This window comes from Meiothermus sp., assembly GCF_026004075.1.
In the GTDB taxonomy this organism is placed as follows: domain Bacteria; phylum Deinococcota; class Deinococci; order Deinococcales; family Thermaceae; genus Meiothermus.
Genome location: NZ_BPIK01000001.1, coordinates 2,053,349 through 2,107,314 on the forward strand (window position 1 = coordinate 2,053,349; position 53,966 = coordinate 2,107,314).

Here is a 53,966-nt window from a genome sequence, read left to right on the forward strand (position 1 = left end):
AGAGGAGGTTCTCGAGGGCCTGGCAACCGCTAAAGCCGATACCGGCCTGGGCGCAGCCTGCCGATACCTGGTCTTTCGCAAAACCACGCACAAGCGCTCCATGACCTTTGTGGACTATGTGGGCGAGGTGGAGGCCACAAGCCCCGAGGAGGCCCTCCAGCAGGCCCAGGCCCGGTTCACCGACACCGAGGCCCTGGCCTGGTGGGTTGTGCCCGCCGATAAGGTGTATCAGAGCGACCCCAGCCAGGAGACGGTGGAAAGCTGGTTTGCCCCAGCCAGGGAAAAAACCTACAAGCAGCAGCAGTTCTATGCCACAGTGGGTTCCCACATCAGCAAGCACAAGGTGGGGCGGGGGGTGGAAGATGACGAATGCTGCTAAAGAGGTTCTGATCGCCAAACTGACCGCGCTGGCCGACGACGAGGTCATCCTGGCTCACCGCAACAGCGAGTGGACCGGCCACGGGCCCATTCTGGAAGAGGACATTGCCCTGGCCAACATCGTGCAGGACGAGCTGGGCCACGCCACCTTGTGGTACGGTCTGCGCCAGCAACTCGACAGCTCCGACCCCGACCAACTGGCCTTTTTCCGCGACGCCAACGAGTACCGTTGCTGCGAGCTGGTGGAGCTGCCCAAAGGCGACTGGGCCTTCACCATGCTGCGGCAGTACCTGTTCGACCTTTACGAGGCGTTCTGGCTCGAGGCCGCCCGGCACAGCACCTACCAGCCCCTGGCCGATGCCGTGCAGAAGATTATCCGCGAGGAGCGCTTCCACCTGCAGCACACCCAGGCCTGGATAGAGCGGCTGGGCCAGGGCACCGAGGAGTCCAACCGGCGCTTGCAGCAAGCCCTGGAGATGCAGTGGGGCTATGCCCAGCAGCTTTTTGTGCCCATCCCTGGCGAAGAACTGCTGGTAGCCGAGGGCATCGTGCCCGACCTGGCCCCTGTAAAAGAACGCTGGCTCGAGCACAGCACCCGCCACCTGCAAGCCGCTAGCCTCAAGCTGCCCATCAACCCCGGTTACCAGCCCACCTCCCGCACCTACCACACCGAGCACCTGTGGAGCATACTGGCCGAGATGCAGTCCACCGCCCGCTGGGACGCCGAAGCCAAGGTTTGGTAACATGACTGCCCTACCCAGTACCGAGCAAGTCTGGAAGGCCCTGGCCCAGATTCCCGACCCCGAGATTCCGGTGATCAACGTGGTCGAGATGGGCATTGTGCGGGATGTGGAGATCGAAGGCAATAAGGCCACCATCACCATGACCCCCACCTTCTCGGGCTGCCCGGCCCTGCACCTTATCCGAGAACAGCTCGAGCGCACCGCGCGCGCCCTGGGCTTCGACCCGGTCGAGGTTAAAACCGTGCTATCGCCGGCCTGGAGCACCGACTGGATTAGCCCGGAAGCCAAGGAGCGCCTGCGCCAGTATGGGATTGCACCTCCCAAACCCAAAGGCGCGCAGGACTTTTTGATAGAGCTCGAGGCCGCCCCCACCCCCTGCCCGCGCTGCGGCTCACTCAACACGTCCGTCAAGAACACCTTTGGCCCCACCCTGTGCAAGGCCATCTACGTCTGTAACAACTGCCAGGAGCCCTTCGAAAGCTTCAAGACCGTGTAGGCAGCAAAACCTTTGAGTAACGCCCAAAAACCCGTTTTGGGTCAAATGTAACTGAATTCCCCCCTGGGCATGGGTGTACAATTTCACTGCTTCAAAGAGCGAGCAGGAGGAATTTATGAAACGTGTAGCACTACTCGGCAGTGTTTTGGCTTTGGCTTTTGCTGGCTGCGGGCTCATTAGCAGCCCACCCATTAACAACCCCTTTGGACTGGATGGGCTGCAAACCACCATTAACCTCGGCCCCAGTGCAGCTGCCACCGGTACAGCCAACGTGACCGCTACCTTTGAAGACCTCACCAACCTCAACCTTCCCGCCAACCCAAGTGGTTTTTCTTATAATCTGGCAATCTCGAGCGTAAGTTTTGGCACGGGCTGCCCGGCCACTACCCCCTCACCCATCAACGTCACCATGAGCGCTACCCTTACCGTCTCTGATAACGGAGGAGCCGGAGGTGCCCAGCGCAGCAGCACAGCCTCTGCCAACAGCGTGCAGTTCACCCTTACCAGCAGCGGCAGTCAAGTTACCGTAGGCAACCTGACCAACGGAACCCTTAATCTCAACGTGGGTCAGATTCTACCCATCCTCCAAAACGGTGGACAGAACACCGCCGTACTCGAAGCCCAAATCACCACCGTCAGCACCCCCGACCTGGCCGGCTGCGCCATGACCATCACCTGGGGCGGCGGTCAGGGCGTCCTGCGCTTCTAACAGCCTGCTAGAGAAAACCCGCTCAGGGACGAGCGGGTTTTTTTATGGCGGCGGCAGCTCAAAGTAGCGCCGCAAAACGTCGCGCACCTCGGGGGGAAGGGGCTCGGACTCGAGGTACTTCTCGGCCTGGCGCTGCACGTTCTGCGGGGGCTGGCCCGAGGCCCAGGGGCTGGGCAGGGGTGCCGGTCTCCCCTGTCGGTTTTCCCCCCGGCTGAGCGGCGCTTCGCCTGCTGGGCGCTCGGTACGCGAGGGCAGATTCTGTGGTGGGCGGGCCTGCGGGGTCTGTCCCTGAGGGCTTCCGCCTTCGCCACCGCGAGCCTGACTCTGGCCCGGATTATCTCTCGAAGGCTGGCCCTGCCCTGGCTGTTGTCCTGGCTGTGCTTGCCCAGGTTGGGGGGGTTGTGCTTGTCCAGGTTGGGATGGCTGTGCTTGCCCTGGACGGGATGAGTTGCCCGGTTGAGCTGGCTGCGCTTGCCCAGGTTGAGGTGGCTGCGCTTGCCCAGGTTGAGGAGGCTGTGCTTGACCCGGCTGATTGGTTTGCGGCTGTCCTGTCGGATTGGGTGAATTCTGCCCAGACTGCGCGGGATCTTGCCCGTTTGGGCTGGATGAAGGCTGTTCGCGGCCTTGCAGGTTTTCAACCGTTTGACCGGGGCGCGTTGCATCCTGGCCGACCGCGTCCTGCGGTTGGTTCTGGCCTTGTGCATCCCTTCCCTGTGCTTCCTGTATAGGTGCGTCTGGTTGCGTGGGCTGCGTCTCTTCTGCTGGGGTGGGGGCTGCCCCCGGCTCCGAACCAGGTGGCTGGCTTTCGGATGGGTTCCCCTGCGGAGGTGGAGGCTCGGCTTGCCGTGGGCTGGGCTGGGCTGGATCGGTTGAACGGGTGGTTTGTGATATGGGAGGGGGGCTCGAGGCCACCGCAGGTGAAGAGGACGGCAGGCGCAGGGGTGGCAGCACCCAGACCAAGCCCAGCAATAGCACGTAAAGAGCAGCAAAAGCCCAAGGAAAAACCGGCAGCCGGGCTCCGCGCAGACTGGCCGCCGCCTCGAGCTGCAACTGATTGCGCCAGGGGTGGTGGGGAGGGGCCTCCAGCGCGCTACGGTAGGCCAGGCCGTACTGCCGATCCAGGTCGGCCAGGGCGCGCCGCTCCTCCCAGCGGGAGGGGTACAGCAAACCCAGCAACGATCCCAGCACCCAGGCCGGATGCACCAGCCAGGCCAGCGGAAACAGCAGCAAGGCCAGCCCTATAGCCAGCCAGAGCCGCACCCGCCAAGCCCGCCTTGCAGCCCATGCCCGGTGCATGGCTACAGGGTACTGGGGAAGGGTTGAGTTCAGATAGGATGCAGTACACCATGACACTGCCAGTACGAGCGCGCCCTAAAGACGTTCCAGAACCTCCTCGGCTTGCTGGAAGTAGCCATCCTTGGGAATCAGCACATAGCCCCTCGAGCTTCGCGCGGGGTAATAGGGCACCTCGAGGCTCAGCTCCCGCCGCACCCCTTCGTAGCGGCGGATCTGCGCGGGGTTGAAGGCCGGCCTGGGCCGGAACTGCACAGCCTGGGAGAGGCGTTCGATGAGGAGGGCCAGGTAGGCCGCGATTCCCCAGGCTCGGGCCGTTTTCATAAAGGGTAGTGTAGCCGGAAGCGAAGGGCAAAGCATGAGTGCCGACCAGTGACCATCGCCTTCGAACTTGTACAGATTTATTGTACAATAGGGTTATGGCTATTGAAACGAGTTACAGCCTGGCTAGAGAGCAGCTTGCTACCCTGCTCGATCGCGTGACCAACGATCTGGAGGTGGTCATCATCAACCGTCGCAACGGGAAGCGCGTGGCTATGATTGACGCCGATGAGTACGAGCGCCTCATGGAAACCGTGCATTTGCTGCGCTCTCCCAAGAACGCCGAGCGGCTGTTAAAGGCGCTCGAGCAGGCTCAAAAAGGCGAGGGTCTGAAGGGCAGCACCGCAGATCTGCGGCTCGAGGTACTGGGTGGCCAAGGCAAATAGGCCGCGCGAGGCCCTTTTCACGCCGGTCTTTCTCGAGGATCTTCGCTTCTGGGTGGATACCGACCGAAAGGTTGCGCTCAAAATTTTCGACCTGATCGAATCGGTCTTGCGCGAACCCTTTGCTGGGATCGGAAAGCCCGAACCCCTCAAATACCTTGGCCCTGGCATGTGGTCGCGCCGGATCACCCAGGAGCACCGCCTGGTTTACCGCGTCTCGGACGAGCGGATTGATTTCCTGCAAGCGCGATACCATTACTAATGCCGTTTCCGCCTTCAATAGTGAACGATGCTGTCGAAATGCGTATAATCGCTTCTCGGAGTACAGGTGTTCTACAGGCCTGGTTAGATACCGTCTAATTGCGGCTCACCTTGCGGTTCAAAAAGTCCATCAACACATACCGCCCGATGTTGCCGGGGGTGGTAAGGTAGGCCTTGCCCTTGGTGATCTGAGTGATTTTTTTGACGAAGGCCAGCAGCTCGGGCTCGCGGGCCAGCATGAAGGTATGAATGGGAATGCCTTCCTTGCGGGCCAGGGTGGCCTCTTTGAGGGTCTCGGCCAGGATTACAGGGTCGAGGCCCCAGGCGTTTTTGTAGATCTGACCCGAGGGCAGGGTGAGGGCGGAGGGCTTGCCATCGGTAATCATGATGATCTGCTTCATCTCCCCGCTCATCTTCTTGAGCATCTTGCGGGCCAGCTTGAGACCCTCGGCGGTGTTGGTGTGGTAAGGCCCAACCTGCACGGTGGGGAGGCGGCCCAGCGGTACTTCCTCGGCGCTGTCGTGGAAGACCCCGAAGCGCACCTGGTCGCCGGGGTACTGGGTGCGGATCAGGTGCGCCAGCCCCAAAGCCACCCGCTTGGCCGGGGTGAAACGGTCTTCGCCATAGAGGATCATGGAGTGGGAGCAGTCCAGCAGCACCACGGTGTTCATGGCGGCGGTGTACTCGGACAGCTCGATGGTCAGGTCGCGTTCTTCGATGTTCTCCAGCCCCTTCATCACCACCTGCTTGAGCGTCTCGCCGATGTTGATGTTGGGCTGGTCGCCGAACTCGTAGGGCTTGGTCTCACCGCTCGACTCCACCCCCGAGGCAAAGTGCCGGGTGACGTGGGCGCCGGGGGCGTTTTTTCCCAGGGAACCCAACAGGGTGCGCAGGCTCTTGAGGCCCAGAAAGTCCACCGACTTATTTGTGAGTTCCAACCGGGTGTCCTGGGCTTCGCCCTGCATACCCTGCCCCTGCGGGTTGGTGGGGTACTGGCCGGGCAGCCGGATGTAGCCCTCGTCTTGCAGGCGTTGCATCAGGCGCTGCAATTCCTGGCCCAGTCGGGTTTCCTGAAAATTCCGGGCGTTCTGGGCCTCACGCAGCCACTCCTCGGGGATGCGGTCTTGCTCCAGCAGGGCTTGCAGCAGGGCATCCATCAGGTCTTCGGCGGTGGGGCCGCGGTTGGGGTCGGGCTGGTAGCGGTTGTAGGGGTCCGAAAAGCCCGAGTCCATCAGGAAGTCCTGGATCATGTCCATCAGGTCGGCGCCGGTGAGGTCGTCGAAGCCTGGCTCGTATTTGGAGTATCGGACGCGCATGGGTTTACTCCCGATCAGTTGCCGCTCCCCCAGCGCTCGCGCTCTCGCTCGATGGGGGCGCTGTAGCTCTCCTCGCCGCGGGCGATCTTGCGGCGGCCTGCCAGGCCCTCGAGGATGAACTCCCCGGCAGCCACCAGGGCCTCGGGGGTGGTCTGGGGCTCGAGCTTCTGGGCAGCCGCGATCAGCCCCGGCACCTTTTCCATCTCCTTCAGCACCGCTTTGGCGCTGCCCTCGGGCAGGGTGAGGAGGTTGCCATCGGCGAAGTACTGCACGATCTCGTCTACCTGCAGACCCCGGGCCCGTTCGCCATAAGCCAGGCCAAAGGCTTTTTGCAAGAGGTCCTTGGCGACCCGCTCAGCACCCTGGAGTTCGCCCTCGTACTCGAGTTCGATTTTGCCGGTAATGGCCGGCAGCGCCGCGTAGAGGTCGAGGGGCCGGGCCACCGGCCGCTCCCCCGCCAGAAGCGCCCGCCGCTCGGCGTTGGAGGCCACCAGTTCCAGCAGGCTAATGGAGAGGCGCTGCGAGACCCCCGAGGTCTTGTCTACCCGTTTGTCCTCGCGGGCCACAAAGGCCACCGCTTCCGAAGCCTCGGCCACGTAGGCAGGGATGTACATCCCTTCCTCTCGAGCAATCCAGGCCTCCTGCCGGGTGATGGAAAGGCCCTCCTCGAGGGTGCGGGGGTAGTGGGTGCGGATCTCCGAGCCGATGCGGTCTTTGAGGGGCGTGACGATCTTGCCGCGGGCGGTGTAGTCCTGCGGGTTGGCGGTGAAGGCGATCCAGACGTCGAGCTGGAGGCGCACCGGATAGCCCCGGATCTGCACATCACCCTCTTGCAAGATGTTGAAAAGCGCCACCTGCACCTTGGGGGCCAGGTCGGCCACCTCGTTGATGCCGAAGATGCCCCGGTTGGCACGGGGCAAGAGGCCGTAGTGGACGGCCTCGAGGTCGGCCAGCCCGGTGCCGCGCTTGGCGGCCTTGATGGGGTCAATGTCGCCCAGAATATCGGCCACGGTGGTGTCGGGGGTGGCTAGCTTTTCCACGTAGCGCTCCGAGCGGGGAATCCAAACGATGGGGGCGTCGTCACCGGCCTCCTCCAGCAGGCGCTTAGCCTCAGCCGAGAGGGGGAAGAGGGGGTTGTCGCGGATCTCGGTGGGCAGGGCTGGTACCTCGTCGTCCAGCAGCTCGGTTAGCTGGCGCAAAATGCGGCTTTTGGCCTGCCCACGCAAGCCCAGCAGAATGAAGTTGTGCCGGGCCAGGATGGCATTGACCAGGTTGGGAATTACCGAGTCGTCGTAGCTCTGGATACCGGGAAAAAGACGCTCACCGGAACGCAATTTGGCAATCAGGTTCTCCCGCGCCTCGTCCTTTACGCTGCGGCGGAGTTTTTCCAGGGGGTAGGTGCGCTTGAGTTCACCGAGGGTTCGGGCCTTGGTCATGGCTCGAGTGTAGTCGGATTTGCCCTCAGATTATGTAAAGTAGGTGGGTATTCCCTAGTATACCCCGCATTTTTCTTGTCTGAGTCTGTGGCCCTCGAGGTTTCAGCCTTCTATTCTGGCAATCACCCCTGCAATCAGCCGCCCCGGCCCATGCACCCCCTTGACCATAATCTGGCCGATGTCGGCAGACTTGCTGGGGCCCGAATGCAGTCCGATAGCCGAGGGGAGCGAGGGCTGTAGGGCTTGGAGGGCCTCCAAGAGGGTCGGGTACATTTTTTCTTGCGGCACGAACACCAGGTGCACAGGGGGCAAAAGCTGGGTGCGGCGGCCCTCCTGGCTGCTGAGGATGACCGTGCCGGTCTCGGCTACCGCGCCCAAAGCCCAGGAGATGCCGAGGGGGGCTTCTTCGGGGGGCAGGAGGGGCAATTGGGGGCGCAACGCCTCTGGAACCATCTGTCCCACCACCACCCCAGCAAAGGTCTGGGCAAAGTGGCCAAGCCATTCCTGAGCGGCCTGCAGGCTCTCCAGCCGCACCACCTCTCCCCCGTTCTCTGTAAGGCGCTGGGTGAAGAGGGCCAGGGCCTCCTCGGGTAGGCAGGCTGGCAGGGCCAGCGGCTCCGGCAGGGCAATCTGGGGGCGGTGCTCGAGGCCCCGGCGGATGCGGGCCAGGATGCGTTCACGCATGGCAGGAGTATACCAAGCAAGCGTTGCCCGATGGCCCGCGGGGCCTTTACCATAGGGTCAAATGATCCTGATTCTCAACGGCCCCAACCTGAACCTGCTGGGCAGGCGTGAACCCGAAATCTACGGCCATACCACCCTCGAGGAGCTCGAGGAGCTGTGCGAGGCCTGGGGGGCCGAGCTGGGCCTGGGGGTGGCCTGCCGCCAGTCCAACTTCGAGGGGCAGCTGGTGGAGTGGATTCAGCAGGCCGCCGACGAAGGCTTCCGGGCCATCGTGCTGAACCCGGGGGCCCTCACTCACTACTCAGTTGCACTGCTGGACGCGGTGCGCGCCCAGACCTTGCCGGTGGTGGAGGTGCACCTCTCCAACATCCACGCCCGCGAGGAGTATCGCCGCCACTCGGTTACGGCCATGGGCGCTAAGGGCATCGTATCGGGCTTTGGACCCATGTCCTACAGGATGGCGCTGGTCTACCTGGCCGACCTGCTCGAGGCCCAGCCATGAGGGTGCAGTGGCAGGAGGTGGCGATGGTCGCAGCCATCGCCGGCATCTTCACCCTGGTGGCCCAGATTCCGCAAGTGGGCTTCTGGGGTGCGCTGTGGCTGGGTCTTCCGGTGGCCCTGCTGGCGGGAGGGGCCTATGGGCTGCTGATGCCCTGGGTTCTCCGCTGGGCGGCCCGGGGGCTAGCCAAAGAAAACCCTCCCCCGCTCGAGGGGGAGGGGCAGAACCTCGAGGCTACCGACGAAAGAGACGCCAGGCGGTAGGAAGCAGGGCTGCAGCGATGGCGGCTTTAATCAGGTCACCCAGCAGAAAGGGAATCATACCGGCCTGCAGCACCCCCCAGACCCCGCTGTAGCGCCCCGCGCCCGAGAGCGCGAAGCCCAGCCAGGTCACACCGATGGCGTAGATGAGCAGGCTGGCCAGCAGCATGGCCCCAAAGGTCTTGAGCGCGCTGCGGTCGGTGCCGTAGCGCTCGACCAGGTAGCCCACCAGGTAGGCCGCCAGGGGGAAGGCCAGCAGGTAGCCGGCGGTAAAGGCGATGCGTGGGTGGAACCAGGTGGCCCCCCCCGCAAACACCGGCAGCACCAGGCCCTCGAGCAGGTATGCCACCACCGCCAGAAAACCCAGCCGGCTGCCCAGCGCGGCCCCTACCAGGAGCACCCCCAGGGTTTGCAGGGTGATGGGCACCGGCTGCAAGGGGATCACCGCCTGCGACAACAGCGCCAGCAAAAAGCTGCCTAAAAGCACCAGCAGCAGGTCGCGCTGCCAGCTCCGGGCCGGAAAAAGCGACTTCGAGAGGGGTAGATAGGGTAGGCTTTGGGTTGGGTTCATCTGCTTCCTCCTAAAAAACCGATCAGTTCCACATCACCCGCCCCGATGTGGTGGGTTGTGTCTGCGCTTTGCACCACCAGCGCGCCATCCGGGCCAATGTCGGTGGCCTGGCCCTCGAGCACACCCCGCGGCGTGGTCACCCGCACCCGCTGGCCCAGGGTGTAGCTATGGGTGCGGTAGTCCTGCAACAGCGCCTCTGGGTGGCGGAGCTGGACGTAGCGGGCCTCGAGGCGCTCCAGCAGGCGCGCCAAAACCTGAACCCGGCTCACCTCGAGGAACTCCTCCAGAGCCGCCGCGCCATCCGGGAGCACACCCCGGTGCACGTTGAGGCCGATGCCCAGAAGCACCCAGGCCACCTCTTCGCCGCTCACCTGGGCCTCCAGCAGCACCCCCGCCAGCTTGCGCCCATCGGGGCTCAAGAGGTCGTTGGGCCACTTGAGCCCCCCCAGCCCACAGGCCTCGCGCAGGGCCAGGCCCGCGGCCAAGGGCAGCAAAGGGAGCGCGGATAGTGGCAGCACAGGGCGCAACAAAACCGAAAAGGTAAGGCTCCTGCCCGGCTCGCTGGCCCAGGCCCGCCCACGGCGGCCCCGGCCTTTGAGCTGCCGCTCGGCCAGCACCACCGCCCCTTCTTCGGCCCCATCCAGGGCCCAGTTTTTGAGCACCTCCTGGGTGCTCTCCACCGTGCCCAGGTAGGCGTAAAAAGCGCCGAAGCTCCCCTTTCGTAGGGCCTCGAGGGCGGCTGGGGTGGGGCTTCCGGGGGCCAGGCGGTAGCCCCGGCCTTTCTGGGTCTCCACCGGATAACCGGCCTTACGGAGCTCCGCTACCTGCTTCCAGACTGCCGTGCGGCTTACCCCCAGCGCCGCAGCCAGGGCCTCGCCGCTCTGGAAGCGGTCGTGGAGGTAGTCGAGCAAAGCGGACACGTCAACCAAAATACCCTGCTCTGGTTGACAAAGACAAGCCCATACGAAAGCGGTCGGACTCGGTGCAAAGAGACCTCGAGCGGCGTGTGTCGGCTGGGTTTGTGTGGCTTAAGGCTGGCTTCAGCTTGGGTGGCTATGTTGGAGACATCTGGAGTTTTGCTATGGCCCGTCCCCTCAGTTTTTCCAACGCCGCTCACCTGCTACGCCGCGCCGCTGCACGGGGGCGCAGGGAAGAAGCCCAGCAACTGGCCGAAATGGGCCTCGAGCCTGCCGTAGACTTCCTGCTGCGCGACCCGGCCCCGGCCCCCAGCTACCGCACCGCGGCCACCCGCAACGAGCGCGGCCAGCAGCACCGCGAGATCAGCCAGCTCTGGCTCAACCACTGGCTCACCACCCCCACCCCGGCCGCCGAGCGCCTGGTGCTGTTCTGGCACGGCCACCTGACCTCCGAGTTTCGCGAGACCATGGGGGCCCAGGGCATCGATTTCTGGCAGCAGTTCGCCACCTTCCGGCAACTGGGGTATGGCCCCTACGGCGACCTGCTGAAGGCCATCGCCCGCAACCCGGTGATGCTGCTCTACCTCAACAACGCCCAGAGCCGCAAGGAACACCCCAACCAGAACTGGGCTCGAGAGCTTCTGGAGCTTTACACCCTGGGGCCCGGCCACTACACCGAGCAGGACATCCTCGAGGCCGCCCGCGCCTTCACCGGCTGGACGGTGCGCCTCCCCGGCAACCAGCGGCCCCGCGAGGCCAGCGCCAACCTGGCTTTCGAGTTCGTCTTCAACCGCAACTGGCACGACCCCGGCGAAAAAACCTTCCTGGGCCGGCGCGTCCGCAGCGGCGAGGAGGTGCTGGAAATTCTGATCGAGCACCCCCAGACCTACCTTTTTGTGGCCCGCAAGCTGCTGCGCTTTTACCTGTGCCCCGAGCCGCCCGAGGCCCTGGTGCAGGAGGGGGCCCGGGTCTTCCGCGCCGAGGGTACTCGAGGGTTCCTGCGCTGGCTTTTCACCCACGAGGCGTTTTATAGCCCGGCTTACCGCAACGCCCTCATCAAAAGCCCCCTGGAATACCTGGTGGGGCTGTGGTACGCCGCCGGGGTGAGCCAGGTGAGCTTCGAGGAACGCCCAGGACGGGCCCTTTACCAGTCCCTGGCGGCCATGGGTCAGATTCCCTTCGACCCGCCCAATGTGGCCGGATGGGACGGGGGCCTGGCCTGGCTGGCCGAGTCGCCCTTCCTGACCCGGCTCAACCTGCTGGCCGGCTTCGCTGGCCGCGAACGCCGCCTCGACCTCGAGGTCTTCATGGACAACGCCGATGGGGCTTTGTCCCTGGTCAAACCAGAAGCACAACTCCTGTAACCCTGCTTTTGCGAGGCCGATATGAACCGACGCGAGTTTATCCAGAAGTCCTTGCTCACGCTGGCCCTGGGCCAGGGGGCCCCTTCGCTGCTCTCGAGAACCGCCCTGGCTGCCCAGTCCAAAGAAAAAATCCTGGTGGTGGTGAACCTGTTTGGCGGCAACGATCAGCTCAACACCCTGGTGCCCTACCGCAACGAGCTGTATTACCGCCTGCGCCCCAACATCGCCATCCGGCGAGAGGAGGTGCTCGACCTGGGCACCAACGGCGAACGCCTGGGCCTGCACCCGGCCCTGAGACCCCTGATGCAGATGTGGAACAACGGCGAGCTGGCGGTTATTCCCCAGGTGGGCTACCCCAACCCCAACCGGAGCCACTTTATCTCCACCTCCATCTGGCATACTGCCGACCCCAGCCGCCGGCTGGAAACCGGCTGGCTGGGCCGCTGGGGCGACCTGCAGGACGACCCCTTCTGCGATACCTTTCTGGGGGGGGCCACCCCCCAGGCCCAGATGGGCGAGCGCCGCAGCGCGCCGGCCATCAGCAGCATCGATACCTTCAGCATCCGGCTGCCCCGGCCCTTCGAGGAGGCTTTCGACCGGGAAGCCCAGCGGGTGCGCAGCGGCACCGCCGAAGAGGTGCGCCGGGCCATGCTCTCGCTGCGCGGCGCCCTGGACAAGGTGGGGCAGCTACGCCTGGTTCGGAACCAGGCCCAGTACCCCGACAACGCCTTTGGCCGCAGCATAGCCGACATCGCCCGCATGATTGCCGGTGGGCTGGGCAGCAGCGTCTACTACACCACCCTGGGGGGCTGGGATACCCACGCCGGGCAGCCCCCGCGCCAGGCCGAGCTGCTGGGGTATCTGGCCCAGACCCTGGCAGCCTTGCGGGCCGACCTGAGGGCCATTGGCCGGGATAAGGACGTCATGGTGATGGTGTTTAGCGAGTTTGGGCGCCAGGTGGCGGAAAACGCCTCGTTTGGCACCGACCACGGGGAGGGTGGGCTGATGCTGGTGCTGGGCGGTGGCATTCGGGGCGGGCTGTACGGCAGCGAGCCCAACCTGGAAGACCTCGAGCTCAACGCGCTCAAGTACCAGACCGATTTCCGCAACGTCTACGCCGCCGCCCTGCAGTGGATTGCCGCCAACCCCCAGCAGGTGTTGGGGGGCGATTTCCAGCCCCTGCGCCTGATTTAGAGCACCTGCACTTTTCGGTTTGATGGGGTGGCCCTTCCCTGCAACGAAAGGGCCTCCCTGTTCAGTTAATCAGATTTTAGATTTATAATCTAAAAAGCATGAAACGCAACAAGGAGTTCGCCAACCGCCTCCACGCGCTCACCCCCAAGTTTGCCTACGTGCCGCAGGAGGACCGCTTCCTGATGAACCCCGGCCCCCTCAAGTACCGCTTCAATGTGATTGGGGTGGGGGTGAACGGGCAGGAGCACATCCGGGTGACGCTGCTCGAGGGCCGCTGCACCATTCACGGCGTCTACGACCCCAACCCCAGTAGCGTGGAGGCCGCCCAGCGCATCAAGGCCCAGTTCACCGAGGAACCCCTGGTGGTCTACGAAAGCCTCGAGGCCGCCTGCCACGACCCCGCGGTGGACGGGCTGATCATCTGCACCCCCAACCACACCCACCTGGAGGTGCTAAAGGTGGCCGCCCAGTCGGGCAAGCACATCCTCCTGGAAAAGCCCATGGCCACCAACCTGCAGGACGCCTACGAGATCTGGCAGATTGCGCAGAATTACCCCAGGGTGTTGCAAATCGGCCTGCAGTACCGCTTCAAGCCCATCTACGTGGAGGCCATCCACGAGGCCAAGGAACGCAAAAGCCTGGGCGAGATCAAGACCATCACCATCCTCGAGCACCGCGAGCCTTTCCTGGACAAAGTGAAGCAGTGGAACAAGTTTTCCAAGTACTCCGGCGGCACCCTGGTGGAGAAGTGCTGCCACTACTTCGATTTGTTCAATCTGTTCGCCGAGTCGCGCCCGGTGAGCGTGTACGCCTCGGGCAGCCAGGCGGTCAACTTCCGCGACTTCGAGTACGGCGGGGAGAAGTCGGACATCCTGGACAACGCCTTTGTGATCGTGGAGTACGCCAACGGTATCCGGGCCAACTTCAACCTGTGCATGTTCGCGCCCATGGTCTACGAGGAAATTGTCATCTGTGGCGACGAAGGCCGGCTCAAGGCCAGCGAGGGCGTGAACGGGCAGGCCTACTCCAAGTGGGAAAACTACCTCGAGGTCATCTGCCTCCCCGACCGCACCTCCCGCACCATGACCCCCAGCTACCCCGCCCTGATCGAGGAGAGCGGCCACAGCGGGGCCACCTACTACGAGCACCTGCGCTGGATCGAGGCCATGGACGGAAAACCCAATACTGCCGCCACCGCCGAAGAGGGCTTCTGGAGCGTGGTGGTGGGGGTGGCCGCCGAGGAGTCGGTGAAACGGGGGGAGAAGGTGTGGGTGAAGGAGTTGCTCGAGGCCAATGGGTTGGGGCAGTTGGTGTAGGTTGCGTCGCCCAACCCCTGACCACGCTATCGTTGGCCTCGCGAGCATCGAGGCAGGCCGGGGCCGCCTGTTCAACCACTGATTCGATCATCTGCGCTACGATTCATCTCTCGGCGGGGTAGATTGCAACCCCGCCTTCTAAAATCGGATTTTCCCTATCCAGGCCCCATTTTGTCGGGTTATTCACAATATACTGGCGAATGCGTTCTAGAGATGTGTCGTTGCGGATGATGTGTTCGTAATAATTGCGTTGCCAAAGGCGACCGCCAAATGGCGGCCACCCCGATTGTTTCACGCCGCGAATATACGCGACCGTCGTTTTTGATTTGAACACCCCCACAATATCCCCAACGGTAGGGGCAACCCTTGTGGTTGCCCCATTGGTGGTTGCCCCATTGGTGGTTGCACCATTGGTGGTTGCGTGGTCACGTTGGGCAGGCACAAGGCCTGCCCCTACGGGGTGGTTATGGGCAATGACAATAATTCCGTGCAGATGATTCGGCATCGTCACAAACGCATCCAATTCGACATTGGGGAAATACGTAGAAATGTCTTGCCAACACCGTTCGACCATGTGCCCCGCCTCGCTTAATTGCATCACTCCATCCACCACATCGCCAAACAAACATTCGCGTTCTTGCGTCACAATAGTGATGAAATATGCCCCCGCCTGGGTGTAATCGTATCCCTTCAGGCGGATGGATCGGCGGTGGTGTTTTTGGGGGTCGTATTTCACAACCCGCGCTCCTTCAAGAGCCAGTACGCATCCTTCACCCAAATCTCACCTGAGATGAGCTTGGGCATCAGCATGTCGCACAGGGCAGTGAGGGTGCGGGATTCCATAGCGATTGTTTGAACGTGGTCTTCAAGAGACTTGAGCATTTTTTCAAATACAACCACAACCTTCTGCGGGTTGTTGCAATGCTCCCAGAGCGCCCCCCCGGCACAAGTCCGCTATTTGCCCTGCAAGCATGTTTGCTCTTTATGCTACGCAATCATAAAACCATACGCCAAGTCATTTGCACAGAAATAGCACCGGTCTATTCCCGCCAGTCATGCCCCGGTCATCCTGGGCTGTGTAAGCTAGCTGTGAACCACAGGAGGTGGGCGCATGAAACGGCTGGCTGGGTTTTTAGGTGCGGTGCTGCTGCTGGGGTGCGGCCTGGGGGTAGCCCTGGCCGATAGTTTCGACATTTTCGAGTACACCCCACCCCAGGGGTGGAAGAAGAGCAACCTGCAAGGCGGGGTGATGCTGGCACTGCAGACCAAGGACTCGTTTGGGGCCATTGTGCTGTATGCCAGCACGCCCGCCGGCAACAACCCCGAGCAGAACTTTAGGGGCGAGTGGAAGCGGCTGGTGGAAGAGGGCCTCGAGCTCTCCGGCGAACCCACCACCGAGATGGGGCCGCCCAACGGGGATTATCAGAACCTGGCCGGGGGGATTGCCGTTTCCAAGGATGGGCTGGACTATGTGGTGCTGCTCTCCACCTTCACCGGCAACGGGCGCGTGGCCAGCATCCTCTACATCACCACCACCGAACAGCACCTCGAGCTCTTCGACCGCTTCAACAGCAGCCTCAAGCTTGCCAGGCCCAGAGCCACCCAGGCCCCACCCGCCAGCGCAGCCCGCCCCCCAGCCAACACCCGCACCATTTCCACCCCCACCACCCGCTTCAACGATGGCTGGGTGGCTACCATCGAGCAGGGCTTCGTGCGGGTGGCCAAGGGCGAGGTGGTGGTGCTGCTGCACTACGGCATACCACTCTCGGAATTGCCGGAAGGCCCCAACGAGGTCGTCCGCTACTGGAACCGCCTGGTGGCCCCCCGCTACCGGGTGGACGGCCTCAAGGTCTTCGAAAACGGCCCCTGCTATATTTGCCTCTATTTTGGCGAGGGCAGCGCCACCGAGATCGCCACCGGCGCGCGCAAGCACGTGGCTTTGTACGTGCAGTTCAATAAGGGCCTTGGCTATGCCATCCAGGTGGTGGCCCCCAGCTTTGCCACCTTCCAGAAGGAATTCCCCAACATCGAGGCCGTCGGCAAGATGTACGGCTACAACAAGTTTGCGGTCAAAGCCGCCGACCTGACCGGCAAGTGGACCTCCAGCACGGGCGCCGCGGCCCAGTACTACAACTCCGTCACCGGCGCCTATGCCGGTATGAACGCGGTGAGCATGGCCGATAGCTTCACCTTCAACCGGGATGGAACCTATAGCTCCGCCCACAGCGGGGCCAGCGGCTTTGTGGGTTCGCAGCAGTTCTACTCGCAAAAATACCAGGGCCGCGCGACCCTGAACGGCTGGCAGATGAGCCTCACCAACCGCTTCAACAACAAAACCGAGGTGTTCGAGGCCTACTTCGAGATGACCGCAACCGGGCCGGTGCTAAATCTGATTCAGGTGGATGCAAGGGGCATCCACTATCGGCTGGTGCGGGAATAATTTTTAGCCTGCGATGCCCTCGAGCCGCCAGTCCACCTCGGGGTGAATGGGCTTGATGGTGTGCAGGAGTTCGTTCAGGCGGTGGAGGGTCTCGAGGCCCTCCTCGCGCAGGGCCTCGCGCAGCCGGGAGCGGTCGGGGTAGAAGCGCAGGGGGTGCTGCCAGACCGCGCGGCCCGCCAGGTAGCCCCGTGCACCGGCCCGCAGCGCTGCTTCCAGCACCTGCACGAACTGGTCGGCGTTCAGGCCGCCCGAGAGCAGCAGCCAGGGGGCCGGGAGTTCGCTGTAGGCCTTCATGTCGGCCTCGAGGTCGTCCAGCGAGTAGCCCTTGCCGCCAAACTCCCGCACCAGCCCCGCCGCGCCGGGGAAGGCCAGCTTGTAAAGGTCAATGTGAAAACCGGGGTCGGCGAAGGCCGCGGCGATTTCCAGCGACATCTCGCGCAGCTTGGCGTTGTAGGTAGGGGCATCCTCGCCGGGGAGGGGGTAGGGCAGCACCTCGAAGATGAAAAGGCGGTCGGCCTTTCGGCAGGCTTCGCCCACGCTTCGCACAAAGTTCAGTTGGTGCTCGGTAATTTCGGGCGGGGCATCGGGGCGGTGCCAGGCCAGAAGCTTCAGGCCATCGGCCCCCATGCGCACCGCCTGCTCCACGCTCCAGCCGGGAATAATCGCACTTTTGCGCCAGCCGCCCTCTACGGTAAGGAAGCGGTGGTGCTCGAGGGTCAGCATCAGGCCGGTCTCGCGCGGCAGAACGGGCATGGCGGCAGGAAAAGCGTAGTGCGGGTCTACCAGGATTCCGGTCACGCCCCGGGCCAGGGTCTCGGCCAGCAGGCCCTTGAGTTCGGTCACTTCGGGCCCCACGCTCTCCGGGTCGCGGCCCAGGGCCTGGGCGACGATCTGCATCAGGGGCGGGCGCTGGTCAATGGCCAGGGTGCCAAAGCGCATGGCCCCATCGCCAATGCGGGCATAGGCGCGGGCTTTTGCTGGGGTGGTTTTCATGCGTCTCCTCGTGTATCTAGCTTGCTTAGGGTTTTGGGGTTCAGGGCAAGGAAGCCAGAAAGGCCCGCACCTCGTCCCGGCGCGGGGGGCTGGCCTGGGCGCAGTGCAGGGCGGCGGTCGCCGTGGCAAACCGCAGCGCCGCCACTTCGTCCTGCCCTTCGGCAAGGGCCAGGGTAAAGGCTCCGTGGAAGACGTCCCCCGCCCCGGTGGTGTCGCGCACGTGCACCGGGTAGGCCGGCAGGTGTCCGCCCGCATAGGCCACCCCCTGGGCCCCCAGGGTCACCGCGGCGAACACCCCAAGGGCTTGCAGTTGGGCCAGCAGCGCGTCCACGCCGCCTTTCTGCGCGGCCAGCTCCTCCGAAGCCACCACGTGCGTGGCCACCTGGGTGAGCATCCAGTCCTCGTCACGGTCGCGGTCCAGATCCAGCACCACCGGGAGGCCCCGCTCACGGGCGGCCTGGCCCAGGCCATACCCCGCCGAGGCCCAGCGCCCGTCCAGCAGCAGCGCGCCGGTTCCTTTGAGCAGGCGCTCTTCGCCCAGCACCAGCCCGTCGGGCAGCTCGGGCCGGTAGGGGAAGATGTAGCGCTCACCCTCCGGCGTGACCAGCACCGCCGAGACCGGGGTGGCCGCGCCAAGCTGGAAGTGGGCCTTAACCCCTTCGGCCTCGAGCATCTCCTGCAGGCGTTCTCCCGTGGCATCGTGGCCCCGGCGGCTCACCAGATGGGCCTCGGCCCCCAGCCGGGCCGCCGCCACCGCGGCCACCGCCGCCGGCCCCCCGATGGTCTCGCGGTAGCCCAGCACCCCGGTGCGGCTGGCACGGGGTGGGAAGGTCTCGATGTAGTAGCGCTGGTCCAGGTTGGCCCAGCCCACGGTCAGGATCTTCACCATACCAGTCGGTTTTCCTCGGGCCGGGCAGGCAGCGCCTCCAGGCCCAGCCAGGCGCACATCTCCAGCAGGGCCTCTTCATGCGCGCCCATCCCTACGGCCAGGTGGTGGGGGATGCGGTGGTTGAACCAGCTTGCCAAAAACTGCCGGGGGGTGAGGGGTTCGGCGGCCCAGGTGGGGCGGGTGAGGTAGCCAGAGTCCCCATCGTAGCCTTTCTCACCGCTCAACACGCCCCCGTGCACCACGGCTTTGCGACCCGGCAGCAGGCGCAGGCCGCTAATGGGCCCCGCCCGCAGCGCCATGTCACGCACGGCGGGCAGGTGGCGGTTGAAGTGCGGCACCAGCCGGGTGGGGCCCGCGGCCCAGGCCTGGGGTGCTTCGCCCCCGTGCCAGAGCATGATCCCTTTGGCCGAAAAGTGCGAGATGTCCAGCAGGATGGCCGGCCGGCCCGAGATGGCCTTCAGGGCTAGCTGGCTGGCCAGGCCCATCACGTCGCCCTCGGGGGCCAGGGTGTAGCCCACATCGGCCAGGCGGGCCATGGCTGCATAGGCCATGACCCCGGTCTGGTCGGGGATTTCCGGCCACTCCCGCAGGGCCACCCCGTCGTAGGGCCGGGCCAGTTGCTCTAGGGCCAGCTCGAGGCGGAAGCTCTCGCGCAACTGCTCCAGCGGGTACTCGGAAAGCTCGTGGAACTCTGCGACCCGCGCCTCTAGCTCGGCCTCCGAGACCGCCGCCAGGGCCTCCCACAGCTCGGCCAGCTCGGCTTTCTCCACGGTGAGGCCGGTCTCGGGCAGGGCCCCAAAGGCAAAAAAGCCGGGCGCGTGGCCGCCCAGCCAGAGCACCCGGCCTTCGCGCAGCACCTTCACACCCCGCAGGGCCTGCAGGGTGAGCTTAAGGCGGGCCTGAAACCAGGCGTCCTCCACCGAGCCGTAGAACCACTTGGTGGGCTTTTGGGCCAGCGAAACCCCCAGGTTGAGGCCGCAAACCGCGTTCTGCGGCAGCGGGCCGCTGTCCCACACCTCGGGCAGGGCCCACAGCCCCACCGGGATGGGCAGTTCCAGCAGCGGCAAAAAGGCATCGCCGGTGGCAAAGGTCACGTGCTGCACCAGCAGCAGATCCAGCCGGGCGTCCTGGGCCGCGCGGGCCGCCGCCTCGGCTTGGGCGGCGTCGGCCACTGGCTCGGCCACATAGGCCAGATCGAAGCCCAGCCGGGGGCCCAGGGCCTCCAGGGCCTGGCGGGTGGTGGGCTCGAGGCCCAGCTTGGAACCCCTAAACAGGGGCCGCACAATGGGAACTAAACCAACTCGTAGATTTGACATACCGTTTAGCATTCGCTTGCAGGACACAGCTGTCTAGCCCTTCACCCCCCCCTGGGTCAGGCCGCCCACCACCCGCTCCTGGAACAGCGCAATCACCAGGGCCACCGGCACCAGCGCCACCACCAGCGCCGCCGAGATAAGGGGCCAGGGAAACACATACTCCCCCTGATACAACTGGATGCCCACCGGCAGGGTGCGCATGGCCTTGGCTGGCAGAAGCGTGGAGGCCAGCAAAAACTCGTCCCAACTGTTTACGAAGGCCAGAATGGCCGCGGTAAACACCCCCGGCGCCGATAGCGGCACCACCACGTGCCACAAGGCTCCCAGGCGGGTGCTGCCGTCCACCATGGCAGCGGACTCGAGGTCTTTGGGAATGCCGGCAAAAAAACTGACCAAAGTCAGGGTAGCCACCGGCAGGGAGAGCGCCGCATGGGGCAGAATCAGGGCCAGGTAATTGTTGCGCAAGCCCAGCTCCACAAAGGTCTGGTACAGCGGCACCATCAGCGAGGCCACCGGAAACATCGAGACCCCTACCAGCAGCGACAAAATCAGGTTGCGGCGGGGCACGTGAAGCCGGGCCAGCGCATACGCTGCCAGGCTCGCCACCCCCACGCACAACAGGGTCGAGGCCACCGCCACAATCACACTATTCAGAAAGTAGCGGCCCAGTGGTTGTTCGCGGAAGGCCTGCACGTAGTTTTGCAGGGTGGGATTCTCCGGCCAGTAGGTGATGGGAATGCGGGTCAGCTCGGCTTCGCCCTTAATGGAGGTAAAGAAAATCCACAACGAGGGAAAGAAGCCGTTGATCATCACGATGGCCGCAGCAATCCACAACCAGATGCGCGGGTTCTTAAAGGGATTCATGCGACCCTCCTAGTCATCGGCCCCCCGGATGTAGCGCAGGTAAACCAGGGTGATGGCCATGCTGAGCAAGAACAGCAGCACCGCCAGGGCCGAGCCATAGCCAAAGTTAAGGTTCTCGATGCTGGTTACCCGCACGTACATGGCCAGGGTCTCGGTGGCATTACCAGGGCCGCCTTTGGTCATGGCGTAGGGAATGTCAAAGGTTTGAAAGGCCGTGATGGTACGGAAAATCAGGGCCACCAGAATTGAGGGCACCAGGAGCGGTAGGGTCACCCGCCAGAACACCTGCCAGCGGGTAGCCCCATCCACCGCGGCGGCCTCGTAGAGTTCCTTGGGGATGGTTTGCAGACCAGCTAGCAGAATCAAGGCCACAAACGAGCTGGTCTTCCAGATAATCGTCCAGCAGATGGCCCAGAAAGCCAGGTCGGGCTTAAACAGCCAGAACTGCCGCTCACCCCCCAGCCGCACGATCAGGTCGTTGACCACCCCGTACTGACTGTCAAAAAACCACTGGAAGATCAGACCCACAAACACCAAGGGCAGCGCCCAGGGCAAGAGCAGTCCCAGCCGCACCGGCCACTTGTAGCGGAAGGGCAGGTTGGCCAGCATGGCCAGGCCCAGGCCCACCACCAGCGCACCAGGCACGGTAACCAGCACAATCAGGGTCGTATTTTTGAGGGCATTCCAGAAGCGCGGGTCACTCAGGGCCAGGGCGTAGTTGGCCAACCCGTTGAAGCTGGCCTCCGGACTCAGGGTTAGCTGGTACTGGTAAAAGCTGGTGTAGATCAACCGGGCCACCGGATACAGGGCAATAAAGCCCAGTAGCAGCGCGGCAGGAACCAGCAGCCAGAGCGCCAGAGCTCGCTCGGACATATCTCCGAAACTGCGTCGGTAGGGTCGTGGCTGCATGGTTACGCTCCTCCCTCCAAACTCACAAAGCAGGTCTTGCACATACAGCGTCTTGAAAAATGTTCTTTGTTTGCTGGCTCTAAACCGCACTTCATTTACTGAATCGCGGCTCCCTCCATTTTTTGTCCCTCGAGCTGGCAGTAAAAATCTTTTCAGCAAAGCCTTCTAACCATTGAAGATGGCTGGGCTCTTTCCCAGAACCGCTCGCGCCGCTCCAAAGTAAAAGTGGGGGTGGCAGCCGGGGCCACCACCCCCAGGAGGTTTATCTTGGGTAGAGCGCCCGCAGGCCGTCTATCACTTCTTTGGCGGCCACTTCGGGGGTCTTGGTACGGGCCAGCACGGCGTTGAGGGCCTTACGCATCACATCCGCCACCTCGGGGTAGCGCGGGTTCACCGGGCGGGCCCGGGCGCTCTGCACCACCGGCAGGGCATCGGCAAACCAGGGGTTGGCTTTTAGCACGTCGGGGTCGCGGTACAGCGAGGGGAAGACCGGTAGGTTGGAGGCCTCGATGGCCAGAATCTTGGAGACCTCGGGGCTCGAGAGGTAGCGCACCAGGCGGTAGGCCTGGGCCTTGTTGCGGCTGAAGTCGGAGATGGTCCACTGCCAGCCGCCCAAGCAGCTCGCTGGACGTCCACCCTCGAACTTGGGCAGCGGCACTACACCAATCTTGCCCTTGACCTGGCTATCGGCATCGTTTTGGAAGCGAGCCCAGGCATAGGCGAACAGGGTGCCGAAAATCCAGCGCCCGGCCTGCATCTCCTGACGGATGGTGTCCTGGGCTTTCTCAGCCATGTTGGGCGGCGAGACCCGGTGCTTGTCCATCATGTCCAGCCAGAACTGCAACGAGTTGCGGGCCTGGGCCTCGGTCAGGATTAGCCGGCCCGCGCTATCGTTGACATCCCCGCCTGCCGCCCAGATGGGTAGCAGGAAGCTGCACACGGTGCCCTCGGAGATGTTGCCCATGAAGCCCACCCCGTTCAGGTTGGGGTTGTTTTCCCCACGCAGGATGGTCTGCGCCTGCTGGATTACCTCGTCCCAGGTGGTGGGCGGCTTCAGGTTGTACTTTTCCAGCAGGTCTTTACGGTAGTAGAGGAACTGGGCATCAGCAAAGCTGGGCAGGGCAATGAGCTGCCCGTTAATCACGTTGGCCTGGGCATAGGCCGGCAGGTACTGGCGCAACAGGGCCTGGCGAGAGGCCGCGGGCAGGTACTTATCCAGGGTATCGGCCCATTTGGCCGCCGCATACTGGGCCGGCCGGATGACGTCGATCAGAATCACGTCAATCGAGGGGTCGCGCGAGGCCAGCACGGTGGTGAGGTACTGCTGCTGCTGATCGGAAGTGGCCCCGCCCACCTCGATCTCCACCCGCACCCCTGGGTTGCGCTGCTGGTAGGTGTCCAGAATTTTGCGCATGATATCGGGGCGCTGCTGCCCCCCCACGAACACCCGCAAGCGGGTTTGCTGCGCCAGCGCAGTAGACATCACCAGCACAGCGACGAGTAGCCAAAACAACTTCTTCATCTTGTCCCTCCTCCTTGTAGATGCAAGCCTAGTTTACCGAGTTCGGCCTGAAGCGTCGCGTTAACCTCCACGCCTTCGGTGAGTGCTTTTTCTCGTAAAGCGGCCCGGCGTGCACCGGGAATCCGGCCTCCGGCCGCTTTAAGAGCCTCGATGAGCTGGGCCACCCGGCCCCCGTAGCCTGTGCCAAAGGCAGCGGGGTCGAAGGCCAGCAGCAGCAGCCCCGGCTTGGCGGCCTGCTCCGGGGGCATCCAGGGCAGGGGTAGCTCGGGCGAGAGGACGTCGCCCGCCAGGGCCCCGGCCAACACCTCCACCAGCACCGCCAGCGCAAACCCCTTACCCTCGCCAATCGGCAGCAGTGAGCCTTCCAGCGCGGCTTGGGCGTCGGTGGTGGGCTGGCCCTCCTTGTCGAGCGCCCAGCCCGGTGGGATGGGCTCGCCCTTTTTAGCCGCGGCGATGATCTTGCCCCGCGCCACCACCGAGATGGAGGTATCAATGATGACCGGCTGGGGCTCGGCTGGCGCACCCAGGGCGATGGGGTTGGTGCCCAGCACCGGCCCCGGGGCAATGGCCGGGGGGGTGTTGGCAAAGGCCAGGGCCACCAGGCCCTCTTGGGCCAGCCGGCCCACGTAAGCCGAGAGCACCCCGGAATGCCCCGCGCCCCGCACGGCCAGCGCGGCGCTCCCCTGCTCCCTGGCCATCGGGGCCAGTGCCTGCACTGCAAAAAGGCCGGCCACCGGCCCCGGTGCGCCATCGGCATGGAGAACCGCAACGCCGGGTTTGGTTCGTTCCAAACGCATCTGCGGCCGGGGGTTGAGCCCGCCGGCTTGTAGCTGGGCGGTGTACTGGGCAATCCGGGTCAGGCCGTGCCCCAGGTTGCCCTCGAGCTCGGCCTCGAGGATCACCTCGGTGAAGGCCTCAGCCTGATCCGGGGCCAGCCCCAGGCCCTGGAAGTGGCTCGAGACCGCCTGCTTGAGTACGGGATAGGGAACCCTCATGCCACCCCCAGGAGGTTCAAAACCCCCTCGGCCACCCGCAGGCCCACCGCTTCCTGGGCCTCGGCGGTCAGGCCGGCCACATGGGGGGTTATCCACAGGTTCTCCACACCCCGCAGCAGGTGTTCAGGGGGCAGGGGCTCAGGGTCTACCACGTCCAGCACCGCCCCGGCCAGGTGGCCCGAGCGCAGGGCCGCCACCAGGTCGGCCTGGTGCACCAGCTCGCCGCGGGCGGTGTTGATGAGAAAGCTGCCCCGGGGCATGGCGGCCAGGGTCTCGGCCCGGATCAGTTCTTTGGTCTCGGGGGTCAGCGGGGCGTGCAGCGAGAGGAACTGGGCCCGCCGCAGCACCTCCGGGGTCGAGACCAGCTCGATCTCCAGGTCTTCCACCGCGCTCTCCCAGGGCAGGCGCACGGGGTCGGAGGCCACCACCCGCATGCCAAAGGCCCGGGCCCGCCGGGCTACCCTGAGCCCCACCTCGCCCAGGCCCACCAGGCCCAGGGTCTTGCCCGAGAGCTCGAACCCCCCAAAGGTCGCGCGGTTCCAGCCGCCCTCCGCCACATGGGCCGCCGCACCTGCGATGTTGCGGGCCAGGTGCAGCATGGCGGCCATTACATACTCGGCGACGCCATTGGCGTTGATGCCCCTGGCAAAGTAGAGCTGAACCCCGGCGGCCTTCAGGTCGGGCTGCACGATGTTGTCCAGGCCCACCCCCAGCCGCCCTACCACCCGCAGCTGGGGCGCGGCGGCCAGCAACTCGGCGTTGACCTGGGTCTGGTTGCGCACAATCAGCGCGGTGGCCCCGGCCAGCCGGGCCTTGAGGGCTTCGCGGTCTTTCCATAGGTTGGGGTCGTAGTGCACCTCGAGGCCGCTTCGCTGCAGGCGCTGCAGGCCGCTGGGTGTGATGAACTCACAAACCACAATCATGGTTCAGGCGCTGGGGTACAGCTTGGTAATCACGAACTCGTTGTGCCGCAGGAGCTCGGCAGCGGTCAGGCGGCCGTTGACGGTGCGGGCGAAGACCTCGAGGATGCGGTCGGCGGCCTGGTCGAGGCCGATATCGCCCACCAGCAGATCCGGCAGTTTGACGTCGATGTGCTCGCTCATGGTGCTGCAGGTGATGGGGTTGGGCGAGACCTTGATGACCGGAATCAGGGGGTGCCCCACGATGTTGCCCTGCCCGGTGGTGAAGAAGTGCAGCACGCTGCCCCCCGCCGCGCACAGCGTCACCTGCTCGGCCCCGGCGGAAGAGCTGTTCATGAAGACCAGGCCCTGGCCCGGCTTGACCGGCTCGGCGTAGTCGAGCACCGCCTGGATGGGGCGGGTGCCGGTTTTCTGGATATTGCCCAGGGCTTTTTCCTCGATGGTGGAGAGGCCGCCGCGGATATTGCCCTCGGTGGGCTGGGAGCCCAGTAGGTCGACGCCCTGGGCCTCAATCATGCGGATGTAGTCGTTGTAGATCTGCATGAATTTGCGCTTGAGGGCGGGCGTGGCGCAGCGGTTGGCGATCAGGTGTTCGCCGCCGGTGAGCTCGGAGGTCTCGCCAAAGATGACCGAGGCCCCCATATCCACCAGTCGGTCTACAGCCCGGCCCTGGGCTTTGTTGCCAGCCAGCCCTAAGGTGGGGTCGGACTCGCCGCACTTGATGGAGAGCACCAGCTCCGAGACCTGGATGGGCTCGCGCTTGAGCTCGGAGGCATCCTGTGCCATCTGGTAGGCCACCCGGCTGGCCGCGTTGATTACGTTGAGGTCGCCGTGGCGCTCGATGGAGAAGGTCTCCACCGGTTTGCCGGTCTTGGCGATGGCCGAGGCCACCCGGTCGGTCCATTTGGGCTCGATGCCGATCACCACCACCCCGTGCACGTTGGGGTTGGCCCCGTGGCCCGAAAGGGTGCGGAAGGTGAGCTCGAGGTCGGCGCCAAACTGCAAGCGCCCATAAGGGTGGGGCAGGGCGGTGGTTCCGTGGATGAGCCGGGCCACCCCCTCGGCAGCGGCGTTGGAAAGGTCGTCCACCGGCAGGATGAGCACGTGGTTGCGCACCCCCACCGCCCCGTTCGGGCGGCGGTAGCCGGTCAGTTGCTGGCCTTTGGAAGCTGCTTTCCTAGGCATCACCGGCCCCCTTTGGCTTTGGGCTTTTGGCCCTTGCTCTTGCTTCCGTAATCCCAGCGCAGGGTGCGGATGTTGTGCACGTGTACATAACCACCTTTTTTGACGGGCTGGGTCATGCGGCCCACCTTTTCGCCGTACTCGATAACCACATGGCCCTCGGGCATGTCCTTGAGGGCGATTTTGTGCCCGAGGGGGACATCCTCCAGCAGTTTGACCTTGTGGGCTTTTCCGCCCTCGAGGCTGTGAATGACCAGCTCCTCGCCGGCTTTTAAGTCGGCCACTGCGACCGCTACATCATCGGTGCTTTTATGCGCTAAGGCCCTGTGTGCCACCTAAACCCTCCTTTGATTTCTGCAAGATTTTATATCTAAAATCTTTTATGGTCAATGTGCTAAACTGATACCGGTTCCGCTTGAACCCTTCACCTTTGGGTGTAATCAAAGGTGAGGGGTTCAAGCCGACCGAAGGGAGTAGGAGTGCATTCCGGCAGTATCGTTTAGACTTTCAAAAGTGAACGATACAGCCGGAATGCGTATGAGAGGCTAAGAATGACCCTGAACCGCACCACCCTGAACCGCGAAGCCTACAAGGCGCTCAGGCAGGCCATTCTGGGGCGCAAAATTCCCCCCGGCCAGAAGCTGGTGGTGCGGGTGCTGGCCGAGGAGCTGGGCCTCTCCCCCACCCCGGTCAAGGAGGCCTTAGCCGCGCTGGAGCGGGAAGGGCTGGTGGTGGCGGTGCCGCACCGGGGCTACTTTGTGCTGGAACCGAGCCTCGAGGACGTGCGCGAAATCTACAGCCTGCGCGAGGTGCTGGAGGGGCTGGCGGCCCGGCTGGCCGTAGAAAACGACGGAAGGGCGCTGTTGCGGAAGCTCGAGCGACTCTTCGAAAAGCAGCGCGAAGCGGCAGAGCAAGGGGATATAGAGGCCTATGGCGACCTCGACCTGGCCTTCCACCGCACCTTCTGGGAAGCCGCTGGCAGCAAACGCCTGCTGGCCACCGCCGAGACCATAGACGGCCAGATTCGCATGCTCATCAACAGCTCGGCGGCCATTCCCGGGCGCCTGCCACAGTCGCGGGCCGAACACCAGGCCATTTTGCAAGCGGTGCGAGACAAAGACCCCCAGGCCGCCGAGGCCGCCATGCGCACCCACGTGCGCAACGCCGGGCAGGCCCTGGAGCAATTCCTGCTGCGCCAGGCAAAGCGCTAAGATCGCGCCGCCAGGGCCTGCCGCACACTCCCCCCTACGCGCTCGAGCAAGGCCTGGGCTGCCGGGGCATCCAGGCTTTTTTTGATCATCACAATGGCGGTCTTGACGCGGTAATCGCAGGCTTCCAGCGCCGCTTTGGCCTGGGCCTCGGAGGCCCCTGTGGCCGCCACGGTCAGGCGCACCGCCCGCGCCAGCAGCTTGGCGTTGGTGGCCTGCACATCCACCATCAGGTTGCCATACACCTTGCCCAGTCGCACCATCAGGGCGCTGGAAAAGGCGTTGAGGGCGATTTTTTGCGCGGTACCGGCCTTGAGGCGGGTTGAACCCGAGATCACCTCAGGGCCGGTCTCGAGCACAATTCCTATCTGGCTCTGTTGCACCAGCGGCGTCTCGGGGTTGTTGGCCAGGCCGATGGTCAGGGCCCCCACCTCCCGAGCAGCCGCCACCGCCCCCAGCGGGTAGGGGGTGGTGCCGGAAGCCGCAATCGCGATCACCACATCGTGGCGTGTGGGTTGCAGGGCCAGCAGGTCGCGCTTTCCAGCCTCGAAATCGTCCTCCGCGCCCTCCACCGCTCGCCACAGGGCTTCCCGACCTCCTGCGATGCAGGCCACCGCCCGCTCCCTTGGCCAGGAAAAGGTGGGGGGCAGTTCGGAGGCATCGAGCTGCCCCAGGCGTCCGCTGGTGCCGGCGCCCACGTAAATCAGGCGGCCGCCCACTCTCATGCGTTCGGCCGCTTGTTCAACTGCGTCCACCAACTGGGGTATGGCCCGCCGCACGGCCTCCACCGCCCGGAGCTGATCCTCCACCAGGGCCTGCAGGATCGCTGGGGTAGGACGGGTCTCGAGGTCGCGAAAGGCCTCGCTGATCTGCTCGGTGGTCAGATGCGGTTTACTCATGACTGCTCCTGCGATTCTAATGGGAAACCCCCGTCCTGAGCAGTTCCAGGGCCATGCGGGCCGCAGCCTCGGCGCTCGAGGCGTGTTGAACGGTCAGCTCCAGTAATTCGCGGGCTCCTTGCTCGATGAGCGGGCTCACCTGCAAGGCCCCCCCGCACAGCACCACCGGCAGGGGCCCCAGCCGCTGGCGCAGGGTCAGGGCCAGGTCGGCCAGCGCACGCCCGGCCTGAAGCAAGATCTGGGTTGCGGCCTGGTCGCCCTCGAGGGCCGCCCGGCCCACCGCCGGGGCCAGCGCGGCCACGGCCTGCCGCCCACCCCCGTACACATACGCGCGAATGTGCGGCCAGTCGCGGCCCCCCAGCGCTCTATACAGGTGCCGGGCCAGCGGGTACGAAGCAGTATCCAATCCCATATCGTGCCAGCGCAACACCTGGCGCAGCGCGGTTTTCCCTATGCAGAACCCGGCCCCCTCGTCCCCAATCAGAAAACCGTGCCCGCCCGCACGGTAGACCGTGCCCTCCTGGGCAATGCTGTAGGCCACCGAGCCGGTTCCGGCATAGACCACAATCCCCTCCCCAGGGGCGAAGTGGGCCCGGTAAGCCAGGTCCATATCGTTAAGGACACGCACCCGGTTTTGCGGAAGCCCCAGGGCTTGCTGGATATATGCACCGAGCTGCTGGGCCTCGAGGCTGCCCGCATCCAGGCCGGTGATGCCCGCCACCACCGCCACCGGCGCGTAGGGCCGGCTCTGCCAAAGTAGCGCATCCAGCGCGGCCAGCGTCTGGGCCTTTACTTTTTCGTCCAGCAGATGGCCCACGATGGGGGCTGTCCGGCCCTGGGCCACCAGTCGGCCTGCCTCATCCAGCACCGCCCATTTACCGCTGCTGGCCCCGCCGTCGATACCCAGGACGTAGCGCATGGGCCTTCTCCTAAAGCTCGAGGCCGCCCCTAAACACCCGCCCAACAGGACGCCCGTTTTCCCACAGGGTCAGGTCGGCGGGGGCCTGTGGGCGAATCTGGCCGTACTGGGGCCAGCCCGCCGCCAGCGCCGCCCCCCTGGTGTGGGCCCACAAAACCTCGGCCGGGGTCAGGCTCTGGGCCGGGTTCAGGGGGTGCTGGGTGGCGGCCTGGAGGTTCAGTTCGTAAAGCGGTTTCATCACCGGGGCATCCGAGCCAAAGGCCATGGGCAGGCCGGTGTTCCAGAGGTCGCGCAGGCGGAAGGCCTCGTGCTCCTGGCCCTTCAGGTGAAACCGCACCAGCTCGGCGTCGCCCAACAGGTGCATGGGCTGCATAGAGAGGGCCAGCTTGAGGCCGGACAGCCGGGCCAGCTCGGCATCGCGCACGTGCTGGGCGTGCTCGAGCCGAAAGATGCGCCTGGAGACAGGTTGCAGTTGGTGGAACACCTCCAAGACCCCCTGCACCGCCCGGGTTCCAATGGCGTGCACCACCAGGCCCAGGCCGACCTTCAGGGCTGCGCGCCCTTCGCTCAGGATGAGCTCGAGGGCATCGAGCGCCAGCCCGTGCGAGCCGTCGGGGTAGGGCTCCACCATCCAGGCCGTGCGGCTGCCCAGGGCCCCATCGGCAAAAAACTTGACCGCGGCGATCTCCAGGCTGTCGCCCCGCCAGCCGGGCCGGGCTTCCCGCCAGTGGTCACGATCCAGGGCCCACCACAACCGCACCGGCAGCCGGCCCGATTCGGCCAGTTGTTCGGCCAGGCTAAAGTGGCACCAGCCCATATGGTGCACGGCGGTGTAGCCCCGGCGGGCCAGGTCATGGAGGCCGCGCTCGAGTTCGGCCGGGCCGGGTTTTGGCATCACCTGCTGCACAAGCTCCTGGGCGGCTTCCAGCAGGTAGCCGGTAGGCTGGCCCTGGGCATCACGCACCACAACCCCACCGGGCGGATCGGGGGTCTGGGCGGTAATACCGGCCTGCTCGAGGGCTGTGGTGTTGGCCCAGCCCGAGTGCCGGTCGCGGCTTTGCAGGAAGACGGGGTGGTGGGGGGCTGCCGCATCCAGCAGTTCACGGGTGGGATAGGCCCGAAAAAGATAGCCACCCCCGCGAATCCAGTTACCGGGGGGCAGGGTGCGGGCCTTCTCGGCCACCTGCTGCGCCACCGCCTGGGGGTCGGTCAGCCCCTCCAGATCCAGGCTGTCGAGTTGCAGGCCCCACATCTGCGGGTGGGCGTGGGCTTCGTGCAGACCCGGGGTGATCTGCTCGAAAAATTGCTTTTTAGCACCGGGATACCGCGCGCTCAGGTCTTGCAGACTGCCCACATCGGCGATGCGCTCACCCTCCAGGTACACCGCTTCGGCCCGGCCGGCCTCGGTCATGGTTTCAACGCGCCCGTATAGCAGCATAGAAGGCATCCTATCCCGCTTTGGAAGGCGGCTCAAGCAGGGGCCCGGCCCGGCTACCTGGGAGGTTATTAAGACTTGTCCATACCGATTGGGTTACTCCCTTCACATCCGGCCAACATAGGGCGGCTATACTCAAACCCAATGAGACGGGGCTTGCTGATTGGCTTGGGCATTTTTACCGGGTTGGTACTGGGCTGGGCTGGATTCGAGCGCTACCACCACAACCGGGTGTTTGCGGGCGTCGAGGCCGCCGGGGTCAGGGTTGGGGGCCTGACCCTGGAGGAGGCCACCGCCAGAATTGCCGCAGAAACACAAAACATCGCCCCACCCCGGCTCACCCTCAAGGCGGGGGACAAGGCCCTCGAGGTCTCGGCCAGCGAGCTGGGCTGGAAACCCGACGCCAGGGCCACCGCCGAGCGCGCCTTTGCGATAGGCCGCAACCGTTTGGCCGAGCGTATCGCCGCCCTGCGCGGACAGATCCAAATTCCTTTGGTTCCCAGCGTAGACCCGGTCGCGCTAGAGAAGCGGTTGCAAGCAATCGCCCAGTCTCTCGAGTACGCCCCCATCAACGCCAGGGTGGTGTTCAAGGACGGGCAGTACACCGTCACACCCGAAAAGGCCGGTTTGAAGCTGGATATCCAGACCGCCATCGAGACCTATATCAAATATCCCGAGCAGACCGTGCTCGAGTTTTTCCCTAAAGCCATCACCCCCCGCGTTACCGCCGCCATGCTCGAGCCCGTGGCCCGCAAGGCCAACGAACTCCTGCGGCCCATTACCCTGGTGTATACCGAAGCTCCCCCCGCTGGCAAAAGAAAGGTGTACACGCGCACCTTAACTGTGGCTGAGGTGGCCTCGTTGTTGCAGGTTGGAGAAGAAATCGGGGTCGATTCCAAAGCCCTGAGCAAAATTCTGGCCCAAATTGCCGCCCGCCACGACCGCCTACCCCTGGATGCCCGCTATACCCTGGGCCCCGAAGGTCAGCTCGCGGTACGGCCCGAGGTCAATGGCTGGAAGATGAACCAGCTCGAGAGCCGCAAACGCCTCGAGTTAGCGCTTCTGCGACCCGACCTGAGCGAGTTCTACCTGACCGTAGTACCCAAAGCCGCCCAGGTGCGGGCCGCCGATTTGCCGAAAGCCGAGAATCTTCAGCTCCTGGCTGAAGCCACCACGCACTACGGCGGCTCGAGCCCCGAGCGTATTGCCAACGTACACGCCGCCGCCCGCAACCTCGACGGCTATGTGGTGCCCGCGGGAGGCATCTTCAATTTCAACGACGCTATCGGCAGCATCAGCCCCGAAAACGGCTTCAAGGAGGCTTTGGTCATCTCCGAAGGCCGCACCGTCAAGGGGGTGGGAGGTGGGGTCTGCCAGGTCTCCACCACAGCCTTCCGGGCTTTGTACCAGGCCGGGCTGCCCATCCTCGAGCGCAATCAGCACGCCTACCGGGTGCGCTGGTACGACCCCATCGTGGGCTACGACGCCGCAGTGTACCAGCCCTACCTGAACCTTCGGGCCAGCAACGACACCCCCGGCCCGTTGGTTGTGCGTACCACGTTTACCCGATCCAGCCTCACAGTGCAGCTATACGGCCTTCCCGACGGCCGCAAGGTGGTGGTCTCCAAGCCCGTCATCCTGGCCCGCACCCCCCACCCACCTCCGCAGTACATCGTAGATCCCAGCCTGCGCCCCGGGCAGATTAAGCAGGTGGACTGGGCCGTGGATGGCTTCCGCACCCGCATCACCCGCACCATCACCCGCTCCGATGGGCGGGTGGAGGTGGACGTACTCAACTCCAACTTCCGCCCCTGGCGGGCAGTGTACCAGGTGGGGCCTCAAACACCGATACCAGGGAATGAGATAGCCTCGAACGAACCCTAGACCAGGCTCATCTCAACCCGGTTGCGGCCCAGGCGCTTGGCCTCGTACAGGGCCCTATCGGCCCGCTCTACCAGAGCGTGAATGCTGTCGCCTATATGCCCTTCGGCCACCCCAAAGCTCGCCGAAACCGGGCCCACCAGTTTAAACGGCCAGAAGGAGATGTCTTCCCGTAAGCGCTCCACCGCTGCCAGCACATCCTGCTGGTTCTCACCGCGCATCAAGATCATGAACTCCTCGCCCCCCCAGCGTCCGAGCACATCCTCCTTGCGCATGGAAACCCGCAGGCGACGGGGCACCTCCCTGAGCACCTCGTCGCCGGCTGCATGACCAAAGCGGTCGTTGACCTGCTTGAAGCGGTCGATATCCAGTAGCACCAAATACAAACCATGCATATGCTGCGAGGCTTCCTCTAATAGCTCGCTCAGGGCCAGGCGGTTGGGCAGCCCGGTCAGGGGGTCGGTGCGGGCCAGGGCGTGCATCTCTTCCACCTGCCGGTTGGCCAGGACAAGCTGGTCCTTGACGATAGCCAGGGCATACAGCAGACCTGCCATCGCAAAAAGCCGCATTTCCGAGCGCACAAAGGCCAGAAACTCGGTTCTGTACAGGCCCTGGGCCAACTCACCTCCCAGGCGCAGCAGGCCCAGGATCAGGGTCACCACGGCCAGGGCCAGGCTATACACCAACCCCGTCCGGGCATCAAAGACGATGTAGAGCAAAACCATGACAAACGCCATGACCCAGTAGGTGCTCTCGATCTCGACCCAGTTCTGCTCGAGGTCGCCCCAGAACAGGGAATAGGCCAGCTTGATGGTAAAAAAAAGCGTTACCGTGGCAATAGTCTCGCGCTCTATACGACCCAGATGGGCCCCTCGATACAACCGCCAGGCCCAGCTCACGCTCATCAGGATAAAAGCCGGGTACAACCAGCGGATAAAACCTTCCTCGGGCCGCATCAGCCAAATCAAAAAAAGCACCGGTATGGCCAGGACAACTGTCCAAAAGTAAGCCGCCCGTCTTCCGGCTTTAGCGACGGTTAAAGGTTGCCCCTGCACCCCTCCAGTTTAGAGGAAGCTCGAGGTTCCTCATACATAATTGGCACGTAAAGCCCGCTAAGACGTAACGGCGTCGTCCGAAACCTTGGCCTTCTCTCCTAGGCGGCGCTCGTTGCCTTCTTGCAGACGCTTGATATTCTCGCGGTGGGTCCAGAAAACCAGCGCCGCCAGCACCGCTACCGTCAGAATCTCCCACATGGGCCGGCCCAGGGCCACCGCCAAAACGGTTGATGTAAGCGCGCCAATCATGCTACCCGCCGATACGAAGCGGGTAAGTCCCATGGTTGCCACGCCTACTGGAAAAGTGAGGAGGGCCAGTACGGGATCCAGGAACAAAAGCGTGCCAAAGCTAGTCGCCACTCCTTTACCCCCGGTAAAACGCAGGAAAACCGAGTAGTTGTGGCCTAGCACCGCCGCCAGGGCCACCCCGCCCAGCAAATAGCCTTCAATGCCCACCAGCCGGGCCAGCCACACCGCGATTCCACCTTTGAGCACATCGAAGGCTGCCACCACCAGCGCCGGGCCTGCCCCGAGGGTACGCAGGATGTTGGTGGCGCCGGTATTTCCGGAGCCCACTTTCTGAATGTCTATCCCGTAGAGGCGGGCCACCCATGCGCCTGCAGGGATCGCACCAAACAAGTAAGCCAGCAACAGGATGAGCCAGTTTGTCCAGTCCACTGGGGCATTTTATACCCAACTGGCCCTGACTTAAAGGTACTTCAAATGCCCAGACCCCCAAAGACCAGGGGGCGCCTAGTCGCTAAAGCGTTCTTCTTTCCAGGGGTCGCCCCGGCGGTGGTAGCCGTTGACCTCCCAGAACCCCAGTTCCTCCCTGTCCAAAAACTCCAAACCCCGCACCCACTTGGCGCTCTTCCAGGCGTACAGGTGCGGCACCACCAGGCGCAAAGGGCCGCCGTGATCCCGCGGGAGGGGCTGGCCGAACAGGGTATGGGCCAGGATATTCTCTGCGCGCAAAAAGTCATCGAGGCTCAGGTTGGTGGTGTAGCCCCCGTAGCAGTGCACCAGCACCGCCCTGGCCTGCGGCTTGAGCTGAACCTGCTGCATTAAGTCGGGCACCCGGACGCCGCTCCACTGCACGTCCAGCTTGCTCCAGCGGGTCACGCAGTGGAAGTCGGCGGTCAGGTTGGACTGGGGCAGGGCCATCAGCTCGACCCAGCTCAGGGTTCTGGGCGCCTCAACCTGGCCTTTGATTTCAAACTTTAGCTCTTCTGAGCGCACGGTAGGGGTGGGGCCGTAGGTGAGAACCGGGAATTTTTCGGTGAGCACCTGGCCAGGGGGCACCCGATGTTGATCCACTGCCTTAGGCTTGAAAAAGTTACCGAACATGGCTTTAGCCTAGCCTGGCTCGAGCCCCAGCCCCGTAAGCAAACGTACAATGCCTAGCGGGAGCGGTAGCGAATCACCTCGACCTTTTCCATGGTGATTAGGCCTTCCTGCACCATCTGGTCGAGGGTAGGCAAAAAGCCCTGGATTTTCTCTTCGCTGTCTACAATTTCGATGCAGATGGGCAGGTCTTCGGATAGCTGGAGGATTTTGGCGGTGTGGATGCGGGAGTGGGCTCCAAAGCCCATGAAGCCCCGGAACACGGTGGCACCGGCCAGGCCGGCTTTTTTGGCCTCGAGCACAATCGCTTCGTAGAGGGGCCGCCCCTGCCACTTGTCCGACTCGCCCAGAAAAATGCGTACCAGTTTGGCTTCGCCCTGTAGCTTCATACCCACCTCCCGGCCCAGCGGTAGGCCAGCCAGACCAAGACAAACCCCAGCACCACACTGCCGGCCACATATAAAAAGGCTTTGAGCCACTCCCCCTGCTGCACCAGGGTCAGGGTCTCCCAGCTAAAGGTGGAGAAGGTGGTGTAGCCGCCCAGCACCCCCACCGCCAGAAAAAGCCGCCACTCCGGGCTCAGGGCCCCCTCGAGGCTCAGGCGCAGCACCAGCCCAATCAGAAAGCTGCCGGTGATGTTGATCAAAAAAGTGCTCCAGGGAAACCCCGGCCCCAAGAGGCCCTGCACCCAGGCCCCCAGCCCATAGCGCAGCATGGCCCCGATAGCCCCGCCCAGCATGACCAGCAGGTAGCGTTCCACCCTGCCCAGTATCTTCCCTAAAGCCTGTCTTAATCCAGTCCTCTGAGATGTTCTCAGGAAGTAAAGGGTAGACTCTGGGGATGAGATTTCTGGGACTTTCATTGGTCTTGCTACTGCTCGTGGGCTGTGCGCCCCAGATTGGAATAAGCGACAACCAGCGCCGGGAATGGGGCTTGCAGCCTATCATCGGCGAGTTTACCCCCGACCGGGGCGAGGGCGGCAAGTACAAACTGCGCGAGCGGGTGTTTTTTAGCTTTACCCTGAGCCAGCCGGGCTACGTGACCCTGGTGACCATGGACAGCGACGGAACGACGGTGGTGCTCGAGCGCAACGTGCAGTTGCCCGCAGGCCGCCACACCTTCCCCCTGGCCACCGACCGCAACGCCCAGGGCCAGGCCACCTACCTGGTGGTGCCGCCCCTGGGGCCTTCGCGCTTCCGGCTCTTGTATACCAATACGCCCGGCACCAACCGGGAGCTTTTTAGGGGCAAACTCAGCAACGAGGCCTTCAACCAGCACACCCAGGCCTACCTGAGCGGTGCTACAGTGCGCGACGTGGCCGAGACCTGGATGGAGGCGGTACCCCAATGAAAGCGCTCTTTTTGCTACCCCTGGCCGTGCCCCTGCTGGTGGCTTGCGGCCCTGCTGCACCCAAAAACAGCCTGGACTTGAATCCCAATGCGGTGGTGCTTTCGGATGATGAGGTGGATTCGGCGACCGCTACGGATATGAGTGTGCAAACAACCGATAAAGATCTGACCGCTGGTCAAATTGTTATCAGTGACGAGGGCGAGGGCTTGGTGCGCAAAATCACCGAGGTAACGCAGACAGCCACAGGTCAGGTCAATGGTCAGGCGGTGCGAAAGTTCTACCTCAAAACCGAGGAAGCGAGCCTCGAGGATGCCATTGCTTCGGGCGATGTGACCCTCGAGACCGACCTCACCATCGGCGAGGCCAACATGGTGCAGGCCCTGGATGGCGTGAGCGTGCAGGACTTCACCGGACGCATCAAGCTGACCAATGTCAAGTTCGATATTCCGGGCGTGCCCGGCGGGAGCATCACCCTCAACGGGTTTATCGAGCAGACCCTCAAACCCAGCTTCAACCTCAAGGTTAGCAGCGGCAGCATCGAGGTGTTCAAGGCCGGCCTGAGCGGCACGCTCAAGTCCTCCATTACCGCCACCATCCAGGCCAACGCCAGCTACAGCCCCTTTAGAGCCTGCTAACTAGCTGTTCGTAAAAGCTCCACAGTTTTCGCTGTCATCAGAATCGAAAAAGCCAACCAGTGCCAACCTCGCAAGGTCTCAGCCAGCCGCTCATAGTCCTCGCGCCAGCCTGCGAAACCGGGATGTCCAGGCAAACGAACGTTCCACCACCCAACGCTTCGGCAGCAGCACGAATCCTCGTTTGGCCCCTTCCACCTTGACCACACACAGGGCGATGCCTTCCGCCTCTGCCGCTTGTGCCGCTTCCTCCCAGTGTAACCCTGATCCACAAAGGCCACTTCCACCTGCTCCCCCGTCACTTCCTGCACCTGTTGACTGAGGGCTCCCACCTGGGCCCGTTCCTGTTCACTGGCCGCCGTTACTACCAGGGCCAGCAGATGCCCCAGGGTATCTACCGCCAGGTGAACTTTGCTTCCCTTGCGTCGTTTGTACCCATCGTATCCGGCCCGCTCCCCACTTTGCGGGGTGGACTGTAGGGTGCGAGCATCGTAATGGCAGCGCTGGGATGGGCGGCTTTGCCCTGGAGCATTCGCAGGGTCATGCGCAGGTCGTGTACCAGGTCTTCGAAGACCCCCCGGTTCATCCAGCGGTAGGCTTGCGCCTGAACGATATGGGGGGGTGGGAAGTCGTGGGGCAGGTAGTCCCACTGAGCACCGGTTCGAACCATCCAGCGCAGGGCGTTGAACACTTCGCGCAGGTCGTACTTGCGCTGGGGTGCTTCCAGCGGGGCGAGGGTCAAATAGGGCAGCACCAGAGCCCATTCCTCATCACGGACGTCCGATGGGTAAGCACGGCGGTTCATGCTCTAAACATAACTGCAGTGCCTGATTTGGGTAAGGTGGTTTGTAGATTCTAGCCTGAACAAGGAGCTGGCCTCCTGGAACATCAAACGGGCCTTTCTGGTGGGCAGCGTGCCGGTGGTGGTGGTCTTGCAGCCCAAGCTAATCGCCGGGGTGAGCAGCAACGCCGGGGGCAAGGTGACGGTGACAGTGGGCATTGCCCCAACCTTCACCACCAACCTGCAGCTCGACTACAACCGCAACCGCACCACCAACGGCGGATGGAACAACACCTTTACCGCCAGCTTTGCCCTCAACCCCACCTTCAACTACTCGGTTCCGGTGCAGGGCACGGGCAATGCCTTCGCGGGGCTGGCCATGGACATCAAGTTCTATGGGGTGGCCGGGCCCAGCCTCGAGGCCAAGCCTTTCATCAACCTGACCCTGAACGGCAACGACGGCACCGCCGGGCTCAAAACCGGCATCAACGGCCAGAGCAAGGTCGAGGCCGGGTTCAAGGTGCTGGGGAAAGGGCTCGAGACCAGCTACAACGGGCCCAGCATCGAACAGGCCCGCATCTTTAGCTGCCAGGCCCCCAGCACCTGCACCGCCAACTGAAGATAAAACCCTCCCCCGCGGCCATGGGTGGGGATGGGTGTGCTTGCACTTTGCGCCTTCAGGCCCCAAAATACCCAGGTGTTCGAGTTCGCCATTACCGCCCAGTCCGGCCGGGCCCGCACTGGGCTTTTTCACACCCCCCACGGCGTGGTGCAAACCCCCCTGTTCATGCCAGTTGGCACCCAGGGCAGCGTGAAGGGCATCAGCCCCCGCGAGCTTAAGGAGATCGGCTCACAGATTATTCTGGGCAACACCTACCACCTGCTGCTGCGGCCCGGCCCCGAGCGGGTGCGGGCCCTGGGTGGGCTGCATAAATTCGCCGCCTACGACGGCCCCTGGCTCACCGACTCGGGCGGTTTTCAGGTGATGAGCCTGGGCGACCTGCGCCAGATTAGCGAGCAGGGCGTCACCTTTCGCAGCCACCTCAACGGCGACCTGATCGAGCTAACCCCCGAGTACAGCATCCAGGTGCAGGAAGCCCTGGGGGCCGATATCATCATGGCCTTCGACGAGTGCCCCCCCTACCCGGCCAGCCCGGAGTACCTCAAGGCCTCCATCGAACGCACCCTGCGCTGGCTCGAGCGCTGCCTCAGGGCCAAAACCCGGCCCGACCAGGCCCTGTTTGCCATTGCCCAGGGCGGGGTTGACCTGGCCCTGCGTAAAGCCAGCGCCGAGGCCACGGTAGCCTTCGATACCCCCGGTTTCGCCATTGGCGGACTGGCCGTGGGGGAGCCCAAGGAGGGGATGTACCCGGCGGTGGAGCTTTCCACCCGGCTATTGCCCGAGCACAAGCCCCGCTACCTGATGGGGGTGGGCCACCCCGAGGATCTGGTGGCCTCGGTGGCGCTGGGGGTGGATATGTTCGACTGCGTCTACCCCACCCGCACCGGGCGCTTTGGCTATGCCCTGGTGCCCGAGGGGCGGCTCAACCTCAAGCTCTCGCGCTACCTCGACGACCCCCACCCCATTGACCCCACGTGCGACTGCTACGCCTGCACCCACTACAGCCGGGCCTACCTGGCCCATCTGGTGCGGGCCGAGGAGATGCTGGCCCCCCGCATGATCTCGCTGCACAACCTGCGCTACCTGCACCGCCTGATGGAGAGCGCCCGCACGGCTATCCAGGCCGGTAACTACGGCGATTTCGCCCAGGACTTTGCCGGCCAGCGCTTTGGGCACCAGATTCCAGCGTGGTTTATCCGAGCCCTCCAAGAAGGTGGGCACTGGAACTAAGCAACCTTGGCTTCCTTTGTAATTTTCGGCAATGGCTGTCACTCAAAGCGCTGCATCAGGTTGTAGGCAAACTCATGCATAAGCTCGGGACGCGCCTCGGCCAGTTGCCACAAGAAGCGCAGCAGTTCGTCGTCGGACAGCTCGAGCATCGGCTGCAGATTCACGGGTGTGCGCCGGCCCAGCTTTTTGCGGGTGAAGATCTCGGGGGCTTCTAAGGCGGCCAGGGCCACCGCCACCACGTGCTTGCACACCGGCCCCCAGGCATAGGGGCAGGTACAGGCCCACCGGCCCTGGCCCAGGCTAATCTCGACCCGGTAAGGAAAAGGGGCGCTCCCCTGTACCCGCGCCTGCAGGCGGCCCCGGCTCCGGGCGGCCTCGAGCACCGCCCCCCGCAAAAAAAGCGCCTCGCCCCGCGCCCGCACCCCCTCATCGGCCAGCTCGAGCAGGCTTTCCAGTTCCAGACGCACCCTACTATCTCAACCCAGACCCCGCCGGTTTGCAAGCCGAACCTAGCGCCGCCGGTAGCGCAGCACGTAGCTTTCCAGCCAGGCCACCAGCCCGTACAGGGCAATGCCCAGCACCACCGTAACCCCCACCGCAGCAAAGGCGTTGGCGTAGCGGAAGTTGAGCCGCTCGCTGTTGGCCAGGTAGCCCAAGCCGGCCCCGCCAAACACGAACTCGGCCACCACCGCCCCAATCAAGGCCAGCGAGACCGTGAGGCGCAGCCCCCCCAGCACCACTGGCAAAGCCCCGGGGAACTCGAGCTTGCTAAACACCCCCCAGGCACTCGCCCCCATGGTCTGGAAGACCTCGCGGTAGACCCGATCCACCTCCCGCACCCCCACCATGGTGCTCACCAGAACGGGAAAAATCGAGATGAGGATCACGGTGATGGTCTTGGAGCTAAGTCCATAACCGAACCAGATCACCAGCAAGGGCGCGATGATGATGGTGGGCACCGCCTGCAAAGCCACAATGAAAGGCGAAAACAACCGCTCCAGGGCCCGGCTGCGCCCCATGGCATACCCCAGCGGCAGCCCCAGCAAAAGCGAGCCAGCGATGCCTAAGAAGGCCACCTCGAGCGTCGCCCAGGCGCTTTGCAGCAGCAAGGAGAAGTTGGCCGCCATGGCCTGCCCCACCTGCGCCGGGGAGGGGACAAACAGCGGTATTCGTGCGGCCAGAAGGCTCCAGATCAGGAAAAACAGGCTACCCAGGCCCAGCACCCCGAAGATCTCCCAGGGCGGGCGCAGGGGCTTGGGCGGCGGCTCGATAAAGGTGGAGTCCACCACCCCCAGCCGCTCGCGTAGCTCGGCCTCGAGGCCGTCGGTAAAAGCGGTAATGCGGCCCTGGTCTTTGGTCTCCAGGATGGTGTCAATCCGGCCTCCGGTCAGCACCACCACCCGGTCGGCCAGGTATACCGCCTCGCGGATGCTGTGGGTCACAAACAAAATGGTTTTGCCGGTGCGCTCGTGCAGTTGCTTGAGCTCGAGGTTGAAGCGCTCCCGCACCAACGCATCCAGCGCCGCAAAGGGCTCGTCCATCAGGAGCACCTCGGCCTCCTGGGCCAGGGCACGGGCGATGGCGACCCGGGCCTTCATCCCACCGGAAAGCTGGTGGGGGTAAAGCTTCAGGTAGGGCTTCATGCCCAGATGGGTCTCGATTTTTCCGCGCCCGGTGAGCTCGATGGGAAGCCGGATGTTCTGCTCCACGGTGCGCCAGGGCAACAACCGATAATCCTGGAAGACCATGGCTGGCTGCCCCGCCACCTCCACCCGGCCCTGGTGGGCTTTTTGCAAACCCGCAATCACCCGCAAAAGGGTGCTCTTGCCCCCACCGGAAGGCCCGATGATGGCGATAAACTCGCCCTTCCGCACCTCGAGGTCTACGCCCTTGAGCACCTCGCGCCCATCGAACTGAACCCCGAGACCAGAAAGCCGAATGACCGTGGGGGGGCTTTCCAGCTCGAGATGCTCTTCTGGGGTGGACGGTAGATGCCGGGCCTGCATAGATTCAGCATACCGTGCCCCGAAGGGCAGACTGCAAGCGGGCACTCTAAAAATTGGCCTGACCCACTTTGCGAATGCCGGGTTTCCCGCTACACTTGGCCTGGGCCAGATGGCCCGATTCCTTCAGGGCGGGGTGCAAGTCCCCACCGGCGGTGATGGCAGGTCTGCCTCAGCCCGCGAAGCCTGGAAATCGAGCGGTACATCCAGGCCCGATTGCGTGAAAATCGCAAGCCGACGGTAACAGTCCGGATGGGAGAAGGGGTGAAGCCCAGGTGCCCCTGTGCCTGGGCGCAGCAGGATGTGTAACACCACCTAAAATCCTCATCACAACGCCAGTTAGAAGGTTGGGTCGGACGCAGTTCGTGCCTGCTTCGGCTTTGTAGGTAGCACGGTGTGTTGAGGAAGTGAAGATGCGCAAACTTGTACTGTTGCTAATGGTCTTGTTGTCGCTCGGAATGGCCCAAACCCAAAAGGTGCGGGTGGGTCTGGGTTATATCCCGGATGTGCAGTTTGCCCCGTTTTACGCAGCGGTGGTGGAGGGCCTGTATGCCAGACAGGGCCTCGAGGTCGAGTTTCAGCACGGCTTCGTGAGCGAGCTGTATCCCCTGCTGGCCCAGGGTCGGCTCGACTTTGTGGTAGGGGACGCCGAGGATGTAATCGCACTGCGCACGCAGAACCCCCAGGTCACCCCCTTCAAGTACGTGATGGCCATGTACCAGTCGGTGCCCAATGCCCTGTTTTCCCTGGCCGAGAAAAACATCCGCTCGGTGCGCGACCTTAAGGGCAAAACCATCGGCATGCCGGGTATGTTTGGGGTCTCGCTAACCTCGCTCCAGGCCATCCTGCGGGCTGCCGGCCTCAAGGAAAGCGACGTCAAAATTCTGCAAATCGGCTTTACCCAGGCCGAGGCGGTGGTCTCGGGCCGGGTGGATGTGGCCATGGGTTTTATCAACAACGAGCCGGTCTTCCTGCGTGAAAAAGGCGTAAAACTCAACGTGATACCCGCCGGCCCCTACAACCGCAGCCCCGGCAACGGCGTCATCACCACCGACCGGGTGCTGGAAAACCCCGACCGCGTGCGCCGCTTTCTGGCCGCCTCGCAGGAGGGCCTGGCCCTGACCCTGCGCGAACCCCAGCGGGCTTTCGAGGCCGCCCGGCGCTTCGTACCCAACCTGGGCCAGGAGCGCATGGCCGTTTTGCAAGCCTCCATCCGGCTCTACGAGTCGCCCTATACCCGCCAGAATGGGCTGGGTTTCAGCAACCCCCAGGCCTGGGTGAGCAGCCTCAACCTGCTGAAATCCACCGGCCGGATCAAGACCGATCTGCCGGCCAGCACCTTCTACACCAACGAGTTTTTGCAGCCCGGCGTGCAGGCCCGGATGCCCTGATCAAACAAGTCCTGGATCTGGGGCCTCTCCCAAGCGGGGAGGCCCTTTTAACGCAGCGCCGTGGGGGCCCAGTATTCGGCCAGGTCACTCGATAGCCCTCGGTTTCTTCTGGGTTTCCTGGGGGTGTGCTAGCATAAGGTCATGCAGGGCTGTGTTCAGCTAGTTCAGACCTAAGGGAGACCCCTGATTAAGGAGGCTCCCCTACGCGTAGGGGAGTTTTTTAGTTTAGGACAGTTCCCCTTTTGTCCGGGTCACAATACAATGACCCGTTGGAGACCGGAGAGGCGTCATGATCACGACCGACAAATACAACCCCCACGAGCTCGAGCCCAAATGGCAACAATACTGGGAAGAGATCGGACTTCTGAAGGCCACCGAGGGTAAGGGCAACAAAAAAGCCTACATCCTGGTGATGTTCCCCTACCCTTCCGGCGACCTGCACATGGGCCACCTCAAGAACTACACCATGGGCGATGCGCTGGCCCGCTTCCGGGTACAGCAGGGCTACAGCGTGCTGCACCCCTTTGGCTGGGACGCCTTTGGCCTGCCCGCCGAAAACGCCGCCCTCAAGTTCGGGGTGAGCCCCGCCGACTGGACCTTTGGCAATATAAGGCAGTCCAAGGAGTCGCTGGCCCTGATGGGCATCCGCTACGACTGGAGCCGCGAGGTTACCACCTGCCTGCCCGAGTACTACAAGTGGAACCAGTGGATCTTTCTCAAGATGTACGAGAAAGGCCTGGTCTACCGTAAGAAAAGCCTGGTCAACTGGGATCCCGTCGAGCAGAGCGTGCTGGCCAACGAGCAGGTCATTGACGGGCGCGGCTGGCGCAGTGGGGCGCTGGTGGAAAAGCGCGAGCTCGAGCAGTGGTACCTCAAGATTACCGACTACGCCGAGCGGCTTTTGAACGACCTGGACAAGCTGCCCCGCTGGCCCGAGAAGGTCAAGGCCATGCAGCGGGCCTGGATTGGCAAGAGCCAGGGGGCCGAGTTCGACTTCCAGGTGAAGGGCCACCCCGCCAAAATTCGGGTCTTCTCGACCCGCCCCGATACCATCTTTGGGGCCACCTTTATGGTGCTGGCCCCCGAGCACGAGCTGGTACCGCTCATCACCACGCCCGAACAGAAAGCCGCCGTGGAGGCCTACGTGGCAGCGGCCCGCATGAAGAGCGAGGTCGAGCGGCAGATGGAAGACCGCGAGAAGACCGGGGTTTTTACCGGGGCCTACGCCATCAACCCGGCCAACGGCAAGGAGATTCCCATCTGGATTGCCGACTATGTGCTCGCGGGCTACGGCACCGGGGCCATTATGGCCGTGCCCGGCCAGGACGAGCGCGACTGGGAGTTTGCCGAGAAGTTTGGGCTGGAGATTATCCGCACCGTCGAGCCGCCCGCGGGCTGGCAGGGCAAGGCCTACACCGAGGACGGCCCGGCCATCAACTCCGGCTTCCTCAATGGCCTCCACGTGGAGGAGGCCAAGAAGAAGATCATCGAGTGGATGGAGGAAAAGGGCATCGGCGAGGGCAAGGTCAACTACCGCCTGCGCGACTGGCTGATCAGCCGCCAGCGCTACTGGGGCACCCCCATTCCCATGATCCACTGCGATAGCTGCGGCATCGTGCCGGTGCCCTACGAGCAGTTGCCGGTGGTGCTGCCCACCCTGAAGGACGTGGAGGACATCCGGCCCAAGGGCAAAAGCCCGCTGGCCGCGCACCCCGAGTTCTACGAGTGCACCTGCCCCCAGTGCGGCGGCCCGGCCCGGCGCGACACCGATACCATGGACACCTTCTTCGATTCGTCCTGGTACTTCCTGCGCTACACCGATGCCCAGAACCCCCACGCGCCCTTCGACCCCGAGAAGGCCAACTACTGGATGCCGGTGGATCAGTACATCGGCGGTATCGAGCACGCCATTCTGCACCTCCTGTACAGCCGGTTTTTCACCAAGTTCTTGCACGACCTGGGCCTGGTAGAAGCCGAGGAGCCCTTCGAGGGCCTCTTCACCCAGGGCATGGTGATGGGCTGGACCAACGTGGGCGAGGTGGAGGTTCGCGAAGGGCGCATTTACTTTTTGGATGACGCCCGGCGCAGCAAGCTCGAGCTCGAGCAGGGCCTCACCCTCGAGGAAGCCCAGAAGAGCGGGGCCGAGCTGCGCGAAGAAGGGGGCAAAACCTACTTCTGGAAACCGGCGGTGATGAGCAAGAGCCTGGGCAACGGGGTGATGGTGGGGCCTTTTGTCAAGGAGCAGGGGGCCGACATCGCCCGGGTGACCATCCTGTTTGCCGCCCCGCCCGAGAACGAGATGATCTGGACCGAGGAGGGGGTGCAGGGGGCCTGGCGCTACCTGAACCGAGTGTACCGGCTGGTGGCCGAGCAGCGGGTGGAGCTGAAGGCCCAGCCCGACCTGCTCGAGCCCGCCACGCTGGAAGGCCCGCACAAAGCCCTGTACCAGAAGCTGCACCAGACCATCAAGAAGGTGACCGAGGACCTCGAGGCCCTGCGCTTCAACACCGCCATTGCCGCCCTGATGGAGCTGCTCAACGCCCTGAGCGACTACCGCAAAGAGCACGGGGTAACCTCAGTCTTCCGCGAGTCGGTGCTGCGCTACATCCAGATGCTGGCCCCCTTCGCCCCCCACCTGGCCGAGGAGCTGTGGCACGAGTTTTATACCGACTCGGTGTTCAAGGCCCCCTGGCCCCGCCTGGATGAAAGCGCCCTGGTGGCCGATAGCTTCGAGCTGGTAGTGCAGGTCAACGGCAAGCTGCGTGGCAAAGCCATCATCAGCACCCAGGCCAGCGAAGAGGAAATTAAGCGCACCGCACGGGAGCTGCCCAACGTGCAGCAGCATATCGCGGGCAAGGAAGTGGTCAAGGAAATCTATGTACCGGGCAAACTTCTCAACATTGTGGTAAAGGGATAAAGGGGCTCCCACGGGAAGCGCAAAATTGCTGGGACAGGCCAGGGGGCGAAGCCTCCCATGAGGCAACTTAGCAAGATAGCCCCTGATTTTTAGCTTGAGCCTTGGACGAATGCCACTGGAAACCAGCCCTGCCGCCCCGTACCATAAGGGCATGATTACGCTACATAAAATCAACAGTCTGGCCGAGCATCAGGTGCTCGAGTGCGTGGGGCAAGAATCGGGCGATACTTTTCGTATTATCGTCAAGCACACCTCCCCCAGCCACTACGAGGCCCTGGGCAAGGTGACGCTAAGCAACGCCGACACGCACTACCAGTCCTCGGGGCCCATGACCCCCGACCTGTTGTTGCAATGGCTCAATACCCTGTTTGAGCGCTGGCCGGGGGCCAAAACCATTCCCTGGGCTGTACACGACCTGGACGAAAAAACCCAGCAGTTCGTGCGTGAGGTGCGCAAGGCCACCGAGGCTGGGTAGCAGCCGGTTTCAGGACTGCTCGTAGTCGTGGTAGTCGGCCTGCTGGGCTCGGCGCAGGCGGGCACGCAGCGCGGCGGGGGTGTAGGGCGTTTTGTTGTGTACGATGGCCCCAAACCCTGCCATCAGCAAAGCAGGAATCAGCAACAGCAAGCCCTGGAGCGGGTCGGGTACATAAGGCATAGGAAACTGCACCACCGAGGCCCATAGCTGTACTAAGGGCAGAATTCCCCCCATCAAAAGCCCGCTCAGCCACCACTGCCAGGGCCACCACCACCCCACCACAAACCCCATCAAGAGCAGCAGGGTTCCGGCAAAGAGCAAATCCACGTTGCCGAGATCGGCCAAAGCGATCAACAAACCAATCCCCACCGGCACCAGATAGCGTAGGAGCGGTCGAATACCCTTCATACCTCTCTACAATACCGGGTTTTTAGCCTTCAAGCCGGAGAATGCCCCTTTCCAGGGCTACCGTCACGGCAGCCGTACGGTCGTCCACGCCGAGTTTGTCGAAGGCGTGCAGCAGGTGGGTTTTGACGGTCGCTTCGCTAATTTTAAGTTTGCGGGCAATCTCCTTGTTAGAGAAACCCTTGGCCACCAGCGCCAGCACCTCGAGCTCCCGTACCGATAAGGTTTCCTCGGCAGAACCGCGCATCCGGCCCAGCAAGCGGGCCGCTACCGGCGGTGAGAGCACCGCTTCGCCCCTGGCGCACAGCCGCACAGCCCGGAAGAGCTCTTCACGCGGCACATCTTTGAGCAGGTAGCCGGTGGCCCCGGCCTCCACCGCACGTACAATTTCGGAGTCGGTGTCGTAGGTGGTGAGCACCAGGATTTGCACCCTGGGGAACCGGGCCCGAATCTGCCGTATGGCCGTGACTCCGTCCATCTGGGGCATGCGCAGGTCCATCAGCACCACGTCGGCCCCGATCTGCTCGAGCAGGCTTAGGGCCTCGAGGCCGTTAGAGGCCTCGCCCACCACCCTAAAGTCGGGCTGGGAAGAGAGCAGCCCCGAAAGGCCCGCCCGCACCACGGGATGGTCGTCTACCAAAAGAATCCGAATAGAAGGTGCGTCAGTCATAGGGTCTCCGCCTTTGGCATGGAAGGCTGGGGGTACAGGGGCAGGCTCACGGCCAGGGTGGTTCCCAGGCCGGGTTCGCTCTCCACGGTCATCTGGCCCCCCAGCGCTTCTACCCGTTCACGCATCGAGCGCAGGCCAAAGCTTCCCGAGGTAGGCGGCAGCAGGCCTATCCCATCGTCCTGTACATCCATCAAGACCAGATCATCGAGGTAGGAGAGGGTGAGGGTGGCGTGGCGGGCCTTGGCGTGTTTGCGGATGTTGGTCAGGGCTTCCTGGGCAACACGCAGCAGGCCCACCTCGAGCTCCGGGTGCAGCGGGCGGGGGTCGCCGGTCAGGGTGAACTGGGCGCTGATGCCGCTCTCTTGCTGCCAGCGCTGGAGCAGGCGTTGCAGGGCTTCGGGCAGGGAGGTGTTCTCGAGGATCTCCGGGCGCAGGGCCCAGACCATCCGGCGGGCTTCCGACAAACCCTCGCGCGCCGAGGTACGGGCCTGCTCGAGGTAGCGCGCGGCGGAAGTCTCGTTTTCCGAGGCCATCTCGGCGGCCTCGAGCTGCACCACAATGCTGGCAAACCCCTGGGCCAGGGTGTCATGTATCTCGCGGGCCAGACGCTGGCGCTCCTCCAAAACCCCGGCCTGGCGGGAGGTTTGCTCGAGCTCGCGGCGGGTGCGCTCGAGCTCCTCCCGCGCCCGGGTCTCCCGTACCAGGAGCTCGAGGGTAAACAGGGCATACCCCGAGTACAAAAACCCGATAAAGATGAAGAAAGCCAGGCTCAGGTTGGGGTACTCGGCGGGCGTCGGCAGTGCGCCCCAGGCCGTGTTGCCCTGGGGGCCCTGGCTCAGCACAATTTCAAAGGTGACTTGCAGCGGCTCGCGCTGGGCCCACCAGACCGACAAAGCGCCCAGGCCCAGCACGATCAAGAGCACTGCCCACAGGGGTACCCAGTAGCGGGCTACCACCGGAATCAGGCCCAGCGCCAGAAAAGGCAGGTAGTTCTGACTGAGCCAGGCTACCACTGCAATCCCGATCAGGATTAGAATCGCAAACTCCCAGGCCCGGCGCTGTCCGGGCCGTACCGCCCAGACTACCGCCGCCAGCAAGGCCAGGGCCGCCCCCAGGCGCCAGGCTGTCTGGGCCGGGTCTTGCCAGGGCAGGAGGGTGGGTACCTCGAGCGGCCTGGCCGGCACCAGCAGGGTAAAAGCCAGCACCGCGAACAGGTTAAGCGCCGTGAGCACCACCACCACCTGCGCAACGGGGCGACCTGCAAAATAGCGCCGGAACCACCCGACCATGGGGAAATTGTAGCCCAGCCATCCCCCAGGGTTTGCGCGGGAATGCCCATTTGTCCACCCTACGCAAACCCGTTTTCCCATGACAAAATGGGCCTGTCCTGATCACCTTGCTCTTCCCAAGGGCATTGATTATCTGGAGGTTGCATGCAAAAAATCACCCTGCCCCACCGCTACTCGGCCAGCGGTTCGCGCTTCCGCGAAGCCACCATCGAGACCGGCTGGCTGTGCTTCAAAAATAGCGCGGTCTCGATTCGCATTAACCTTCCGTCGCTGACGCGGCTCGAGCGCTCCTATCAGATGCGCGACTGGTTGCTGGCGGTGGCTTTTGTGGGCCTGTTTGTGGGGCTTGCAAGCCTGGGGCTGCGCTCATTGGGCTGGCTCAACATCCCACAGCTCCTAAAAACTAACCCTGCGCTCCTGGAGTACGGCACCCTGGCCCTGGCGGTAGTCGCCCTTTTGGGTTACCTGCTCTTCCCCATCCGGGTGCTGTACCTCTACGACGGCAACTCCGCCCCACTTTTGGTGATGGGTAGCAAAAAAGCTGTCGAGGATATGGAAACCACCCTCTGGGCCTTCCTCGAGGTCCGCCACAAGCAGCAGTCCTGAAGAGATCACAGGTAATCCTATTCAGTGGGCTGCTTATTTTTAGTTTACAAGATTTGTAAACTTTGCTAATCTGACCTATACGGGTTGATGGAAAGGCTCGAGGCCTACCCCAACCCATAGGGAGGATAGATGTCGCTACTGCGTAAAGGTTCGCCATCCAGGCCTGCTGCTTCGGCTTCACCCCAACAGACCACCCGGCCCCAGTACGCACTGATTGGGCTGGGGCTGCTGGGAGTCGGTTGGTTGTACGTACAGTTGCCTGCAGCCCAGGGGCTGTTGTTATTGCTGGGAATTGGGCTAGGCTTTAGCCTCTTTCACGCCCGCTTTGGCTTTAGCTCGGCCTTCCGTCAGCTCCTGAGCGTGGGGCAGGGACGGGCTTTGCAGGCCCATATGCTGCTGCTGGGCGTAACCGCGACCCTGTTTGCCCTTCTGTTTGCCTTAGGGCAGGGATTGGGCGGCCAGCCCTTGAGCGGCTACCTGGCCCCCATCGGGCCTGGCCTGCTGCTGGGGGCCTTTTTGTTTGGGATGGGAATGCAACTAGCCGGGGGGTGCGCCTCGGGCACACTATACGCGACGGGGGGCGGCAGTCTGCTGGGTCTGGTGGCGCTGGTGAGCTTTATGGGGGGCTCGGTGCTGGGGGCCTGGAACCTCGAGTTCTGGACAACCGGGCCCGGGGCCGCAGGCACCCTGCCGCCCATCTCGCTGGCCGAGCGCCTGGGCCTGTGGGGGGCCCTGGCCGTCACGCTGGCCTTGGTGGGGGGGCTGGCCCTGCTGGCCGAGTGGATCATCCGCAAGCGGCAGCCCCCACCACTTTTTCAGCCTCGAGGCCCCCAGGGCTGGGCCCGGGTGCTGCGCGGCGCCTGGCCGCTATGGGTCGCTGCTTTAGCGCTGGCTGTGCTCAACGCAGCGGTGCTCTACGTAAGCGGGCGACCCTGGGGCGTTACCTACGGACTGACCCTGTGGGGTTCGCAGGCCGTGGAGGCCCTGGGTCTGGCCCAGCCAGCGTTCTGGGGCTTCTGGAATGGCGAGTCGCCCCTGGGGCGCTCCCCCCTGAGCCACCCCACCGCCCTGACCAACCTGGGCATCCTGCTGGGCGCGCTGCTCAGCGCCGCCGCCGCCGGGGTATTCGGCAAAAACCCCCGCCTGGGCTGGAAAGTCCTGCTGGCAGCCGTGCTGGGCGGGCTCTTGATGGGCTACGGAGCACGGCTGGCCTACGGCTGCAACATCGGGGCCTACATTGGGGGGGTGGCCTCCTTCAGCCTGCATGGCTGGGTCTGGCTGGTCATGGCCTTGCTGGGCACCGGCGCCGGACTGAAGCTACGCCCCTGGTTTGGGCTCTCCAACCCCAAGCCCACCGACTCGGTCTGCTAGGGGCCTTTACGGGCGTACCCAAAACGTCTTCATACGCATTTCAGCAGTATCGTTCACTTTGGCAAGCCAAAACGATACTACCGAAATGCTGTTCTACTCCCTTTGGTCGGCTTGAAATCTTCACCTTTGACTACGCATGGCGGTGAAGGATTCAAGCAGGAACGGTATCACTACTTCACCCCAAACTACGGTTCGCTGCTGGCAAACCCCACGCTCCCACTACTCGCGTTCCACACAAAGCTCCAGTTGCGGTTTCCACTTGGAACCAGGAGGCCGGCATCCATGAGCGCCCCCTCCGCATCGAGGCGCACGAAACCGCCAGGAACAAAGACGGCCAGGCGGGCGTCGAGCTGCGAGGAGACCACCGGCGAGAGGCTATCGCGCAGGATTTGGTAACGGTCCATCCACGGTGGGTTGGCAAAATTGAAATCGGTGCGATCGCAGGAAAGCGCCAGGCGCCAGCCCTTGGGGGGCGTCGCAGGTGCGGCGGCGGGCGTGCAGGGAGCGGGCAATTGCGGGGTGGCGAGGCTGCCGATAACGTTCGCGCTTCCCCCGCCGCAGTCCTCGAGGCCTTGAACAAGCTCGAGGTTCGTCACATAACGTAAACCGTTCATGTAAACCTGCTCGGCAGCCTGGTAGTAGAGGATTCGCAGCCGCAACAGGGCAACAGTGCGGTAGGTCGGCTCGGAGAAGCGGGTGGCGAGGGTGGCGCTGGCGCGCCAGGCCTCGGCGTAGAGGGTGCGAAGGGCGCGGTCGGCAGCCTGAAAGGCAGGCAGGGCTGCCTCGCGCCAGGCAGAGGCGCTGGCACAGCCGAGGTTAGCACCAAAACGGGTACCGAGTTCGGACACAGTGCGGTCGAGGGTGGCCTGGGCAGCCTTGAGGGCCCGGCCCTGCGCAGGTGCGTAACTGTTTTGGTCGCTAAGGCTGGCTGCGGAGTTCAGGGCATTGTCCAGGAACGTTACGAACTTGGCCTTGATGGCCCCTACCCGCCGCTCCGAGGCGATCTCAACCCGGCGACGGCCCTGTGCCGCCAGGGCGGCCTGAAACTCTTCCAGCTTGGGCCGGCGGTTCACGATCTCTTGATACAGGGCTACAAGCGCCTCCCGCGCCCCCTTGGTCTGGCCGGGGGGAACAAAGTCCAGGCTGGGCAAAGCAGGTACGGTGGGGACGATGGAAAAAGCCTCTGCGAGAGGGCGGGTTTCGAGGTTTTCGACCCCAGGCAGGCTGTGCCGCCACCAGGCGCGACGTGCCCACACCTCGGACTCGGCGCATTTATTCTGCGCACCCAGGGTGTAGGCAAGGTTGACCCGGGCCTCCTGCAGGTTGGGGTCGGCCTGGGCCGCCGCACGCAGGGCGGCCTCGGCCTCGGGCAGCCGCCGCAGGCGCATTAAGGCGTGGCCTTTGTTATTGAGCAGCAGCGGACGCAGGGCAGCGGGCGGGTTCAGCCGCTCGGCTGCCGTGATTAGGGCCAGCGCTTCAGCGAAGAGGCCGTAGTAGTTGGCGAGGCCCGCCAGGTTCACCAGATGCGCGGGGTTGCGTGGCTCCAAGGCCTGCGCCCGCAGCAGCAACCCCAGGGCCAGTTGCGGTTTGCCCGTCACCGCCGCCAGCGCCGCGGTGCGGCTGGCGTTGCCTGCGTCGCGGTACTCGGGCTGGGTTTCCATCAGCCGCACACTGCCCGGCCCCGAGGCTGCGTTCAGGGCGCGTTTCAGATTGGCCAGGGCAGCAGCCTGGGTGGGCACAGGCTGGGTTCCAGAGCTCGGCGGGGCCACCCGTTGTAGCTGCTGTCGCTGGGCCTGGAGCATCCGCAACTGCTGTTGCAGCATCGGGCGGCTGGGGTCGTCGGCCTCGAGGTCGCGCAGTTCCTCCTCCAACTCCCTGATACTCTCATCGAGCCCCGCCATTATGTTTTGTCCCAAAGCTGCCTGGCCGCCGCGGGTCTCTACATCGCGGTCGGGGTTGGTCAGGGCCGAGAAACTGGTGCCCAGTGAATCGGGCTTGGGGCACTTTTCACCAATGTTGATCTGCAAATCGCTCAACGCGGCCATGCGCGGGGCCTGGGCCTGGGCCAGGGCAGCCAGCAGACAGATAAACAGAACCGAAATTCTCATCTAGCCTCCTCTCGGTTTTGTCTAGGGGGTTAGGGTGATGGTGATCGGGTTGATAGCTTGTAAGCTGAAAATCTTCCCCTGCATCCCGATGCCGGTAATGTTGTCGGTGATGTCCAGATTACCACCATCAAAGGCGCCGCTAAAAGCGTTGAGCATGACTGTATAGGTGCCCGGCGTGAGCGGCGTGGGCGGGTCGGTCTGGGCGCGGGGCGCAAAGCTGAGTTCGGAGCCGAGGTAAAAGGCAGAGTCGGAAACCCCCGAACCGCCCTGGCGCTGGAAGATCACCTGATACAGCGCACTATAGCCAGGCTGGCTGGCGGCGCTGTCGTTCCAGGTGGCCGTCAGGCTGGCAGCGCTGTAGCTGCCTCCATTGGCCAGGTTGCCCCAGCTCACATTGCCCAGTGCAAAGGCCGAGCCGCTGCCGTCTATGCTGCCGTTGCCATCGGCATCAATGCTCAGGGTATAGCGCCTGCCAGCTACGATGTTGAAGTTGCTGGCAAAATAGTTGCCCGTGCCCGGTGCCAGCTCGCTAAGGGTTACGGTGTTGCCCAAATTGTCGCTGAGGGTGATCTGGGCACCGGAAGCTGGTTCGGCATCTTCCAGGTCGCCGTCGGCGTTGGGGATACCTTTCTCGAGCTGCATGAAGACAATCCCGCCCGGCTGTAACAAAGCTGTGGCCTCGAAAAAGCCCTCGGGGGCCGGGGCCACGCGGATGGGGAGCGGGTTGGTGGCTGCGGCCCTTACCGACTGGCTGGATGCAGCAGGGCAGGGCCCTGGCCTGCGGCTGTAGTTTTGGCCATCCAGGCCGATCAGGTCGTCCTCGTAGACCTTGCCAATGTCAATCACCTTTGCGCCCGGCTTGGGGATTAGATTTCCCCTCGAGTCCACAAAGGTATCGGTGTAGGTCTTGGTCGCCACGAAGTTGACCGGCACCCCCTTCTGTATGGTGATGCTGGCCTGTCCCAGCCGGTTGGTCACCGCCCGAAGCCCCGGACGCGCCGTGACTACCGCTCCTTCCAGCGGCTTATTCCCCGGCCCAAACACGGTTACGTCCACGCACTCCTGTTCCTGTACCGTGGGGGCCCCGCCGTACCAGGAAAAATGGCGGATGCTGGCCCGGAGCACCGGGGTGGTGCCGTCTACGCTCGAGCGCTCCACCGTACCCTCCACAAAGTCCTCCCAGCGCCCGGTCTGGGGGTTGTAG

At 63.8% G+C, this 53,966-nt stretch carries 57 protein-coding genes, 1 pseudogene and 1 riboswitch (2 of these 59 running past the window's edge); of the genes and pseudogenes, 23 read left to right on the plus strand and 35 right to left on the minus strand.

The features are described from left to right. The 4 genes from Q0X18_RS09930 to Q0X18_RS09945 all read left to right on the plus strand — a co-directional run. Window positions 1-379, plus strand: the 3' portion of a protein-coding gene (locus Q0X18_RS09930; protein ID WP_297561710.1) for a phenylacetic acid degradation protein. It extends 191 nt beyond the left edge of the window; only the last 379 of its 570 coding nucleotides appear in the window; its start codon lies off the left edge, out of view; it ends in the stop codon at window positions 377-379. Then, on the plus strand, window positions 363-1,121 hold the full coding sequence (gene paaC, locus Q0X18_RS09935) for a 1,2-phenylacetyl-CoA epoxidase subunit PaaC (protein WP_297561712.1): 759 nt from the start codon (window positions 363-365) through the stop codon (window positions 1,119-1,121). The genes Q0X18_RS09930 and paaC overlap by 17 nt, the downstream gene beginning before the upstream one ends. 1 nt (window position 1,122) lies before the next feature. Continuing rightward, the gene (gene paaD / locus Q0X18_RS09940) at window positions 1,123-1,617 is read left to right on the plus strand and encodes a 1,2-phenylacetyl-CoA epoxidase subunit PaaD (protein ID WP_297561714.1); all 495 of its coding nucleotides are present in this window, start codon (window positions 1,123-1,125) and stop codon (window positions 1,615-1,617) included. Between the two features lie 115 nt (window positions 1,618-1,732). After that, complete coding sequence (locus Q0X18_RS09945; RefSeq protein ID WP_297561716.1) at window positions 1,733-2,326, plus strand: hypothetical protein; 594 nt, start codon at window positions 1,733-1,735, stop codon at window positions 2,324-2,326. A gap of 42 nt (window positions 2,327-2,368) precedes the next feature. On the opposite strand, the gene Q0X18_RS09950 is transcribed toward Q0X18_RS09945, so the two are convergent. Further along, complete coding sequence (locus tag Q0X18_RS09950; protein ID WP_297561718.1) at window positions 2,369-3,622, minus strand: hypothetical protein; 1,254 nt, start codon at window positions 3,620-3,622, stop codon at window positions 2,369-2,371. Window positions 3,623-3,697: 75 nt separating this feature from the next. Next, complete coding sequence (locus tag Q0X18_RS09955) at window positions 3,698-3,943, minus strand: hypothetical protein (protein WP_297561720.1); 246 nt, start codon at window positions 3,941-3,943, stop codon at window positions 3,698-3,700. Window positions 3,944-4,038: 95 nt separating this feature from the next. On the opposite strand from Q0X18_RS09955, the gene Q0X18_RS09960 reads away from it, so the two are divergent. Together Q0X18_RS09960 and Q0X18_RS09965 are read left to right on the plus strand one after the other, a co-directional pair. Beyond that, the gene (locus Q0X18_RS09960) at window positions 4,039-4,326 is read left to right on the plus strand and encodes a type II toxin-antitoxin system Phd/YefM family antitoxin (RefSeq protein WP_013014681.1); all 288 of its coding nucleotides are present in this window, start codon (window positions 4,039-4,041) and stop codon (window positions 4,324-4,326) included. Continuing rightward, a complete protein-coding gene (locus tag Q0X18_RS09965) occupies window positions 4,310-4,585 on the plus strand; it encodes a Txe/YoeB family addiction module toxin (RefSeq protein ID WP_013014680.1) in 276 nt (91 codons plus the stop codon). The genes Q0X18_RS09960 and Q0X18_RS09965 overlap by 17 nt, the downstream gene beginning before the upstream one ends. 94 nt (window positions 4,586-4,679) lie before the next feature. On the opposite strand, the gene Q0X18_RS09970 is transcribed toward Q0X18_RS09965, so the two are convergent. The 3 genes from Q0X18_RS09970 to Q0X18_RS09980 form a co-directional block, all read right to left on the minus strand. Beyond that, entirely contained in the window at window positions 4,680-5,900 is a 1,221-nt protein-coding gene (locus Q0X18_RS09970; protein WP_297561730.1) for a VWA domain-containing protein, read from the minus strand. Between the two features lie 14 nt (window positions 5,901-5,914). Beyond that, complete coding sequence (locus Q0X18_RS09975; protein ID WP_297561732.1) at window positions 5,915-7,336, minus strand: sigma 54-interacting transcriptional regulator; 1,422 nt, start codon at window positions 7,334-7,336, stop codon at window positions 5,915-5,917. Window positions 7,337-7,438: 102 nt separating this feature from the next. Continuing rightward, window positions 7,439-8,020 carry a lactate utilization protein gene (locus tag Q0X18_RS09980; protein ID WP_297561736.1) on the minus strand — a complete coding sequence of 194 codons (582 nt, stop codon included), beginning with the start codon at window positions 8,018-8,020 and terminating at the stop codon, window positions 7,439-7,441. Window positions 8,021-8,081: 61 nt separating this feature from the next. On the opposite strand from Q0X18_RS09980, the gene aroQ reads away from it, so the two are divergent. Further along, window positions 8,082-8,522 (plus strand): type II 3-dehydroquinate dehydratase, encoded by a 441-nt coding sequence (gene aroQ / locus Q0X18_RS09985; RefSeq protein WP_297561739.1) that lies wholly within the window; start codon window positions 8,082-8,084, stop codon window positions 8,520-8,522. Continuing rightward, window positions 8,519-8,782: a hypothetical protein gene (locus Q0X18_RS09990; RefSeq protein WP_297561742.1), complete on the plus strand. Its 264-nt coding sequence runs from the start codon at window positions 8,519-8,521 to the stop codon at window positions 8,780-8,782. Before aroQ ends, Q0X18_RS09990 begins: the two co-directional genes overlap by 4 nt. On the opposite strand, the gene Q0X18_RS09995 is transcribed toward Q0X18_RS09990, so the two are convergent. Beyond that, window positions 8,754-9,350 carry a biotin transporter BioY gene (locus tag Q0X18_RS09995; protein ID WP_297561745.1) on the minus strand — a complete coding sequence of 199 codons (597 nt, stop codon included), beginning with the start codon at window positions 9,348-9,350 and terminating at the stop codon, window positions 8,754-8,756. The two genes, Q0X18_RS09990 and Q0X18_RS09995, sit on opposite strands and share 29 nt — an antisense overlap. Next, a complete protein-coding gene (locus tag Q0X18_RS10000) occupies window positions 9,347-10,270 on the minus strand; it encodes a biotin--[acetyl-CoA-carboxylase] ligase (protein WP_297561747.1) in 924 nt (307 codons plus the stop codon). The genes Q0X18_RS09995 and Q0X18_RS10000 overlap by 4 nt, the downstream gene beginning before the upstream one ends. Before the next feature lie 161 nt (window positions 10,271-10,431). Here Q0X18_RS10000 and Q0X18_RS10005 point away from each other — a divergent pair, with 161 nt between their 5' ends. The 3 genes from Q0X18_RS10005 (at window position 10,432) to Q0X18_RS10015 (ending at window position 14,141) form a co-directional block, all read left to right on the plus strand. After that, window positions 10,432-11,631, plus strand: coding sequence for a DUF1800 family protein (locus tag Q0X18_RS10005; protein ID WP_297561750.1), 1,200 nt, complete (start codon window positions 10,432-10,434; stop codon window positions 11,629-11,631). Between the two features lie 21 nt (window positions 11,632-11,652). Continuing rightward, window positions 11,653-12,825: a DUF1501 domain-containing protein gene (locus Q0X18_RS10010; RefSeq protein ID WP_297561753.1), complete on the plus strand. Its 1,173-nt coding sequence runs from the start codon at window positions 11,653-11,655 to the stop codon at window positions 12,823-12,825. Window positions 12,826-12,923: 98 nt separating this feature from the next. Next, complete coding sequence (locus Q0X18_RS10015; RefSeq protein ID WP_297561756.1) at window positions 12,924-14,141, plus strand: Gfo/Idh/MocA family protein; 1,218 nt, start codon at window positions 12,924-12,926, stop codon at window positions 14,139-14,141. A 103-nt stretch (window positions 14,142-14,244) separates the two neighbouring features. On the opposite strand, the gene Q0X18_RS10020 is transcribed toward Q0X18_RS10015, so the two are convergent. Then, entirely contained in the window at window positions 14,245-14,877 is a 633-nt protein-coding gene (locus tag Q0X18_RS10020) for a transposase (protein ID WP_297561758.1), read from the minus strand. Next, window positions 14,874-15,041, minus strand: coding sequence for a restriction endonuclease subunit S (locus tag Q0X18_RS10025; RefSeq protein WP_297561760.1), 168 nt, complete (start codon window positions 15,039-15,041; stop codon window positions 14,874-14,876). Before Q0X18_RS10025 ends, Q0X18_RS10020 begins: the two co-directional genes overlap by 4 nt. 211 nt (window positions 15,042-15,252) lie before the next feature. On the opposite strand from Q0X18_RS10025, the gene Q0X18_RS10030 reads away from it, so the two are divergent. Then, window positions 15,253-16,581: a hypothetical protein gene (locus tag Q0X18_RS10030; RefSeq protein WP_297561762.1), complete on the plus strand. Its 1,329-nt coding sequence runs from the start codon at window positions 15,253-15,255 to the stop codon at window positions 16,579-16,581. A 3-nt stretch (window positions 16,582-16,584) separates the two neighbouring features. Here Q0X18_RS10030 and Q0X18_RS10035 read toward each other — a convergent pair whose 3' ends face one another. The 10 genes from Q0X18_RS10035 to Q0X18_RS10080 all read right to left on the minus strand — a co-directional run bounded on the left by Q0X18_RS10035 (window position 16,585) and on the right by Q0X18_RS10080 (window position 26,506). Further along, window positions 16,585-17,574 carry a tagatose 1,6-diphosphate aldolase gene (locus Q0X18_RS10035; RefSeq protein WP_297561764.1) on the minus strand — a complete coding sequence of 330 codons (990 nt, stop codon included), beginning with the start codon at window positions 17,572-17,574 and terminating at the stop codon, window positions 16,585-16,587. 40 nt (window positions 17,575-17,614) lie between these two features. Then, a complete protein-coding gene (locus Q0X18_RS10040; protein ID WP_297561766.1) occupies window positions 17,615-18,463 on the minus strand; it encodes a PfkB family carbohydrate kinase in 849 nt (282 codons plus the stop codon). Further along, window positions 18,457-19,779 (minus strand): fucose isomerase, encoded by a 1,323-nt coding sequence (locus Q0X18_RS10045; RefSeq protein ID WP_297561768.1) that lies wholly within the window; start codon window positions 19,777-19,779, stop codon window positions 18,457-18,459. The genes Q0X18_RS10040 and Q0X18_RS10045 overlap by 7 nt, the downstream gene beginning before the upstream one ends. Before the next feature lie 33 nt (window positions 19,780-19,812). Beyond that, window positions 19,813-20,643 carry a carbohydrate ABC transporter permease gene (locus Q0X18_RS10050; protein ID WP_297561770.1) on the minus strand — a complete coding sequence of 277 codons (831 nt, stop codon included), beginning with the start codon at window positions 20,641-20,643 and terminating at the stop codon, window positions 19,813-19,815. A 9-nt stretch (window positions 20,644-20,652) separates the two neighbouring features. Further along, on the minus strand, window positions 20,653-21,516 hold the full coding sequence (locus Q0X18_RS10055) for a carbohydrate ABC transporter permease (RefSeq protein ID WP_297561772.1): 864 nt from the start codon (window positions 21,514-21,516) through the stop codon (window positions 20,653-20,655). A 298-nt stretch (window positions 21,517-21,814) separates the two neighbouring features. After that, entirely contained in the window at window positions 21,815-23,074 is a 1,260-nt protein-coding gene (locus Q0X18_RS10060; RefSeq protein ID WP_297561775.1) for an ABC transporter substrate-binding protein, read from the minus strand. Further along, on the minus strand, window positions 23,071-24,069 hold the full coding sequence (locus tag Q0X18_RS10065) for an Ldh family oxidoreductase (RefSeq protein WP_297561778.1): 999 nt from the start codon (window positions 24,067-24,069) through the stop codon (window positions 23,071-23,073). Before Q0X18_RS10065 ends, Q0X18_RS10060 begins: the two co-directional genes overlap by 4 nt. After that, window positions 24,066-24,992, minus strand: coding sequence for a hydroxyacid dehydrogenase (locus Q0X18_RS10070; RefSeq protein WP_297561780.1), 927 nt, complete (start codon window positions 24,990-24,992; stop codon window positions 24,066-24,068). Before Q0X18_RS10070 ends, Q0X18_RS10065 begins: the two co-directional genes overlap by 4 nt. A 3-nt stretch (window positions 24,993-24,995) precedes the next feature. After that, on the minus strand, window positions 24,996-26,174 hold the full coding sequence (locus Q0X18_RS10075) for a UxaA family hydrolase (protein WP_297561783.1): 1,179 nt from the start codon (window positions 26,172-26,174) through the stop codon (window positions 24,996-24,998). Next, on the minus strand, window positions 26,174-26,506 hold the full coding sequence (locus Q0X18_RS10080; protein WP_297561786.1) for a UxaA family hydrolase: 333 nt from the start codon (window positions 26,504-26,506) through the stop codon (window positions 26,174-26,176). Before Q0X18_RS10080 ends, Q0X18_RS10075 begins: the two co-directional genes overlap by 1 nt. A 216-nt stretch (window positions 26,507-26,722) precedes the next feature. On the opposite strand from Q0X18_RS10080, the gene Q0X18_RS10085 reads away from it, so the two are divergent. Further along, window positions 26,723-27,382 (plus strand): GntR family transcriptional regulator, encoded by a 660-nt coding sequence (locus Q0X18_RS10085; RefSeq protein WP_297561790.1) that lies wholly within the window; start codon window positions 26,723-26,725, stop codon window positions 27,380-27,382. Here Q0X18_RS10085 and murQ read toward each other — a convergent pair. Genes murQ through Q0X18_RS10100 form a run of 3 tightly spaced genes read right to left on the minus strand, consistent with a single transcriptional unit; the run spans window position 27,379 to window position 30,635 of the window. Continuing rightward, complete coding sequence (gene murQ, locus Q0X18_RS10090) at window positions 27,379-28,278, minus strand: N-acetylmuramic acid 6-phosphate etherase (protein ID WP_297561793.1); 900 nt, start codon at window positions 28,276-28,278, stop codon at window positions 27,379-27,381. The two genes, Q0X18_RS10085 and murQ, sit on opposite strands and share 4 nt — an antisense overlap. Before the next feature lie 16 nt (window positions 28,279-28,294). Then, complete coding sequence (locus Q0X18_RS10095) at window positions 28,295-29,197, minus strand: N-acetylglucosamine kinase (RefSeq protein WP_297561796.1); 903 nt, start codon at window positions 29,195-29,197, stop codon at window positions 28,295-28,297. 10 nt (window positions 29,198-29,207) lie between these two features. After that, complete coding sequence (locus tag Q0X18_RS10100; protein ID WP_297561799.1) at window positions 29,208-30,635, minus strand: amidohydrolase; 1,428 nt, start codon at window positions 30,633-30,635, stop codon at window positions 29,208-29,210. Between the two features lie 141 nt (window positions 30,636-30,776). Here Q0X18_RS10100 and Q0X18_RS10105 point away from each other — a divergent pair, with 141 nt between their 5' ends. Next, window positions 30,777-32,516 carry a VanW family protein gene (locus tag Q0X18_RS10105; protein WP_297561802.1) on the plus strand — a complete coding sequence of 580 codons (1,740 nt, stop codon included), beginning with the start codon at window positions 30,777-30,779 and terminating at the stop codon, window positions 32,514-32,516. Here Q0X18_RS10105 and Q0X18_RS10110 read toward each other — a convergent pair. The 5 genes from Q0X18_RS10110 to crcB all read right to left on the minus strand — a co-directional run bounded on the left by Q0X18_RS10110 (window position 32,513) and on the right by crcB (window position 35,672). Further along, a complete protein-coding gene (locus Q0X18_RS10110; protein ID WP_297561804.1) occupies window positions 32,513-33,490 on the minus strand; it encodes a diguanylate cyclase in 978 nt (325 codons plus the stop codon). The two genes, Q0X18_RS10105 and Q0X18_RS10110, sit on opposite strands and share 4 nt — an antisense overlap. 135 nt (window positions 33,491-33,625) lie before the next feature. Next, a complete protein-coding gene (gene plsY, locus Q0X18_RS10115; RefSeq protein ID WP_297561809.1) occupies window positions 33,626-34,246 on the minus strand; it encodes a glycerol-3-phosphate 1-O-acyltransferase PlsY in 621 nt (206 codons plus the stop codon). A 75-nt stretch (window positions 34,247-34,321) separates the two neighbouring features. Next, window positions 34,322-34,915: a sulfite oxidase-like oxidoreductase gene (locus Q0X18_RS10120; protein ID WP_297561811.1), complete on the minus strand. Its 594-nt coding sequence runs from the start codon at window positions 34,913-34,915 to the stop codon at window positions 34,322-34,324. Between the two features lie 53 nt (window positions 34,916-34,968). Further along, entirely contained in the window at window positions 34,969-35,301 is a 333-nt protein-coding gene (locus Q0X18_RS10125; RefSeq protein ID WP_013014721.1) for a DUF190 domain-containing protein, read from the minus strand. Further along, a complete protein-coding gene (crcB, locus tag Q0X18_RS10130; RefSeq protein WP_297561814.1) occupies window positions 35,298-35,672 on the minus strand; it encodes a fluoride efflux transporter CrcB in 375 nt (124 codons plus the stop codon). Before crcB ends, Q0X18_RS10125 begins: the two co-directional genes overlap by 4 nt. An 80-nt stretch (window positions 35,673-35,752) precedes the next feature. Here crcB and Q0X18_RS10135 point away from each other — a divergent pair, with 80 nt between their 5' ends. Continuing rightward, a complete protein-coding gene (locus tag Q0X18_RS10135; protein WP_297561817.1) occupies window positions 35,753-36,262 on the plus strand; it encodes a DUF4384 domain-containing protein in 510 nt (169 codons plus the stop codon). Further along, window positions 36,259-36,897, plus strand: coding sequence for a hypothetical protein (locus Q0X18_RS10140; protein ID WP_297561820.1), 639 nt, complete (start codon window positions 36,259-36,261; stop codon window positions 36,895-36,897). Before Q0X18_RS10135 ends, Q0X18_RS10140 begins: the two co-directional genes overlap by 4 nt. Here the strand turns inward: Q0X18_RS10140 and Q0X18_RS10145 are convergent. Beyond that, window positions 36,894-37,699 (minus strand): annotated as a pseudogene (locus tag Q0X18_RS10145) (IS5 family transposase). The gene Q0X18_RS10140 and the pseudogene Q0X18_RS10145 overlap by 4 nt on opposite strands. A gap of 109 nt (window positions 37,700-37,808) precedes the next feature. Here Q0X18_RS10145 and Q0X18_RS10150 point away from each other — a divergent pair. Further along, a complete protein-coding gene (locus tag Q0X18_RS10150) occupies window positions 37,809-38,294 on the plus strand; it encodes a hypothetical protein (RefSeq protein WP_297561823.1) in 486 nt (161 codons plus the stop codon). A gap of 78 nt (window positions 38,295-38,372) precedes the next feature. After that, window positions 38,373-39,527 carry a tRNA guanosine(34) transglycosylase Tgt gene (tgt, locus tag Q0X18_RS10155; protein WP_297561825.1) on the plus strand — a complete coding sequence of 385 codons (1,155 nt, stop codon included), beginning with the start codon at window positions 38,373-38,375 and terminating at the stop codon, window positions 39,525-39,527. 38 nt (window positions 39,528-39,565) lie between these two features. On the opposite strand, the gene Q0X18_RS10160 is transcribed toward tgt, so the two are convergent. Together Q0X18_RS10160 and Q0X18_RS10165 are read right to left on the minus strand one after the other, a co-directional pair. Beyond that, complete coding sequence (locus Q0X18_RS10160) at window positions 39,566-39,994, minus strand: SWIM zinc finger domain-containing protein (protein WP_297561832.1); 429 nt, start codon at window positions 39,992-39,994, stop codon at window positions 39,566-39,568. Window positions 39,995-40,036: 42 nt separating this feature from the next. Beyond that, window positions 40,037-41,533, minus strand: coding sequence for an ABC transporter permease subunit (locus Q0X18_RS10165; protein ID WP_297561835.1), 1,497 nt, complete (start codon window positions 41,531-41,533; stop codon window positions 40,037-40,039). A 115-nt stretch (window positions 41,534-41,648) separates the two neighbouring features. Then, window positions 41,649-41,798: riboswitch (FMN riboswitch) on the plus strand. A gap of 145 nt (window positions 41,799-41,943) precedes the next feature. On the opposite strand from Q0X18_RS10165, the gene Q0X18_RS10170 reads away from it, so the two are divergent. The 3 genes from Q0X18_RS10170 to Q0X18_RS10180 all read left to right on the plus strand — a co-directional run bounded on the left by Q0X18_RS10170 (window position 41,944) and on the right by Q0X18_RS10180 (window position 46,313). Further along, a complete protein-coding gene (locus Q0X18_RS10170) occupies window positions 41,944-42,921 on the plus strand; it encodes an ABC transporter substrate-binding protein (RefSeq protein ID WP_297561839.1) in 978 nt (325 codons plus the stop codon). Between the two features lie 289 nt (window positions 42,922-43,210). After that, complete coding sequence (leuS, locus tag Q0X18_RS10175; protein WP_297561842.1) at window positions 43,211-45,838, plus strand: leucine--tRNA ligase; 2,628 nt, start codon at window positions 43,211-43,213, stop codon at window positions 45,836-45,838. 151 nt (window positions 45,839-45,989) lie between these two features. Then, the gene (locus Q0X18_RS10180) at window positions 45,990-46,313 is read left to right on the plus strand and encodes a hypothetical protein (protein ID WP_297561845.1); all 324 of its coding nucleotides are present in this window, start codon (window positions 45,990-45,992) and stop codon (window positions 46,311-46,313) included. A gap of 9 nt (window positions 46,314-46,322) precedes the next feature. Here the strand turns inward: Q0X18_RS10180 and Q0X18_RS10185 are convergent, their stop codons facing one another. From Q0X18_RS10185 to Q0X18_RS10195, 3 genes are read right to left on the minus strand one after another with little or no spacing between them, the layout of a single operon-like run. Further along, window positions 46,323-46,721 (minus strand): hypothetical protein, encoded by a 399-nt coding sequence (locus Q0X18_RS10185; RefSeq protein ID WP_297561849.1) that lies wholly within the window; start codon window positions 46,719-46,721, stop codon window positions 46,323-46,325. Between the two features lie 22 nt (window positions 46,722-46,743). Beyond that, window positions 46,744-47,388: a response regulator transcription factor gene (locus Q0X18_RS10190; RefSeq protein ID WP_297561851.1), complete on the minus strand. Its 645-nt coding sequence runs from the start codon at window positions 47,386-47,388 to the stop codon at window positions 46,744-46,746. After that, window positions 47,385-48,677, minus strand: coding sequence for a sensor histidine kinase (locus tag Q0X18_RS10195; protein WP_297561854.1), 1,293 nt, complete (start codon window positions 48,675-48,677; stop codon window positions 47,385-47,387). The genes Q0X18_RS10190 and Q0X18_RS10195 overlap by 4 nt, the downstream gene beginning before the upstream one ends. A gap of 144 nt (window positions 48,678-48,821) precedes the next feature. Between Q0X18_RS10195 and Q0X18_RS10200 the strand changes: the two genes are divergently transcribed. Together Q0X18_RS10200 and Q0X18_RS10205 are read left to right on the plus strand one after the other, a co-directional pair. Then, entirely contained in the window at window positions 48,822-49,283 is a 462-nt protein-coding gene (locus Q0X18_RS10200; protein WP_297561880.1) for a hypothetical protein, read from the plus strand. A gap of 129 nt (window positions 49,284-49,412) precedes the next feature. After that, a complete protein-coding gene (locus tag Q0X18_RS10205; protein WP_297561882.1) occupies window positions 49,413-50,654 on the plus strand; it encodes a YeeE/YedE family protein in 1,242 nt (413 codons plus the stop codon). A 185-nt stretch (window positions 50,655-50,839) separates the two neighbouring features. On the opposite strand, the gene Q0X18_RS10210 is transcribed toward Q0X18_RS10205, so the two are convergent. Together Q0X18_RS10210 and Q0X18_RS10215 are read right to left on the minus strand one after the other, a co-directional pair. After that, window positions 50,840-52,762, minus strand: a complete 1,923-nt coding sequence (locus Q0X18_RS10210; protein WP_297561887.1) for a tetratricopeptide repeat protein — start codon at window positions 52,760-52,762, stop codon at window positions 50,840-50,842. Window positions 52,763-52,783: 21 nt separating this feature from the next. Then, window positions 52,784-53,966, minus strand: the 3' portion of a protein-coding gene (locus Q0X18_RS10215; RefSeq protein WP_297561890.1) for a carboxypeptidase regulatory-like domain-containing protein. Its footprint extends 692 nt past the window's final position; only the last 1,183 of its 1,875 coding nucleotides appear in the window; its start codon lies beyond the right edge, outside the window; the stop codon is at window positions 52,784-52,786.

Excerpts from the sequence above, each read along its gene's own strand:
- Q0X18_RS10205 (WP_297561882.1), top strand. The coding sequence starts at position 49,413 with ATGTCGCTACTGCGTAAAGGTTCGCCATCCAGGCCTGCTGCTTCGGCT.
- Q0X18_RS09955 (WP_297561720.1), bottom strand. The coding sequence starts at position 3,943 with ATGAAAACGGCCCGAGCCTGGGGAATCGCGGCCTACCTGGCCCTCCTC.
- Q0X18_RS09980 (WP_297561736.1), bottom strand. The coding sequence starts at position 8,020 with ATGCGTGAACGCATCCTGGCCCGCATCCGCCGGGGCCTCGAGCACCGC.
- paaC (WP_297561712.1), top strand. The coding sequence starts at position 363 with ATGACGAATGCTGCTAAAGAGGTTCTGATCGCCAAACTGACCGCGCTG.
- paaD (WP_297561714.1), top strand. The coding sequence starts at position 1,123 with ATGACTGCCCTACCCAGTACCGAGCAAGTCTGGAAGGCCCTGGCCCAG.
- Q0X18_RS10200 (WP_297561880.1), top strand. The coding sequence starts at position 48,822 with ATGCAAAAAATCACCCTGCCCCACCGCTACTCGGCCAGCGGTTCGCGC.
- Q0X18_RS10135 (WP_297561817.1), top strand. The coding sequence starts at position 35,753 with ATGAGATTTCTGGGACTTTCATTGGTCTTGCTACTGCTCGTGGGCTGT.
- Q0X18_RS10010 (WP_297561753.1), top strand. The coding sequence starts at position 11,653 with ATGAACCGACGCGAGTTTATCCAGAAGTCCTTGCTCACGCTGGCCCTG.
- leuS (WP_297561842.1), top strand. The coding sequence starts at position 43,211 with ATGATCACGACCGACAAATACAACCCCCACGAGCTCGAGCCCAAATGG.
- Q0X18_RS10040 (WP_297561766.1), bottom strand. The coding sequence starts at position 18,463 with ATGGTGAAGATCCTGACCGTGGGCTGGGCCAACCTGGACCAGCGCTAC.
- Q0X18_RS10035 (WP_297561764.1), bottom strand. The coding sequence starts at position 17,574 with ATGAAAACCACCCCAGCAAAAGCCCGCGCCTATGCCCGCATTGGCGAT.
- Q0X18_RS10055 (WP_297561772.1), bottom strand. The coding sequence starts at position 21,516 with ATGTCCGAGCGAGCTCTGGCGCTCTGGCTGCTGGTTCCTGCCGCGCTG.
- murQ (WP_297561793.1), bottom strand. The coding sequence starts at position 28,278 with ATGAGTAAACCGCATCTGACCACCGAGCAGATCAGCGAGGCCTTTCGC.
- Q0X18_RS10185 (WP_297561849.1), bottom strand. The coding sequence starts at position 46,721 with ATGAAGGGTATTCGACCGCTCCTACGCTATCTGGTGCCGGTGGGGATT.
- Q0X18_RS09950 (WP_297561718.1), bottom strand. The coding sequence starts at position 3,622 with ATGCACCGGGCATGGGCTGCAAGGCGGGCTTGGCGGGTGCGGCTCTGG.
- Q0X18_RS10190 (WP_297561851.1), bottom strand. The coding sequence starts at position 47,388 with ATGACTGACGCACCTTCTATTCGGATTCTTTTGGTAGACGACCATCCC.
- Q0X18_RS09990 (WP_297561742.1), top strand. The coding sequence starts at position 8,519 with ATGAGGGTGCAGTGGCAGGAGGTGGCGATGGTCGCAGCCATCGCCGGC.
- Q0X18_RS09945 (WP_297561716.1), top strand. The coding sequence starts at position 1,733 with ATGAAACGTGTAGCACTACTCGGCAGTGTTTTGGCTTTGGCTTTTGCT.
- Q0X18_RS10105 (WP_297561802.1), top strand. The coding sequence starts at position 30,777 with ATGAGACGGGGCTTGCTGATTGGCTTGGGCATTTTTACCGGGTTGGTA.
- Q0X18_RS09975 (WP_297561732.1), bottom strand. The coding sequence starts at position 7,336 with ATGACCAAGGCCCGAACCCTCGGTGAACTCAAGCGCACCTACCCCCTG.
- Q0X18_RS10120 (WP_297561811.1), bottom strand. The coding sequence starts at position 34,915 with ATGTTCGGTAACTTTTTCAAGCCTAAGGCAGTGGATCAACATCGGGTG.
- aroQ (WP_297561739.1), top strand. The coding sequence starts at position 8,082 with ATGATCCTGATTCTCAACGGCCCCAACCTGAACCTGCTGGGCAGGCGT.
- Q0X18_RS10030 (WP_297561762.1), top strand. The coding sequence starts at position 15,253 with ATGAAACGGCTGGCTGGGTTTTTAGGTGCGGTGCTGCTGCTGGGGTGC.
- Q0X18_RS10210 (WP_297561887.1), bottom strand. The coding sequence starts at position 52,762 with ATGAGAATTTCGGTTCTGTTTATCTGTCTGCTGGCTGCCCTGGCCCAG.
- Q0X18_RS10065 (WP_297561778.1), bottom strand. The coding sequence starts at position 24,069 with ATGAGGGTTCCCTATCCCGTACTCAAGCAGGCGGTCTCGAGCCACTTC.
- Q0X18_RS09970 (WP_297561730.1), bottom strand. The coding sequence starts at position 5,900 with ATGCGCGTCCGATACTCCAAATACGAGCCAGGCTTCGACGACCTCACC.
- Q0X18_RS10015 (WP_297561756.1), top strand. The coding sequence starts at position 12,924 with ATGAAACGCAACAAGGAGTTCGCCAACCGCCTCCACGCGCTCACCCCC.
- Q0X18_RS10005 (WP_297561750.1), top strand. The coding sequence starts at position 10,432 with ATGGCCCGTCCCCTCAGTTTTTCCAACGCCGCTCACCTGCTACGCCGC.
- Q0X18_RS10045 (WP_297561768.1), bottom strand. The coding sequence starts at position 19,779 with ATGTCAAATCTACGAGTTGGTTTAGTTCCCATTGTGCGGCCCCTGTTT.
- Q0X18_RS10195 (WP_297561854.1), bottom strand. The coding sequence starts at position 48,677 with ATGGTCGGGTGGTTCCGGCGCTATTTTGCAGGTCGCCCCGTTGCGCAG.
- Q0X18_RS10140 (WP_297561820.1), top strand. The coding sequence starts at position 36,259 with ATGAAAGCGCTCTTTTTGCTACCCCTGGCCGTGCCCCTGCTGGTGGCT.
- Q0X18_RS10075 (WP_297561783.1), bottom strand. The coding sequence starts at position 26,174 with ATGCCTAGGAAAGCAGCTTCCAAAGGCCAGCAACTGACCGGCTACCGC.
- Q0X18_RS10085 (WP_297561790.1), top strand. The coding sequence starts at position 26,723 with ATGACCCTGAACCGCACCACCCTGAACCGCGAAGCCTACAAGGCGCTC.
- Q0X18_RS10125 (WP_013014721.1), bottom strand. The coding sequence starts at position 35,301 with ATGAAGCTACAGGGCGAAGCCAAACTGGTACGCATTTTTCTGGGCGAG.
- Q0X18_RS10060 (WP_297561775.1), bottom strand. The coding sequence starts at position 23,074 with ATGAAGAAGTTGTTTTGGCTACTCGTCGCTGTGCTGGTGATGTCTACT.
- Q0X18_RS10170 (WP_297561839.1), top strand. The coding sequence starts at position 41,944 with ATGCGCAAACTTGTACTGTTGCTAATGGTCTTGTTGTCGCTCGGAATG.
- Q0X18_RS10095 (WP_297561796.1), bottom strand. The coding sequence starts at position 29,197 with ATGCGCTACGTCCTGGGTATCGACGGCGGGGCCAGCAGCGGTAAATGG.
- Q0X18_RS10165 (WP_297561835.1), bottom strand. The coding sequence starts at position 41,533 with ATGCAGGCCCGGCATCTACCGTCCACCCCAGAAGAGCATCTCGAGCTG.
- Q0X18_RS09995 (WP_297561745.1), bottom strand. The coding sequence starts at position 9,350 with ATGAACCCAACCCAAAGCCTACCCTATCTACCCCTCTCGAAGTCGCTT.
- Q0X18_RS10050 (WP_297561770.1), bottom strand. The coding sequence starts at position 20,643 with ATGAATCCCTTTAAGAACCCGCGCATCTGGTTGTGGATTGCTGCGGCC.
- Q0X18_RS10100 (WP_297561799.1), bottom strand. The coding sequence starts at position 30,635 with ATGCTGCTATACGGGCGCGTTGAAACCATGACCGAGGCCGGCCGGGCC.
- Q0X18_RS09960 (WP_013014681.1), top strand. The coding sequence starts at position 4,039 with ATGGCTATTGAAACGAGTTACAGCCTGGCTAGAGAGCAGCTTGCTACC.
- Q0X18_RS10070 (WP_297561780.1), bottom strand. The coding sequence starts at position 24,992 with ATGATTGTGGTTTGTGAGTTCATCACACCCAGCGGCCTGCAGCGCCTG.
- Q0X18_RS10180 (WP_297561845.1), top strand. The coding sequence starts at position 45,990 with ATGATTACGCTACATAAAATCAACAGTCTGGCCGAGCATCAGGTGCTC.